Origin of the sequence: Acinetobacter sp. COS3 (assembly GCF_000475335.1) — a bacterium.
Lineage (GTDB): Bacteria > Pseudomonadota > Gammaproteobacteria > Pseudomonadales > Moraxellaceae > Acinetobacter > Acinetobacter venetianus.
Genome location: NZ_AXCD01000034.1, coordinates 55,181 through 112,851, shown reverse-complemented (window position 1 = coordinate 112,851; position 57,671 = coordinate 55,181). Strand labels below are relative to the sequence as shown.

The window sequence follows — 57,671 nt, the reverse complement described above, 5'->3', positions numbered from 1 at the left end:
CACCACAGTATGAGCTTTATGGCGTCTTGTATTGTGGTTGTTAGCCAACCTTAGAGGTAAACATGAATATCTTTGAAGCGCTTAGGGAAAGTCATGAACAGCAACGCAGTTTAGCAGATCAATTAATTAAAACTAGCGGATCAAGTGATGAGCGCAAAGAGCTTTTTGCTTTGCTCAAAAATGAACTATATGCACATTCAGTTGCTGAAGACCGTTATTTATATATTCCGTTAATGTTTGATGATGTGGGATTAGATATTACCCGACATGCATTAGCTGAACACCATGAAATGGATGAATTGGTTGAACAACTAGGAGATACTGAGATGAGTAATCCGAGTTGGTTGGCAATAGCAAAACAATTAAGTGAAAAAGTCCATCATCATTTAAAAGAAGAGGAGCATAAATTTTTTCAACAAGCAGGAAAAATTTTGGCAGATAGTGAAAAGGATAAATTAGGCAAAAAGTATCTTGCTGAATATCAGAAATACAAAAGTACTGATACCTAATTTTTCTATAAGGTGATCAATGCGGTTTACTGTGTTTGTGACTTTTCACCGCGTAAGGTTACACCAATGGACGCAAGCATAATACAAAGTAATGCGACCCACTGCAGTAAGCTAATTTGTTCATGCAAGATGACTAATCCCGCTAAAGCTGCTAGAGCGGGTGCAAGACTGGTGAGTGTTCCATAACTCAATTTACTTAACCGCTTGAGTGCCATTAAATCTAGCGCATAAGGGATTGCAGTGGCTAAGATCGCAATGACTAAAGCTTTGCCCCAGTATTGAGTATCTAGTAAAGCAGGTGCATTACTCCATAGACCAATTGGTAGCATCACAATGGTCGACATACCAATTGCAAGAGTTAATGCATGTAAACCAATATTTTGTTGGGCAACACGATGTCCAAAGAAGATATAGAGTGCCCAGAAGAAACCAGCACCTAGTGCGCAGGCTGCGCCGATATATGAAAAGTTTTGTTGCTGTGCATCATGCCAAGGTACCATGAGTGCAATGCCTAAAATCGCAAATGCCACCCAAATAAAATCGCTGCGCTGCTTGATTGAAAGCAAGGCCAAACCAAGCGGGCCAATGAACTCTAAACCTACAGCAATACCTTGAGGCAGCTTACCAAGCGATGTATAGAATAAAATATTCATACAACCTAAAGATGCACTATAGAGCAGTAAATCACGCCATTTTAAGTATTTCAGCTTAGAGATGATGGTCCATGAGCGGAACATGATCGCAACGATAATGGTTGCGAAACTCAGCCTTAAAATCGTCACGGTGAGTGGATCAAGCGTGGTAATCAACTGTTTGGCAAATGATGCGCTAATTTGATAAGCCACCATGGATAAAACCATGTACAACACTGCAATCAACTGGAGATTTTTCATGGGAGACCGATCAGACGAATAAGTTAAGCTAAGGTGTAGGCGAGATGATCATACTGTGAGATCTGTATTATTTTAAGATGTTGAGGCATTTTATTTAGCCTCTTTTTGTTGGCGCGCATGTTGTGTCGTAAAGGTACACCCAATCGATGCAATGATGATAGTGCCCAACGCCAGCCATTGATTCCACAAAAGCATTTCACCTAAAAATACAAAGCCAGAAAGTGCGGCTACCGCTGGTTCTAAACTCATTAATGTACCAAAGCTAAGCGGTGTTAAGTTGCGTAGTGCAATCATTTCTAAGGTGAAGGGTAATGCACTGGCTAAGATTGCAAGTCCTATAAAATAATAGAGGCTTGGTAATTCAAAGACGCGATCTATTGCACCTGAATATACCGCAAAAGGGAGTAGGCACAGCATGCCAATTGTCATACCAAGACATACAGTGTGATTGCCTGAAATACCAGATGGTTTTTGTCCAGCGATAATATAAAGTGCCCAACAAGCACCGGCACTGACAGCAAAAAATACACCGACCAGATCTATACCCTGTTGTGCTTGTTGCATTGGGAAAAGCAAAATTAGGCCTAAAATCGCAAAGCCAACCCAAATGAAATCAAAACGTTGCTTGGCATGATAGAGCGCAACACTTAATGGCCCAATAAATTCAAAAGCAACAGCAATTCCGAGAGGCAAACGTTCTAAAGATAAATAAAACAGACCATTCATCCCTGCAAGTGCAACACCATAACTGAGGATTGCTTTCCAGCGAACGTGTTTAAAGTTAATTTTCCAGATTCGGAAAATGATGGCCAGAATCATTGCACCAAAAAATAGGCGCATCGCTGAAACAGTAAGAACGGGAAAGCTTTGGAATAAAATCTTTGCAAGTGAACCACTGCCTTGTACACATAACATGGCGATCATAAGTAGTAACACAGCATGTAGAGGTGTCTTGAGCATGGGAGAAAGTCTTATTTTTTGAACAATTGGTATATTATTCACATAATAATTCAAACGCCCATAAAAAAGCCACAGCATAAACTGTGGCTTTTTCTATATTGTTCTAAATTTGCTATTAGAACAATACACGCACGCGAATCGTGCCTTCAACTTGGCTTAGGGTATCAAGCGCTTCTTGAGATGCAGATGCATCTACATCCATAACAAGATAGCCAATATCACCTTTAGTCATTAAAGACTGACCAGAGATGTTGATGCCTTGTTCAGCGAACAATGTGTTGATCTTCGATAACACACCTGGCACGTTTTTGTGGATGTGAAGTAAGCGATGTTGACCATCAGAAAGTGGTAATGCGATTTCTGGGAAGTTCACAGCAGAAAGCGTCATACCTTTGTCTGAGTAAGCAACAAACTTCTCAGCAACTTCTAAACCGATGTTTGCTTGCGCTTCCATCGTCGAACCACCAACGTGCGGTGTTAAGATTACGTTGTCTAAGCCACGAAGTGGTGATTGGAATTCTTCACCATTCGCTTTAGGCTCTTTAGGGAATACGTCAACCGCAGCACCAGCAATGTGACCTGCTTTGATTGCATCCGCTAAATCTTCAATCACAACACATGTACCACGTGCTGCATTTAAGAAGATTGAGCCTTTTTTCATTTTCGCGAATTGTTCTTTCTTGAAGAAGTTACGCGTAGAAGGAACATCAGGAACGTGTAATGTTACAACATCAGCAGTTTCTAAAAGTTCATCTAAAGAGCCAACTTGACGTGCATTACCTAATGGTAATTTAGTCACAGCATCAAAATAGATCACTTTCATACCTAAGCTTTCTGCTAAAACAGAAAGTTGCGAACCGATCGAACCGTAACCAACGATACCTAAAGTTTTACCGCGAGTTTCAAATGAACCCACAGCAGATTTATCCCAACCGCCAGCATGAGTTACTTTCGATTTTTCAGGTACGCGACGAAGCAACAGGATTGTTTCAGCAAGAACCAATTCTGCTACCGAACGCGTATTTGAATACGGTGCGTTGAAAACTGGGATACCGCGAGACATCGCTGCTTTTAAATCGACTTGGTTTGTACCAATACAGAAACAACCAACGGCAATCAATTTATTCGCTGCTTCAAAAACTTCTTCAGTCAATTGAGTACGCGAACGAATACCAACAAAGTGAGCATCTTTGATCGCTTCTTTCAAAGCTTCGCCTTCAAGTGCTGTTTTGTGGTAATCGATGTTGGTATAACCCGCTGCATTTAATGTATCGATGGCATTTTGATGTACGCCTTCTAACAATAGGAAACGGATTTTGTCTTTCGGTAGTGATAGATGTTGGCTCATTACGGCTCCGCTACAAAGGCCAAAATTTAGTTGCAGTACTATAGCATAGAGCTTGGTGTTATAGATATTTCGTTTAAAATTACCTCACTAGAATTGTTGATAATTTTTCAGCAATACATGAATTTTATTGGTTATACACATTTTGTTATTACAGTATCCTTATCCTGCGCTTTATCCCTTGCGCGCTTCTATGTAAAATATAAATATCTAATGTTCAAATCTAAATATATCTAGCTTTGAGCTGTTCTGTAGAGCTTCTATATTTTGGATGATGTTATTTTTCTTTATTTAAGATATTGAAAAATATTAACTTGCAATCCAAAAGCCCGATATTTACTTCTTACTAGGCCTGTAAACGATGAATGCTTCAGTCGCTTTAACACCTGAGTTATTGACCCAATTAACGGCAATTGTGGGTGAAAACCGTATTAAAACCGATGCCGATAGTTTGGAAAATTGGGGGCGAGATCATACCAAACATTTTGATCCGAACCCATCAGTCATCGTTTTTCCTTCAAGCACTGAACAAGTTCAATCCATTGTTAAACTTGCCAATCAATTTAATGTTGCGATTACACCATCTGGTGGTCGTACAGGTCTTTCAGCGGGTGCTGTGGCAAATAATGGTGAGATCGTCATTAGCTTTGACAAAATGAACCAAATCCTTGAATTCTTCCCAGCGGATCGTATGGTGCGTGTTCAAGCGGGTGTCGTAACTGAGCAATTACAGGATTATGCTGAACAACAAGGCATGTATTATCCAGTTGATTTTGCATCGGCAGGTTCTAGTCAAATCGGTGGAAATATTGGTACTAATGCAGGTGGTATCAAAGTAATTAAATACGGCATGACACGTAACTGGGTCTTAGGTCTAACGGTTGTCACAGGTAAAGGTGATATCCTTCGTTTAAATAAAGGCATGATTAAAAATGCCACAGGTTATGCCTTACAGCATTTATTCATCGGTGGTGAAGGAACTTTAGGTTTAATCACTGAAGCTGAAATCAAGCTTGAGCGTCAACCACAAAACTTGCAAGTGATGGTTTTAGGCACGCCAGATTTTGATGCAGTGATGCCTGTATTGCATGCTTTTCAAAAAGAAATCGACTTAACGGCATTTGAATTCTTTGGTGAAGTGGCAATGCAAAAAGTTTTGGATCGTGGTCATGTACAGCGTCCATTTGAAACAGCTTGCCCATTTTATGTATTACTTGAATTTGAAGCGCCATATGAGCCAATCATGGACAAAGCCATGCAGATTTTTGAGCATTGCATGGAACAGGGCTGGGTTGTTGATGGAGTAATGAGTCAAAGCTTGGATCAAGCACAAAGTTTATGGCGTTTACGTGAAGATATTTCTGAGTCAATTGCGCCGTTTATTCCTTATAAAAATGATATTTCAGTATTGATTACGCATGTACCTGCGTTTATTGCGGAAATTGATGCTATCGTTTCTCAAAACTATCCAGACTTTGAAATCTGCTGGTTTGGTCATATTGGTGACGGTAACTTGCATTTAAATATTTTAAAACCTGAAAACTTAACTAAAGATGAGTTCTTTGCGAAGTGTCAGGTGGTGAATAAATACGTGTTTGAGACTGTGAAAAAATATGATGGTTCAATCTCTGCTGAGCACGGTGTGGGGATGACCAAAAAGCCATATTTGGAATATTCACGTTCACCTGAAGAAATTGAATATATGAAAGCATTGAAGTTGGCTTTTGACCCGAATGGGATTATGAACCCAGGAAAATTATTTGATCTTTAATGCTTGATTAAATAAAAGAATCTCTGCTAAAAGCGTATCGTAAGATGCGCTTTTTTATTGTTTAAATATATATTTTAGAAAATTTCTATATAGCCTAATACTTATTAGCTAGAGAGTTTCTGTGGGTTAAGATGGGTATTTTCTACTTTTGAAGGATCAAAAGTAGGCAAAAATCCTTTGTGGAACTGACAGTACATCCTTGTACAGCAGTTCCACATAGCGGCATCCGTGCCGCTGGCACGATAGTAAATTTGAGCTTTGACTTATCTGTCCCTATACGCTTTCCAACCCGTCAAAATATGATAAATCAATGGTAAAAGACACACGGAAAAGAAGCCACAAATTGCAACGACCCATACAGGTAAATCACGCGGATTACCTAAAAAGAAATAAGCAAAAACTGCGTAAGACAACATAGCAAACATTGCCATTGTGCCAAGTGTGAGCGTTACTCTAAAAATCAAAAAGCTCGCAAACGCCTTATACGGCTTCATCTCTCGATTCATCCCATAGGCAATGATCATCAACAAGACAAAACCCAATATAAACAACATAAATACAGCAGCAGCAAAAAGCAGCATGCTCCGCCAACTCTTTTCCTGAGCATTATGATCGCCATCTTTATAAACGACAGTCAGATGATCGCCGATAATAGGAACATCACCAGAGCGGATTGAATTATCTATAGTGATAGTTTTGTTGTATTGATCTTTAAATTGCACTTGAGCGGTGTGCATTAAAGTTTGTGTTCTGTATTTTCTGCCATTTGAATCGGTACGTTCAGTATCAACCCATTCGGAGTTATAGCTCACGATTTTGGCATCATAGGTTGGCTTAGTTGCCAAATCATAAACAGCCTGTGAAACCCAATAGCAGAATGGAAAAAATAAAGCGCTGATGCTAAAAACAACAGCAAATAAATAAGCAAATTCGAGTTTACTACTTTCACGATTGTCGGCTAAACGTTTTAGCCAAAGTCTTGTTAAAGCAAAAGACCAAACACATAAGATCACAAGGACAATCAAAAAAATTTGCCCCGCATGAGTCAGTTGCATGATTGATCCTATTTGTTATATTGAATGAGTTGATTTTATCGAATGGTTATCTTTTTAAAATCAAATGAATTAGAACAGTAAAAAATATTATTGTCTCTCGCAAGTCTTAATTTTTGAACAATGAAGTTATCCAAATGAATATTCATCATGAAATAGAAAAACTTTTCCAGCAACGCCAAGACATCCCATTATTTTATATTGAAAGTGGGAGTCGTCTATGGGGTATGGCTAGCCCTGACAGTGACTATGATGTGCGTGGCTTCCATTTGCCGAGTAAAGATCAATATTTTGGCTATAAAAAATATCGTGATTTGATTGAGATCATGGATGGGGATTTTGACTTCGTTTCATATGATCTCGATAAAATGTTTGGACTTTTGGCAAAAAGTAATCCTACCGTTTTGGAGTGGGTGAGGGCGCATATTGTTTATTTTAATGCCTTTCCAGAGTGGCAAACCTTTCGCGATGGATTGCTAGAACGAATCGATTACAGTGCTTTGTATCATCACTATTTATCACTGGCAAAAGGTGGCATGAAAGTGATGCAAACTGCGGATAATTTCACCTATAAAAAAGTGTTTTATTCGATCCGTGGATTGATGTCGGCAGAGTTAGCAACGCAAGAAGTCATGCCTGAATTATTGATTACCGATTTATTCGCCCAAGTCTCTGAGCATGATCCATTACGTCATTGGGCAGAAGATTATTTGGAAATTAAAAAACAGCAAAAAGAAAAAGCTCAACTTCCTGAAATGGAACAAACTGCGATTCTGAATTTACTGGAAACCAAAATAGAGCAATTGGCTGCTAAAGAAATGCAAAAAGTTGATCGTCGAGAGAGTTTAGAACGTTATTTAACGGAATATAGTCGCCATTTAAAGCAGCATTATTATCAGTAAAAAATGTCTTTTGCTATTTAACAGGGGGAGATAAAAGGCATTTCCTCTGAATTTATACATTAATCTGCTTGTGCTAAATGTCATCCACAACCTGCGTGCTATTGGTAATATATTGTTTTTGCAAAATAAGTAAATATATCCCAGTAGTGAACAGGTTTTGTGGGTGACGAAGTTTTTGGTTACTTTTTTAAAAAAGTAACGTAAGTCTATAGGTTATATAGGATGCATCACAGTAAGACACTGAAAAGGAAACTATGATTTCCTTTCTCCTGTAAGACCATCAAGTGATTAGAGGTTTTTAAAAACAAGCTTCTAAAATACGCACTTTGACATTAGCCACATGCGCTTTGGTCGCTTCAAAATGTTGCTTCATGTGTGCAGTTTGCATATGCGCTACTAAATGTTCAGTGCTTTGCCATTTCTCCAGCATTACGATGCTATTCTGATTGAGTGCTTGCATTTCTATTGCAGGTGAATGGTCAATCAAAGGTTCATAGCCATGACAACCATCTTCAGCCAATACGGTTGGGATGATTTTTTGGAAAGCATCTAATACAGCTTGGCGATGCCCAGCGCCTTCGTGAATATAAATTTCAGCAATAATTGTCAACATGATATTTTCTCACTTAATGGATTGATGTGAAAATCTGATCTAAATGGTTTTTATATGCCTCAAGGTAACTCGGTACGTTCGGCATTTTGATCACATCATTCACGATAAATGTAGGTAATGATTCCATCCCTAAAAATTGATTAGCTTTATGGAAAGGTAAATAAACACCATCTACACCAACCCCATGAAAAAATTGCTCAGGATCAGTGAACGCTTCCATTGGTGCATTCCATGTCAGCGATAACATGTATTTTTTACCTTGTATCAAGCCGCCAGAACCATATTTTTTCGATGCATCAGAACGACTACGACCATCACTGGCATACAGTGAACCATGACCAATGGTAAAGATATCATCAATATATTTTTTCATAGTCCACGGTGCACCCATCCACCAACCTGGCATTTGGTAAATCACGACATCCGCCCATAAATATTTTTCAATTTCGGCTTGAATATCATAGTCACTGTCGGTACGAGTGACTTGTACCTGATGCCCTAATGTTTTTAAATGGGATGCTGAAAATTCAGTAAGCGTGTCATTTAGCTCACCCTTAGAGTGAGCGAACTGTTTTGCACCATTAATAATTAAAATATTGCTCATGTGATGACTCAAAATAGATTTCTAAAACTGGAGCGCATTTTAGAAAATCTATTCATGAGTAAAAATGCATAAATAAGCAAAATACTATTGATTAAAAATCAACAATTGTGCGTTGAATACATTTATCCTTGAGATTGCTTTCTTGTTTTGTACCAACGGCGAATCCACCAAAATAGTGCGATTACGATATATAGCGGCCAGAACATCACTAACCAAATAATGGTTTCTTTAAAGCCATACAGTCCCATTTTAATTGCTTCCCAAACACGACTAAGGAGTGGGTCACTATCCAAGGTCGCAATACGATTGATATTGAGATCATGGCTTTTTCGGACTTGTGCTTGTTGGAAATACTCAAGACGAATGGTGCTATAAGCTAAACGGTCTTTGACTTCAAGATCAGTGAGTTGTTGTAGCTGATTGTTGACTGCATTTGATTCAGTGTTGCTTTGATTCGCTGTATTAAGTTTTTCTTCGAGTAACTTTAATTCGTAGCGCTTTGCTTCATAGGTCTGGGTATTAAAGTTCAGCATCAATGGCAATAAGTTATTGAGAAAGCTGGTGACTTGTTCATTCGGAATGCGCACAGTCAGTTGTGCGATAGGTGTGATTTTTTCATAAATATCTACACTGCCGTCAATACGATCTCGTTCAGAACGATCGCTGATCTGATAATCGATTTGTTTGCTTTCGATATAACCATTGTATTGTAATAACTGTTGTTCGAGGGTTGAGGTCGTCTTTAATACATCTTTGACTTCAAATTGCAGTTGTGAAGTTTTAACCAATTTGCGGCTTTTTTCTAAAGGATTCTGTTGTGGGCTAAGTAATTGTTTGGGATTTTCTGCAATATTTTCTTGTATTGCTTTACTAAACTCTGCGCTTTCTGTTTCAAGGGCGGCATCATTGGCAAAGCTTTCTTCCTTTTTTGAACAGCCAACCAAGATTGTGGTGACGAGTAAAATGACGGTTAAATTTTTAGATAAATCAGGCATAAGTTATGTCCTAAAACGCGATATTGATTATAAAAATATAGGTTTTTTAATCGTTTGTGATCACTATAGATAAAGTGCTAAATATCACAAATCTGTTGCAAGTCATATACATATTGTTGCTTTGCAGTTCAGCTTTGCATAGTAGCATAAACATATTGGGTCTGTGGGAGCGGCGAGAATGAATAAAATTTGGATGGCTTTGGGGTGTAGTTTATTTCTAGCGGCTTGCAGTCCACCAATTGCTCAGTCGCAGCAGCAAGCAGCCGTACAAAAAAGTACAGCAATGCATGCCGTTTTATCAGATCAGCCCAATTTGTTTCATGACGAGACCAATTTAAAAATAAATCAACAATTCAACAGTGCAGAAAATCCAACGGATGCTGAAATTACAGTGGAACAAGCACAGCTAGATGATTCTGTTATGGCAATCCGAACCGAGTACGAGTTAAAAAGAGATCAAGACGTTTGGAAAATCGTCAATAAAAAACAAAGCTATCAATGTGCACGAGGGGAGAATACCGAAAAATTCCAGTTTGAACTTTGTCCTTAATAGGGGGACTTAATTTGAACATGCCTAAAAGATCAACAAAACTGTGGATAACTTCTTTGTTATTCACACATCAATACAATTCATTCGGCTTGATTAAATTGCAGTCATTTTAAAAAAGTGCTAGATTTGCGCTTGGCGATTTTGCCAAAAGGTAAAACATTTACCAGTCTCACGTAAATAGATTGTTTTTCTTATATACACCTTGTGAATACGGTGTTTTCACATTTACAACATGCTTTCTCTCAGCATGAAAATCAAAATTTAATTTAAATCTAAACCATGATTGTGGTGATGATCCTGTTTTCGTTTGTTGAAAATGGGACGAACGCCAGTTGGTTATTTTTGTGAATACAACATGATGACGAATAATCAGAATATGACGTTAAACCGTATAACGCTCATGTTTCCTTTAGCCTTGGTGCTATTTGAGTTTTCAGTTTATATCGGTAATGACTTGATCCAGCCAGCGATGCTGGCGATTACAGAACAATTCGGTGTGAGTGCAACGTGGGCACCCTCGTCGATGTCATTTTATTTGTTAGGTGGCGCGAGTGTCGCATGGTTGTTAGGGCCTTTATCAGATCGCCTCGGCCGAAAGAAAGTGTTATTGGCGGGTGTGGCATTTTTCACGATCTGTTGCTTGCTCATTTTACTGACCCACAATATTGAGCAGTTTCTTGCCTTGCGTTTCTTACAAGGGATTGGATTAACTGTCATTTCAGCAGTCGGTTATGCTGCGATTCAGGAAACCTTTGCTGAGCGTGATGCGATTAAAGTGATGGCTTTAATGGCGAATATTTCTTTATTAGCACCCTTGCTCGGTCCTGTCTTAGGTGCATTCTTAATTGATTATGTCTCTTGGCATTGGGGCTTTGTAGCGATTGCCTTGGTGTCTTTCTTGAGTTGGTTTGGCTTAAATAAATTTATGCCAGCACATCAGGAAAGTCGTGCCAAACAACCGTTCAGCTATATGTTTGATGACTTTAAAAAAGTCTTTACTGACCGTCAATTTTTAGGGTTTACCTTAGCACTGCCTTTGGTGAGTATGCCGTTGATGCTATGGATTGCATTATCGCCGATTATCTTAGTTGATGAATTAAAACTGAGTAGTGTGCAGTATGGTCTAGCGCAATTCCCTGTGTTCTTTGGTTTAATTGCAGGAAATATCGTTTTAATCAAAATTATTGATCGTTTTGAATTAGGCAAGACCATTTTGATGGGCTTACCGATCATGTTTCTCGGCACGTTATTCTTGATCGCTGGTGTGATCTGGAACGCTTATCTTGTTCCTTGTTTATTGATTGGAATGACGTTGATCAGCTTCGGTGAAGGGATTAGTTTCTCAGTGATGTATCGTTTTGCCTTGATGTCTTCTGAAGTTTCGAAAGGAACGGTTGCCGCATCAGTGTCAATGTTATTAATGATGAGCTTCTTTGTGATTATTGAACTGGTTCGTGTGTTATATACACATTTCCATATCTGGGCATTTGCTTTAGTCAGCTTTGTATTGATCGCGATTTGGTTTAGCACCCCACGTCAAGTCTTGTTGCAGCATATGCAAGTTCGTCAGCAACAAGGATTGAATTAATTCTAAGTTATTGATCGCCGCATTATTTAATTTCCAGCTCGAGTAGTTTGTTTTTTAAAACTACGAGTTCTGGCAGGGTCTCTAGCAATAGGGTCATTTGTTTTAGTAATAGTTGATGCTTGCTAGAGACCTGTTTTTGTTGATGTAAATGTTCAATATCTTGTAATAAATGGTCCAGATAATGTTCTGGAATAGGTACTTGTTGCAGCAATGTTTGATTCAATAAGTTCTCTATACGATCTAATAGTTCGAGTGCTTTAGGATCTTCGATTTTTTCTCTTTGATGTCCTAATGCAGACACATAACTGAGCTGACTGTGACTATAAACTAAGTAACGAAAGGCGTGTTGAATGAGTTCTTGGTTTGGTTGAGGTTCAGTACTCAAACTGGAAATCATATTCGATAATTCAATTTGAGCATTATGTGCGGCACGCCGTGTGGTGCGATACGCTAAGTTCTGTTCTCGTCCGTGATGATATTGCTGGATCACTAAGTGCAAATATTGCAGTGTGGCTTGGCTACTCTTTTTAATATTGTTGGAAATATTACGGAAATTCCAGTCAGGCCAAATGAAGTTAACGGCTAACCAAGCGATGGCACAGCCGATGAGTGTGTCCATAATACGCGGTACGATAATACTAAAACCCGCGCCTTTTAAATTAAAAATCAATAACACCATCAAAGTGGCCATGACCGTTGCCAGTGCATATTTCTTTTGTCTTAAATAGAAAAAATACACCCCACAAATCACGGTAATAATGAGTTGTCCTTCAACACTCGGTACAAAATATAGAATCGGTACACCCAGCAGAACACCAAGCAATGTTCCAATCGTTCGGAGTTTTAAACGACTTTTGGTTGCAAAATAAGTAATTTGGCACACGAATAAACTGGTGAGCAAAATCCAATAACCATTTTGCGCAAATGGTAACAAGGAAATCACGTAACCAATTGCAAACACAACCGCAAGACGCACGGCATGACGAAATAACGCTGATTGTGGACTAAGCTGTTGTTTGATTTTTAAAATAAAGTCTTGTGCACCTTGAATGTCATCATCCAGTAAATTGAGATGATCTTGGTGTTGTTCTGCGGCATGATGTTCGATGTTTTGACTAAATTGTAATTGTGCAAATTGTTCATGCACACTTTTTAAATTATTTAAAATTAGTTCCAGATTTTTCACCTCGATATTATCAGGGTGCTGTTGTACCCAATCTTGCATGGAATCTTCGAGATTTTTTAAAGCCGCCGTCGCCTCCGAACTCGGTTGATACACTTGATGATGTAAAATAGCTTGGCTTAAATCACGACAAGCCACCGCTTGCAGATGCATATTTTTTTGAATACGGAAAATCAAATCACTGCGGCTAAAGTTTTGATGAATCTTTTCATAATGCAGATAATTTGAAGTGACCTGCTCATGCATATCTTGGGCAAAATAATATAAGTTGAGCCAATAAATACTGGTGTTATTGACGCGAGATGCTTTTAAACGTGTAAGAAGCGAGTTTTTGGCTTGATTTAAGCTATTCACGACTTGGGTATTTTTCTGTGATAACTCAAATAGTAAGCTTTCAACATTATCAATATTATCTGGATCAAATAAGCGTGCCTTAGTATGTAAAAGCACTGAAATATCTTTGAAAATTGCAGAGATCTTTTCTTGTAATGGGAGGGTGGGGCGAATAATAAAAAACACAATCGAAGTCAGACCATACCAAAGTGCACCAAGCACAAAATAACTCGGTTGCTGATACCAATGCGGGTATTCACCCAGTCCAAACATGGTGTAAATCGACAGTAAAATTGTGCCAAAAGAAATGGTGGCGTAACGTTGACCTAAAGCGCCCATTAGAATGAGTGCTGCGCTTGATACGCTTAAATAAACAATGAACCAAAATTTGTAAGGTGCGAGAAACTCTAAAATTGTGCTGACACTAAAAAATAAAATGCAGACATAGAGCAGATTCCGCAAACGAATACTCAAGCGATCATCAAAGTCAGTCAGTGCCGTAGCAATCGCACCCAAAGTCACTGGAACAATGAACTGTCCAAGTCCTAGGTGATGGAGAACCAATGTAGTGCCGCACAGTACGATCAAAATTTGTAGGCAATACAACAAAATAGAATTAGAGCGAAAACGATTAAATATCTGGGCGAAGTTTTTCACGATTATTGTTCTTTAATTTATTTAAGTTGATCATACGAATAAACTTCCCAAAAGGAAGTCGCACAGGGTAAGCAATTTGCACTCAGTTTTAGCATGATTAATTAATTGAACTTTCAAATAATAATCTTATGCAAAATTCATGCGCAGTTTTATTTTCTTTAAAAATCGTGAGCCTTTGGGGTAAATGTGACTACAAAACAGCTAAGCTGTGGATAACTTCACAGATACCCACAGCAAAGATTTACTTAATCACACCACATGCGATGCGAGCACCACCACCGCCAAGTGGAAGTGGACTATCCGAATAATTATCGCCACCCGCATGGATCATAATCGCACGTCCTTGGACATCTGCCATTTTTAAACGTGGCGCAATCACAGGTGTTGTAGCAAAACCTTTTTCATTCACAACTAATACGGGTAAATCACCTAAATGACCGTTTTGGGGAGTACCATGATGTGCGATATTTTCAGGATTTAAATGACCGCCTGCAGCCAGTGCAGCTCCCATTTTTCCATCTTTGATTGCAGCATCACAGGATGCATTTTCATGGATATGAAAGCCATGCTCACCAGGTGAAAGTTTCCATAAAGCAGGCGTGATGAGCAGGCCTTTAGGGGTTTCTTGAAAAGAGATTGTACCAATTGATGCACCTACACCATCCGCACTGACAAGATGCACAGGGATCAAATGCTTTTGATCATTGGTTGTGCTTTGTTTCTGAATTTTTGCCGTGGCGTTGTTATCGATAAGTGCTGATGAGCAGGCAGTTAAGCTTAAGATCAATGCGGTCAAAAAAGAAAGTTTAGGTAATGTTGAAAACATCGCGAGTTGTCCTTGTCTATTGTCTTTATCATCTTGATTCAAACAAAGTATTGAACAACTCGCAAGTGAGATTCGTTATCAAATGATTAATGGTCTAAAGAAAACCCTATTTCGATTCTGGGGGTGCTTCAATGGCAGCGATAGGTTCTTGTACATTTTCATGTAACCATTCACGCCAGATCGCCAGTAAGATTGCCAAAATAACAGGGCCGATAAATAAACCAACCAAGCCAAAACTAGCAATACCGCCTAATACACCAAACATGATGAGTAGGAATGGAATTTTAGTTGCCCCTGAGATCACCAGTGGACGGATGACATTATCCGCACTACTGACGATTAAGATACCCCAAGTCACGACACCAATTGCCTCAACGGTTTGACCTTGTGAGAATAACCAAAGTCCAACGCCGAGATAAGAGATCGGTGTACCAAAAGGAATCAAAGCTAAGATAAAGGTGACGAAGGTCAGTAGCATTGGGTTGGGTACACCAGCTACAAAATAACTTAGACCTGCAAGGAGTGCTTGTGCAACAGCGGTTAGACCCACACCATAGACTACAGCACGAGTGGTTTCAGAAATGGTATCTAAATAATGATGGACACGCGGCCCAATTACCATTTCTAAGGCACGGCTGACCTGAGACAAAATCATTTGCCCATCACGATAGAAGAAAAATAGCGTCATGATGGCAAAGGTCAATTTAACCAAATTGCGGCTGATTTCACTGAGGACAAATCGACCATAGCTGAGATGGCTTTGAATCCATTCAGCAACATTCTTGGTAATACTATTCGGATCGCTGCTTAATTCACTAATGGTACGACTAATGTCCTTGCCAATAATAGGAAGGTTCTTAATAAAATCGGGGACTTGAACATGTCCTGAAAAAAGCTGTTTTTGTAAATTAAAATATAAATTACGACCTTCTAATTGCAGCATGAAAATTGCAAAAATAAAAGGAATTCCAATCACGAGTATGACCAAGGTGATCATAATCGTAGCATTGAGAGTAGGTCGGTTTTCACCAAAAAAACGACGTTGTACCCATAGATATACAGGCCAAGTCATATAGGCAATAATTGCTGCCCAAAGCACAGGGACAATAAAGTATTTAAGAATACTAAATCCCAAAAACATTAAGACAAAGAACAGCCCAAACAGCAAAACGCGTTGTAATGTGGAAGCGTATTGTTGCACCATGATTTTCTCAGTGCTAGAAATTGAATCAATCCATATTAACTGAAAAAGCCGTATAGTGAAATTTTCATTTCTTGATTTTAAGATTTAATATCAAAAGATTACCTTTCGTTGCAAAGCTTAAAACCACTCGCTTGGGTCATCAACCAATTGGTTTAAAACAGGTTGCCATTGGCTCTGAATCGTCACAAAGTTTTTCTGTGTTTTATCAAAGATACTCAAGCCTTGCATCGCTAAAGTTCCGTATGCGCTACGTTCTGAAATCCATGCAACAGGTTCTTGCTCGATTTTGGTAAAAAAGTCCTGAATGTCTTTAGAACTTGCACTATTCGGTTTCACACGATTTGCAATCAATAAAATTTGAACTTTACCTTTACGGATACGTTTGATGTCTTGTAAGTGTTTTAAGAAACGACGGGTACTATCAATGTCAAAGAAAGACGGTTGCAACGGTGTCACGATGGCATGCGATTCACTGATCAACTGTTCAGCATGTTCACCAGACAATGCACCTGGCGCATCAATAATTAAATAATCTAAGTGTTTTGGGGCTTCACCGATAGATTTTTCATGACGCCAATCAAGGCTTTGAATTTGAGCGACTGTATTTGGTCGTTGTTTTAACCATTGTAATGATGATTTTTGATTGTCGGCGTCGGCTAACGCAACTTTATAACCCTTTTGTGATAATGCTGTAGCGAGGGTAATCGCTGTCATGGTTTTGCCACAACCACCTTTTTGATTCGCAATTAATATTGTCTTCATGAACTTAGATTTTTTAACAAATGTTTCGTATTCCACTATACCTTAGCATCTTTTTTACGCGAGTGTGTTACACATGACAAAAGTTTAATGTTGCAGTTAAATAGCGAGGTTGCAGTAAAGGAAGTTTTTTATGTCGGTTTGGCTGGCTATGCTGATTGGGGCGTGTATTGGAGTGGTAATCACGACCATTATTTTATCCAATACCCGAAATGGACGTATCCAAGCAGAATACGAAAAATATATTGCTGAGTTAGAGTTAGAACATAAGCAAGCATTATTAGATGCGCAAAAACGTAGTGTGAATACCAGTCGAGCAGTACTCAAAGGAAAAATGGCTGAGCAATTTGCACCGATCTTGCCTGAGTTTCAGTATTTACCCAGTGACGCCAAATTCTTAGGTGATCCAGTTGATTATGTGATCTTTGATGGCTATACCGATTTCCGTGATGGAGATGGCGAAGCGGAAGATATTGAAGTCATTTTGTTAGATATTAAAAGTGGTGGGGCGCGCTTGAGCAAAGGACAGCAAGCGATTGCTCAAGCGGTGCGTGAAGGGCGAATTCGATTCGAAACCTTGCGTATTGATTTTCAAGATTAAGAAAGCTGATCCAAATCAATTTTTTGTACGCGCGCCAATAACATTTTTTGTGCAATCACAGGAATGCCTTCAGCATCAAAGTATTGTTTTTCGATAAATTTAAATTTGGCTTGAGCCAAACTTCGCTCAATATCTCGATTCAGATGGCAACCGTCACCAATCCGTTTTTGAATCGGCGTAAGTAGTGTCTGCAAGGACTGAATCTTGACTGAGTCGGGGTGTTTGACGTGCTCAACCAGATGAAATGTGCCTGTGGGTTTAAGCACACGGTAGATTTCAGCTAAGGCTTGATCAAGTTGAGGAATACTACACAAGGTCCATGTTGATACGATGTGATCTAAAGATGCATCGGCAAATGGAAGCTTCTCAGCACTAGATTGCACATGTTTTACATTGAACGGTGCATGTTGCACACGTTCAACTGCAAGGTGATAAATATCAGGGTTTGGCTCAAGTGCATAGAGTGTATCGACGTTGCCATAAAAAGGAATATTCAGACCTGTTCCAAATCCTATTTCTAGTACTTCGCCTTCAATCGGGAGTAATAATTCACGACGCTTGTCCATCAAACTCGCAGTTTGCATGACTTGGTTCAGAAGATGAGGGAAGACTCGACGCTGATAAAATTGATAAATCATGGAAATCCATTTTTTAGATTTTTAAAAAATAAGTTAGCAAAATAGAAGCACAAAAATATGACTAAAGTGATTTTGATTGTTACTAAAAAAAGCACTTTTTTTCACCATCTAAGCATACTATGAAATTGATGATTAATTTATTTGCACTCAGCAACATTTTTGAGGAAGTATAAGCCATGAAAAAACGTCTATGGATGAGTTTATGCATGGTTGCTGTAATTGGACAGGCACATGCATCTAAAAGCGATATTGAATACAACATTGCAAATGGATTGCTACCTGTTGCCAAAGATCAGTCTATCTCTGTATTACAACCGTTTTATGGCAATTTTCGGATTTTAGGTTCAAAAGTGTATCAGGATGACGAACAAGCGAAATTTTCTCCGATAGATTATGCGGTGAGTTGGGGATTATTTGCCAATCCTGAAATTGCTCGTACCATTTCAGTGAATCAATATGATCGTTATCTAAATTGGAAAATGGATAAGGTGCCAGTTCCAACAGATATCGCGATGCAAATGGTTTCGAATATGCACATCATTCCTGCCAATCCCGAGATCGCACAGCAGATTAAGCAAGTTAAACGTGGTGATTTGGTACAATTAAAAGGTGAATTGGTTGAGGTTCGAGATAAAGATTTAGTTTGGAAATCCTCTTTATCGCCGACCGACACAGGTGATGGTGCTTGTGAGTTATTCCGTGTGAATTCGATTCAATGGATTGAAAAGCAGAAAATTTAAAATATATAAAATAAAAAAGAGGGCAGATGCCCTCTTTTTTATTGGGTTTTATTCAGCTTGCATTTTGGCTTCAGGTGCGAGTGAACTTCTCCAATGATGTAATTGGCTTTGAGCATGCAGGTATTCATTTAAATGATCGACTTGCTTGGCTGTATCTACATTTTGTGTGGACGATGATAGCGTTGCTTGCTGTAAAACTTTGGCCTGGTTTTCCCAATAATCATAGAGCAGACCTTGGATATAACGACCTTGTTCTGTCTTTAATTCTAAATCTTTGAGCATCACCAGTGCTGAGTTGATATTGTCTTTTTGACGTTGCTGTTCGAACTCAGGTGTTAAGGTATTGGCCTCTTTCATTTTAGCCAATTCGATTTCCATACTATCGCTCATGTCTGTAAAGCGACGATCATAATCATCAAGGATCGCAATATCATGTGCATCATCAGCTGTAGCAGGGAATTGTTTGATCGGGGTTTGATTTAATTGCCCAATTGCATCATTCACTGAGTTTGTTTGATTATCTTTATTTACGGTAGGTTCAGGGTCTTTATTACACGCACTGAGTAGTAGTACTGAGCTGAGCATACAAGTTAGTGCAAATGTCGTTTTTAAATGAGGCATAGAACAACTCGATTGGTAATTTAGTTTATTTAAGCTTTCTGAAATTGATAAGCATAAGTGGTATATGGGAAATCAATCTGATCTTGCGCAGTTAAGCCTGTAAAATCAAATACAATTTGTTCAAACTTTGATTTTAAGCGTTGCTGTTCTATTTCAGGCATTGCTGCAATGAAGCTAGTTGAAAGCAACCGATTGCTGACTACTTGCTCTACTGTACCATGATGCAAAAGTTGGAAAGTATTTAACTCAATCAGTTTGAACAGCGTTTGCTGCTCGAATACTTTTTTCCATTGCTCACTGTGATACCGAGGGGTATCGCCTTCCAAGGGTGCAATTTCATCAGCTAAGGCTTTTACCCAATTAACATTGGTATCGCGCTGATTCCAAACTAGACCCAGTTGCCCCGCAGGCTTTAAGACGCGATGTATCTCGGTTAAGGTTTCTATATTAGCAAACCAATGAAATGACTGAGCACAAATCACGGCATCGATTGAAGCGGATGAAAATGGAAGTTGGTGGCTAAATGCTTGTACAGATTCCACCAGCGGATGTGCTTGTTGAAGTTGTTGCAACATTGCAGCAACAGGTTCAACTGCGATGACATTTGCTTGCGTTTGATTGAGGTAAGGTAAGAATTTGCCAGTCCCAGAACCGAGATCAACAACAGTGGAAGTTTCATCTATTTTGAGTCGATCTTGCAGCCAAAAGGCGATTTCTTGTGGGTAACTGGGGCGAACTTGTTGGTACAGTTCAGCACCTAAACTAAAGCCTTTTTGAGCTGCTGGATGCAGGGATTGTGTCATTTTTTGCGCTTTTTAATCTGTCTTATCTCTATAAAATAAGATACTCCGCAATTAGGGTTTGGCAAAGTCATCATTTGATGCCTTTTTGCTACAGATCTAAAATCAATTTTTAGTGTGAGCATGGATAAGCAAATATTATTTGAAGATGAACACATTCGCGTTATTTTTTTAAAAGGTTCAAGTGACACTTTGGTGATTTCGTTCGGCGATTTGATTAGTCGAGCGAAAGGCATGTCGATTAATGCTGAAAAATCATTAATAAAATATCAGTACAATGTTATCGGTATCATGCCGAAACTCAAATCATGGTTTCCTAAAAGTAGCATGTTGCAAATGCAGCAATATGTGCAGCCGATCTTGCAACAATTTAAAGGAATTGTGGGTTATGGCGGCTCAATGGGCGGCTATGCGGCGATTAAGTATTCAAAACTTTTGAATATGCAGAAAATCGTGGCTTTTGTTCCACAATACTCAATTGATCCAGATGTTGTGCAAGATCGCCGTTATGCAGAATTTTTTGATCCATCTATCCATCAGGACATGCAAATTCAGGCGGACGAAGTGGATTCGAATCGTGAATATTTGATTGTTTACGATCCTTATTTTGCTGAAGATAAAGAGCATTTCTTAAAAATAAAACCTTTACTACCAAAGATGCATGTGATTCATTTGCCTTTTACGGGACATGAAGCATTAGCTGTATTGGCAAGTTCACAGTTGCTCAATGATTTTGTTGAGAAGCCTTTTGACATTACTTATTTCTATAAGCGTGTCCGAGAAGTGAAAAAACAAAGCAAATTCTATTATCGTCATGTACTTGATGCTTTATTGCCGCGACATCCGCAGGCATTATTGAAGATATTGGAAAATCAAGATTTAGCGCTAGATGAGCGTTATTTTGATGCTGTTTTAAAACAAAAACTGGTGCAACAACTGTTTAACTTAAAGCAGGGCACAGTTCAGAATTTGCATAAACTGGGCATTCAACTTCATCAGACGCAACAAGCAACGGTACAATCTCCGAATGTCAAAACGGCGGAGCAGACATTCCTTGTGTTTAACTTGGTGAGTTTAAAGCTTGAATGCTATGCGGCGGACATCATTGCAGTGAATTCACAGTATTTAGTTCCTTTAACCGTTCACGCCAATAGTTTGGTGAAACTTGAGTTGAATGGAGAAAACTATTTATTGACTATGAATGATCGCGGGATTCATAAATTGATCCCTGAGCATGAGGCACTTCCTTTGGATCAGTCACCATTGGTATTTAAGCAATATGAAGGTTTTTGTAGCATGAGCTATAAGCAACTGACCTTAAGCTGTGATGAACAGGGTTTTAGTCACTTTGTAGAGAGTGGCGCAGAAGAGCAAAGTAAATTACAGCTTTGCTAAAAATAGAAAATCCCCTTGATCAAACAAGGGGATTTTTTTTACAACATAATAAGGGGTTATTTCACACCAACTTTAGCATTGGTATTCACATTTGTATTTACGCCGAGCACTTTAACACCGACATTTGCACCTGTTTGCAGATTTTTCTTGTCTGCTTGTAGGCCTGTTTTGGCATTGATTGCGGCAGTTTTATTGTTGAGTTGCGCTTTGGCATTGCTTTGGGCTTCTAAGTTCACAGCCTTCGCGTTAGTTTGTTTATCTTCAATACTTTTTTTGACATTTGCTGTTTTTTCAGCAGCAAACGCTTTGCCATCAACGGCTTTTTCAACAGTATAGTCTTTGGTATTTTTGACCGCAGTGCCTGTAGTATGGATCACTTTAGACCCTATATTGGTTGCTGTTCCAATCGTTGTCTTAGAGGCTTGCACTCCAGTATTTACAGCAGCATGACCAACATGTTGAGCGGCATGACCTACGCCTTGAGCGGTATTTTTCACTGCACCAGTTACGCCTTGGATTAAGCCTCCAGATTGAACATTAACTTGAGCTGAGCCATTGGCATTCATTCCAACGTTTTGTGCAAAAATAGAAGCAGAAGCGAGAATACTTGTTGTCACGATAGCTGTTTTGATCATTTTCTTCATGCGATTTCCTTTAGAGATGTACCATGTTGTGGCACTTCATGAACGCAACTGCATCATAACGAGCAAAATTTGGAAAAGTAGGGATTTCAGCAAAACTTTACAACCAGATTACAGCTTAAAAACACTCTAGGGAAAATTGTGGAGATCGCTTGCATCATTAAGTACGTGAAAAATATATTTTTATTTTGAATAAATTGGATTGTTTTTGAATCTGCTCCACACCATTTTTTTTCTTTTCATATAAAATTAGGTGATTGATCATAAAAGTACAACTATTGAATAAATAAGTAGATTTTAGTTGCCACAAAAACAAAAAATAAACTGGCATTTTTATTGCTTGGTATAAATATATTGAATATTTATTGCACTTTTTATATGCGTTATACTTTTTTGCAAAGAAATTTTTACTTTTGGCTGCATCTCCCTAAGAAAAGCCTAATGCAGTATAAAAATTCAAATGAATATTTGATTCGAATAACTAAATAAGGAGTGATGATTTAACTATAAATGTGAAATTTAATGTGAATTTTAAAATTAAATACAGATTGGTTTTTAAGAAAAATAATTAAAAACCGAAGCAAAGTCAGTAAATAAAGCGCAGGAGAAATTAAATGAAAATGATTGCGGCATTTCTACTTTTACTGATTGGGTTGGGTGTGATGGTCTTGTATTTCAAACCAAAAGACCCGTTAACGTCAGTTGATGATGTGGCTGTCTATCAGATGAAGGGTGAAAACTCTGCACCTATTGCAACCCGTCTAACTAAACAGGAGGAAACCAATAAAAACACGGTATCTAGTTTGTCTCGTAAACATGCAGCCGCTCAAGAGGAGGTGATATTTTACGACACAAAAAGTGATCCCTCGATTCAACCAATCGATCCAGAAAAAGATCCAGCAAATGAAATTAAAAAACTTTAAATAATCTAGTGTTCTTTACCCAAGAAAGCTAGCGATTCAAAAGTTCTTTATAAAAGAACGATGGAGACCAAAAGTGAACAATAAAACATTATTATTGGTGGGTTTATGCGCTTGTTACAGTGCAACAACTTCAGCAGCTTCATTAACCTCAACGCAATTAAAACAGCAACTTAGCTCCGCTGCAGTGAGCAAGGTTGCACAAGGCAAAATTAATCTCGATGCTTTGGTCAGTAATGATTCAAATGATTTACTGATTGAGTACGATATGAATGTTGCCAACATGCCATTAGGCTTAGAAAAGCGAAATTATATTGCTGATGGCAAAGCGCGATTTAAAAATAAATTTACAAAAGAGGCGGGCTTTCAAACCTTACGAGAATTTAATGGATTGCCATTAGGCTTATACCGAATTCAAAACCGTGAAACCTTAGCGAAAGTGTTGAATGATCCTTCGGTGAAAGGTGTCTATCCTAACCGTAAGAACTATACGACGACGATGGAAAGTTTACCTTTAATCAATCAACCTCAAACAGCAAGCAACGGCTTTACTGGAGAAGGCACAAGTGTTGCTGTGATTGATACAGGTGTGAACTACACACATTCTGACTTTGGCTGTACTGCGCTGAATACACCATCATCGACTTGCCGTGTTGTCTATTCGTTTGATGCTGCGGCTGATGACAATAATCTAGATGATGATGGGCACGGCAGTAATGTCTCAGGCATTATTTCCAAAGTAGCGCCTAAAACTAAAATTATTGGAATTGATGTTTTTAGTAAAGTTAGATATCGCGGACAATGGGTAAGCTCAGCAAATGATAGTGATATTTTAGCAGGTATCAATTGGACGGTGAATAATGCGCAAGCTTATAACATCAAAGCTGTCAATATGAGTTTAGGCGTCCCTGGAGTGAAGTATACATCTGAGTGTAGTAATAGCAGTTATAAAACTGCTTTTGCAAATGCTCGTGCGGCAGGCGTTGTTCCAGTTGTTGCTACTGGTAATGATGCCTTTTCTGATGGTATCTCATCCCCTGCATGTGTTGCTGGTGCTGTGAGAGTAGGTGCTGTGTATGATACGAATATTGGAGGCGTTTCTTGGGGTAATCCCGTGAAATGTTCAGATCCTACGACCGCAGCAGATAAAGTTGCCTGCTTCAGTAATGGTGGCTCACTGGTAACGTTACTTGCGCCGGGTGCAATGATTACAGCGGGTGGTTATACCATGGGGGGAACATCGCAAGCGACCCCGCATGTGGCAGGTGCAATTGCATTGTTACGTGCCAATAATGTCAGTCCAGCTGAGACAATTGATCAAACTGTAAATCGTTTGAAAGCAACAGGGAAACCAATCACGGATACGCGTACTGGTTTGATTTTCCCTCGTATTGATGTGTTAGCCGCGACCAATGGGCTAACATTAAACTAAGGTTAATTTTTTATAGTTTAAATTGATCTAAAGTAAGTTTGAAAAGCCATAGCTCGCTGCATACCACCAAATATGCAGCGAGTTTTTTTATCAGTAATTAGTGGCACTTCGCTAAATTGTCAGCACTAAAATTGCTTTGTAGTTTTTTGAAGTTTGCTTGAGTTGCTGGATCTTGTGTATCAAATGCAGTGGCAGTCTGAGCTGCTGGTTGGGCCTGTTCAGCATATTGAATCGTTGTTGAGTTCGCAGAAATTAAACCCTGCTGATTGAATGTCCAATGTTCAACGGCTTCTCCACCATCAAAATAACCTTTAAATTCGATCAGACAGTTTTGAGGTTGCATGATGAGTTTTGCGACATTGTTTTCAGTTGATGGTGTGGCTTCAATATTTTTAACTTGTTCTAAGGCTTGTGAAGATGTCGTTGTTTGAGTTGGAGAGATAGAACAGGCAGTAAAACCAAGGCTTGCTGTGATTGAAAATAAAAGTGTTTTTAAGGGTGTTAGCTTCATGTGTGAAATTCCAGTTCTATACATATCAATTTTTTAAAGTGTGTCGATAAAGAAAGTTAAGTTCAATGAAGTTTTTGAAATTACAGTGTAAATTTATACCAGATTCTTTTAACAGACAAAGTTCATTTGCAATTTGTATCAGAAATGACCGCCGAAAAGGTCAGTCCTGATAATGACCCATTCATGGGTTTATGCGATGTTGTTTTCGGCTTTGTGTAAGGAAAATAATAGATCATGAATACAAAATCGAAGACGATTCCATTTCATCGTGTCATTGTGATTGGCGGTGGTTTTGCAGGATTAGGGGCTGCAATCAAGCTAAAAGAATCAGATATTCATGATTTTATCTTATTAGAAAAAGCCGATGAACTCGGCGGTGTTTGGCGTGAAAATACCTATCCGGGCTGCGCTTGTGATGTGCCATCGGCATTGTATTCATATTCTTTTGAACCGAATCCAACATGGAGTCGTGTCTTTGCAGGGCAAGTAGAAATCAAACAATATCTGCAAAATACGGCGCAGAAATACCAAGTTTTACCGCATGTACATTTCCAACATGAAGCGCTATCAGCAAGTTGGTCTGATGCAAAACAATGCTGGGTGATTAAAACCAATCAAGGTGAATTTCATTCACAATTTGCAATTATGGCATGTGGGCCAATGCATGAACCTGTCATTCCCAATGTTAAAGGACTGAAAAATTTTAAAGGTGAGGTTTTCCATTCATCACGTTGGCGACATGATATTGATTTGACTGGAAAGCGAGTTGCGGTGATTGGGACTGGTGCTTCGGCAATTCAGTTTGTACCGCAGATTCAGCCTTTGGTAAAAGAGTTGACGGTATTCCAACGTACACCGCATTGGGTATTGCCGAAGTCTGATATGCCACTGCCAAGTGCTGTTCAAACCTTATTTAAATATATCCCTGTAACTCAGTCGGTGATGCGCGGTTCAGTTTATGGCATCTTTGAAACCTTAAATGGTGGTTTACAAAGTAATGCTGCGATGCGACAAGTACAGCGTATTGCGGAATTTCATATTAAACAGGGCATCAAAGATTCTGAGTTACGCACTAAAGTGACGCCAAATTATGTGATCGGCTGTAAACGCATTCTGCAATCTAATGAATGGTATCCAGCCCTAGCTCAAGAAAATGTCAATGTTGTTGCAGGGGCGTTGAGCGAAGTCAAAGGCAAGCAGCTGATTGCAAGTGATGGTTCAAGCTTTGAGGCTGATGTCATTATTCTTGGGACGGGTTTTGAAGTGGCTGAACCGCCAATTGCGCAGCGTGTCTATAATCGTTATGGACAAAGTATGTCAGATGTGTGGCAGGGTAGTCCAGAAGGCTATATGGGAACGATGGTGGTAGACTGCCCGAATGGCTTTTTGATGTTTGGACCGAATATTGCGGTGAGCTCTTCTGCTTTTATCATCATTGAAGCGCAGCTCACTTATATTATGGATGCGTTAAAACAAGCGATTCAGAAAAATATCAAAACCATAGAACCCGATCCTGTGCGTATGGCTGAGTTTAATCAACGTGTACAAGAGGCTTTACAAACAACGGTTTGGAACAAAGGGGGTTGTCATAGTTATTTTATTGATCGGAACGGACGTAATAGTACGGTATGGCCGTGGACAACATTTAAGATGCGTCAGCAACTCAGCCGTTTTAATTTAAATGAATATCTGATTGATCGTCAGGTTAAGCTCGAAACTGAAACAGCTTAAATCTCTATCATTAATAAAAAAACCTCTAACTTTTGATTAGAGGTTTTTTTATTTAGTTCGATGATGGCTGGCTCAGTTCAGCTCGTTCAATGGGCACATTTCCATCATTTGTACCCACAACTGCATCTTTGGTGTCTTGCCATTTTTTAGCAGTAAATTGTTTGGCTTTCTCTGCTTGAGTTTGAACAACTTCAGATTGTTCTTCGGTATATTTTTTGGTATCTGTCCACTTTTCACTGATCTTTTGTGATGTGTTTTCAGATGCACCTTGAATTGAGCCACCTAAGTTTTGTAGTCCTTTGCCTGTTTTATACAGCAATACTCGACCGAGACTAGGGTTGTCACCATAAGGAAGTGTTTTTTCAGCCGTTGTAGTATTTGCATTTGCCGTAGTTGTATTTGTTTCAACTGCCCAGAGAGAAGACGATGCGATCAGTGCAGTCGTTAAACACAGTGCAGGTACTTTTTTCATCATCTTTTATCCTTTTGGCGATGCTGTTTGCAATTCAAGTTTTATAGCTTATCGCCAAGTTCAAGAAAAGAATGTAGGTGATGTGAAATTGATAATGCTCGTAACGTTAATTAAAAAGAGACTATCTATATGATAAGAGCACAATTACTAGTTTGGAGTTAATCATAAAAATTGTATCAATACGGGAGTAGTTTTTCGATTTAGATGTCCAATATTTAATAAAGCGAAGGCCTCTTTCATCTAATTTTTAATTTATATACAGTTTACTAATTGATTTGGAAAGAATCCTCGGACTTTTTTAAATTCAGATTGGACTTCTTGTGCATGAGGATTTAATTTTTGATTTGAACGGACATATTCTAAAAACTGGCCTTGATTCTCGGGGAGCATGGTTAAGCCACCATCAGTGTAATTATATTCTGTCCGCTGAGCTTGTTTTAGTCCTGATGCATTAAAATGCCAAAGGTAAATAATTTTTCCAGTCTCACCATAAAGTGTGATCGATATTGTACAGATATTCTTTTTCCGTTTGAGTATAGCAATGCTTCCTTCGGGAGCATCGTAACCATTGGGGTGATTTACTGCAGCAAGAGTATGTAATTGCTTTGATAGAGCTAAACAGGTGGTAGGATAGATTATGAGTGAGAACATCATAGCGCAAATTTTTGTTTGCATCTTTAATAACCACCTAACTAAATAAACCCCACTAATTTTATAGCGGGGTTTATTTAAAAGATCAAGAATTATAAATACTTAACCTTGTAATACACTTACATCTGCAATCGCTGTAAACAAATCACGCAACTGAGCCAATAAACGTAAACGGTTGGCTTTTAATTCAGCGTCGTCCGCCATAACCATTACGCCTTCGAAGAAAGCATCAATTGGCACACGAAGTGCAGCAAGTTTAGACAACGCTTCTGTATAGTTACGTGCAGCAAGTAAAGGCTGAACCACTGGTGTTAAAGCTGATAACTCTGCATAAAGTGCTTTTTCAGCAGCTTCAACTAGATTCGCTTCAACCACAGCACCTTCAGGTGTCGCTTCTTTAGCAAGAATATTGGCAACACGCTTATTAGCCGCAGCCAATGCAGCCGCTTCTGGCAATGTACTGAAATGATTCACTGCATTCACACGCTTATCAAAATCAAGTGGAGATTTTGGTGCAAGTGCTTGTACCGCTTGAATCACATCAACCGCAACGCCTTGATCTTCATATTTAGCACGGTAACGACCTTCAAGGAACGCAACGGCATCCGCACGCGTCTTGTCATGATCTTTAACCACGTCACCATAACCTTGAAGCGCAAAGTTAACCAGTTCTTCAATCGTCACATCGAGTTCATTTTCGATGATTAAACGTAAGATACCAATCGCAGAACGACGTAATGCAAACGGGTCTTTAGAACCTGTTGGCGCTTGACCAATACCAAAAATACCAACAAGCGTATCTAAACGATCTGCAAGTGCAATGGTTGTACCTGTCTTGGTTTGTGGTAATACATCACCCGCAAACTTAGGTAAGTATTGCTCACCTAAAGCTTCAGCAACTTCATGATTCTCACCTTCAAGGCGTGCATAGTAAGTACCTGCAATCCCTTGAAGTTCAGGGAATTCACCCACAAGTTCAGAGGTCAAATCGCATTTAGCAAGTAACGCTGCTTTTTCCGCATCTGCTGCATTTGCACCTGTAATTGGAGATAGTGCAATTGCTAATTTAGCAATACGTTCTGATTTATTCCAAAGCGTACCCAATTGTGCTTGGAATACCATATTCGCGAGTTTTTCTTTACGAGACGCAAGCGGTTGCTTTTGGTCTTGTAAGAAGAAGAATTCTGCATCAGACAAACGAGGGCGAACAACTTTCTCATTTCCTTCAATAATTTGAGTCGGATCTTTAGACTCAATATTTGAAACGGTAATGAAGTAAGGCTGTAATTTACCTTCAGCATTGATTAAGCAGAAATACTTCTGGTTATCCTGCATGGTGGTAATCAAGGCTTCCTGAGGAACTGCTAAATAGCGCTCTTCAAAAGTCGCACGTAAGGCAACAGGCCATTCAACCAAGCTAGTCACTTCATCAAGTAAGTCTGCTGGTACAATCGCAGTGGCATTGACTTCATCTGCCAAAGTTTTGACTTGTGCTTGAATCGTCGCTTGGCGCTTTTCAAAATCAGCAACAACATGCGCATTTTCTAATGTTGTTAAGTAGTCGTTTGCATGTGCCAAAACAACAGCTTCAGGCGCATGGAAACGATGACCATAAGTCACATTACCTGTTTTGTGATCTTGAATGCTTGCTTCAATCACTTGATCATCTTTAAGCAATACCACCCATTTTACTGGACGAACGAATTCAGTACGGCTTGCCGCTGAACGCATACGCTTAGCAATTGGTAAATTATCCAATGCTGCTTGTAAAATTTGCGGCAGTAAAGCATCAAGGCTTTGACCTTTGACATCTTTCAAGAAGCAAACTTTTTCAACTTTACCTGCTTGGAAAGTAGAAAGCTGATCAACTGTAATACCTTGACCACGCATAAAGCCTTCAAGTGCTTTAGTTGGTTTGCCTTCAGCATCATAAGCGGCTTGAACAGCAGGGCCATCAAAACGTTTTTGTGTGTCTGCTTGAGCCGCATCGATATCAACAATTTTTAATGCTAAACGACGTGGTGCAGCATAGGCTTCGATTACAGTGAAGTTTAAGCCTGCATCTTTTAAGCCTTTTTCTGTTTCAGCTTTTAAAGCATCACGCAAAGTTTTTAAGCTTTTTGGTGGAAGTTCTTCACAGCCAAGTTCGAATAAAACAGTATGCTTTGTCATTATTTATTCTCCTTCGCTTTTTCAGCTTGGGCTGCTTCTGCTTCAACTTGTGCTTTTAACTGTGCTAATACTTCATCACGTAGATGTGGTTCTGCCATTGGGAAACCGAGTTTCGCACGCGCAGCCACATAACTTTGTGCAATTGAACGCGCTAAGGTACGAACACGTAAAATGTAACGTTGACGTTCAGTCACTGAAATCGCACCACGCGCATCCAACAAGTTAAAACAATGTGATGCTTTGATCACTTGTTCGTAAGCAGGAAGTGGTAGTTCAGCTTCGATTAAACGAGATGCTTCAGCTTCATAGAAATCGAATAATTCAAACATTTTATCAACTGGTGCATATTCGAAATTATAAGTCGATTGCTCAACTTCGTTTTGATGGAATACATCACCGTAAGTGACTGTACCGAATTGACCTTTGGTCCAAACAAGATCGTAAACTGAGTCTACACCTTGCAGGTACATCGCAAGACGTTCTAAACCGTAAGTGATTTCACCAGTCACAGGATAGCACTCAACACCACCGACTTGCTGGAAGTAAGTGAACTGAGTCACTTCCATACCATTTAACCAAACTTCCCAACCTAAGCCCCAAGCGCCCAGTGTTGGAGATTCCCAGTTGTCTTCTACGAAACGAATATCGTGCGTTAGGGTATCGATGCCGATCGCTTTTAACGAATCAAGATAAAGCTGTTGGATATTGTCTGGGTTTGGCTTGAGTACCACTTGGAACTGATAATAGTGTTGTAAACGGTTTGGGTTCTCACCATAACGACCATCTTTTGGACGGCGTGAAGGTTGAACATAAGCCGCGTTCCAAGTTTCTGGCCCTAATGCACGTAAGAAGGTTGCAGTGTGGAATGTCCCTGCGCCCATTTCCATATCATATGGTTGTAATACGACGCAGCCTTGCTCCGCCCAATAGTTTTGTAGGGCAAGAATTAAGCCCTGAAATGTATCAATATGCGATATAGCACGACTCATGGTGCATCCACTGGAATCAAACAAAAATTGTGGTTAAGTATAAGGATTTTGGGGGTGAGTGGCAAAGGCTTGTTTCTATACCTGTAAAAAATTATTGGAGCTCATTTGTTTGAGATTCTCTGGCACGTTTGGCTTTTAATTTAGGTAGAAATGAGGCAAAAGACCAAAAGATTAGACTAAGAATAAAACTGATTGTTAGCGTAGAGGTAGAGGCAAATGTACGTCCAACAGTTGGGAAAGCATATTCAAATAAGGGCTGATTATGAGCAATATTTTCAAAGATTGCGAGAAAGAAATAAATTAAGCTAAATGATATGTGCGCACCAAACCACATGGCAGGAAAGATAAAACGATTCTTGGTAATCAGTATCTGGCAAATCCGAAGTAATAATGGGAATAACAGGATATAGTAAATACCAGAAAATAAGCCCACAATATAAAGAAGATCAAGTCCGAATTTTCCTGTAAATAAAGAAAATAGGATCAGGAGACTAATGGGAATAAGAGGTGTAATAATAAGAGAGATTTTGGGTTGATAGTCGATATTTGTCGTTGTTGTGCTCATCATAAATAAAGTATTTTCAGGGTTTTAAAAATTTTAAAATGATCTGCTGTTCATGTCTATTGGTATTTAAAAAATAATGATTATATTTTTTATTTAGGCTTTTATAAAATTTTGTTAGGATAGCGTGTAATTGTATAAATTAGATTGTTCTGAAATGAATTTAAAAAAGTATTATCTTGGTGTTTTTATATTATTTTTAGGCTTTCTTAGTTTTAACTATTTAAAACATAATTGGACTTATCTTTCTGCTTCTTATAATTATCATTTTAAAGATTTAAGTGCAGATGAACTAAATGATTACGCAGCCTTAGTCTATTATAAGAATATGAATGATCGTATCCGAGATAGAAATTACGACGAAGCGACGAAAGAAAAAAAAGCTTTAGAAATTGAAAAGCTCTTTCAACAAGCTGCTGAACAAGGGAGTGCTTTAGCTAAATTGAATTTGACTACGCTTTATTATCGGAAAGAAGACTTAAGTCGTTTTGTACCTAAGATGTTCAAACTATCTGAAGAGGCTGCGCAAGCAGGTAATGCTGATGCTCAGTTCAGGGTAGGTACATTTTTTCATACAGGTTATGGCGTTGATACCGATTATAAAAAAGCAATGTATTGGTATACAAAAGCTGCCGAGCAGGGTAATCCAGCTGGAATGAATAATATTGGAGTGCTTTATCAGCAAGGATTAGGGGTAGAGAAAAATGGTAAGGTTTCAACAGAATGGTACATAAAAGCCGCCAATATGGGTTATGCCAATGGTCAAGAGAATATGTTTCAAAATTATTATTCTGGGCTCAATGGTTTGCCAGAAAATAAAGAAGAAGCAATGAGATGGCGAGAAATGTGTTATTACCGTACTGAGGAAATACCGATTCAGCCTGTATTTGATTTTGATCTTAAGAGAACAGAGACTTATCCAAATACTTGTAAGGATAAAAACAGGTTCTAATAAATATAAAATAAGGTATAAATATAATTTTAACTCATGCATATTTATACCTGTATTCTTTTGTAAGTCTAATTATTTGATATTAAATGTATTTTTAAGAATCCTGTTTTTGAACGTCACTTCATGACGTATTGCATCTTTTGGGTACTTAATTTCACAACTTTGAAATGCTAATTTTTAAACGATCTTCTCTGTTTTCTTCAGGTCGTTTGAAATGTCTGATCGCATTCGTGAAAAACTCCAGATTCTTGCGGACGCTGCCAAATATGACGTGTCCTGTTCCTCCAGCGGCAGTGACCGTAAAAATAAAGACAAAGGTTTAGGCGATGCTAGTCAGGCAGGGATTTGCCATAGCTATACTGAAGATGGGCGTTGTGTTTCTTTGCTAAAAATCCTGTTCAGTAATGTCTGCATTCTTGATTGTGCCTATTGTGTGTCACGCCGTTCCAATGATGTCAAACGGGCTGCATTTACCGTACAAGAAGTGGTTGACCTGACCATTAATTTTTATCGTCGTAACTATATAGAGGGATTATTCCTCAGCTCTGGTATTTTTAAATCCGCAGACTATACGATGGAGCGGATGCTTCAAGTGGTGAAAAAGCTACGTCTAGAGGAAAATTTTAATGGCTATATTCATCTCAAAACTATTCCAGGCGCATCGCCTGAGTTGATTCATGAAGCAGGACTTTATGCTGACCGAATGAGCATCAATTTAGAAATGCCAACTGAGGTTGGATTAAAAGCATTTGCGCCTGAAAAATCCCATCAAGAAGTACAAAAAGATTTAGGATTGGTTCGAGATCGACTGATTCAACTTAAAGACGAACGCCAAATTATTAAGCATGTGCCGAAATATGTACCCGCAGGACAGACCACTCAAATGGTGGTTGGCGCACATCAAGAGACTGATCAAGATGTGCTATTTATGGCAGATCGACATTATAAAGAGTTCAAGTTAAAGCGTGTCTATTTCTCAGGCTACATTCCAATCAATACCGAGAATAACTATTTACCCGCTGTCGGTTCAGCACCACCTTTGCTACGAGAGAATCGACTTTATCAAAGTGATTGGTTGATGCGATTTTATGGTTTTCAGGTCAATGAAATCGTCAATGAAAAATACCCACATTTAGATTTGGATGTAGATCCGAAACTGAGTTGGGCATTGCGTCATCCTGAACAGTTTCCTGTCGATTTGAATCGTGCTGATTATCAAATGATCTTGCGTGTGCCGGGCATTGGGGTGAAGTCTGCCAAGAAAATCGTGCAAGCGCGTCGTTTTGGTAAGGTGCATATTGATTTACTAAAACAACTCGGTGTGGCGTATTCCAGAGCAAAATTTTTTATTCGTTGTGAAGATAGCCCGCGCTTTCAAAAAGAGTTGTCATCTCATTATATTCGTCAACAAATCTTGACGCAGGGTTCATCCAAATACGTTAAACAACTGTCACCTCAGCTAAGCTTAGGATTTTGATCATGTCTGCTGATGGTATGGTTTATTATTATTTTGATGGTTCGATGGTTGGTTTGCTCAATTGTGTATTTCGTGCCTTTCAATTTAAAGAGTTTCAAGTTCAGCTTTGTTTTAATGAAGGTGCGCAACATGGTTTATTTTCCACTGTTGTTGAGATTCCCAATAATGAACATCATGCGCAGCGTGTTTGGTCGGCGATACAGCAGCGTTTAAGTCAATCTTCATTAAGACAATTTTACTTTGCTTATTTATCTGAGTCCTTAGATGCGTTTCAGCATTTATTTAATTACTGTATATACGTTTTTCATCATCAACATTCTGTTGAAAAAAATTATGCGCACCCGAGTGTATTGGCGATAGCACAATGGGCAAAAAAAGTCGGTCGTGAAAAGCATCGTATGGAAGCCTTTGTCCGTTTTAAGAAAACCACAGATGGATTATTTTTAAGTTTGGTGCGACCTGATTTTAATGTATTGCCTTTGATCCAACCGCATTTTAAACGACGTTATCAAGATCAATGCTGGCTGATTTATGATGAGCAACGAAAATATGGTTTGTACTATGACTTACATGAAATTCATGAGGTGTCATTAGAGGCAAATGAAATTGATCGGAATCTTGCAAGTGGCGCAAGTCAAAGTTTTCAATTGCAGCTGGATGAGCAAGAACAATTATATGATCAACTCTGGAAAGATTATTTCAATAGTATCAACATTAAAGAACGTCAAAACGTTAAATTGCATGTGCAATATTTACCGAAACGCTATTGGCGTTATCTCAATGAAAAGTTGATTTAACGGAATAAAAAAGCGCCGAAGCGCTTTTAATTTGCTTTACACAAAGAACCAATAAATAAAGATAGACACCAGTGCAACACAAAGAATATTTAGCACGAAACCAACGCGCATCATCTCGCTTTGTTGAATATGTCCTGTACCAAATACGATAGCATTTGGTGGGGTTGCAACAGGTAGCATGAATGCACATGAAGCACCGATACCAATGACAATCACCAGAATCTCTTTAGGTAAGCCCATTTGATCTGCAATCGCAGCAAAAACAGGCACGAGCAACGCAGCAGATGCCGTGTTACTAGTAAATTCAGTTAAGAAAATAATAAAGGCTGCAACGATCACAATGACCAAGAACGGAGAGGCGTCACCGAAAGCATTTGCAAGAGTTTGACCTAATACCAGTGATGAACCTGAATCTTTCAGAACAGCACTTAAAGTTAAACCACCACCAAAGAGCATTAACACGCCCCAATCAGTGTTGTCTGCAATATCTTTCCATGTCCCGATACCAAGAATCACCACTAAACAGGCAGCAAAAACTGCAATCCAAGTGTCAGGTTGGCTAATCCCAAAATGCTCACTGACGCTCTTACCGAAGATCCACGCCAATGCCGTTACCATGAACAATAACATGGTCAAAATACGGTCGCGATTCCAAGGGATATTTTCTGTTTTAAATTCCACACGATGGTTCAATTTCGGACGCAAGATCAGATATAAGCTGGCTAACATCGCAGGGAAAATAAGAAGCATCATGGGTAAGCCAACTTTCATCCAGTCGGCAAAATCATAGCCCAAAGCTTTGGCTGCAATGGCATTCGGCGGAGAACCAACCATTGTACCTAAACCACCAATACTGGCTGAGTAGGCGATCCCCAATAAGATGAAAACGAAAGTTTTACGCTCTTTTTGCACATCAAAATGAGAAAGCAAACCTAGTGCAAGCGGTAACATCATTGCCGCTGTTGCAGTATTGGAAATCCACATTGAAAGCACAGCAGTCACTAAACAGATCGCCAAGACGGCAACCCCTAAATGACCGCGAGACATGGCAATAATCCACATTGCAATTTTGCGGTCAAGCTTTTGGACATGCAAGGCTGTTGCAAGTGCGAAACCACCAAAAAATAAGAAGATGGTCGGATCTGCAAAGGTACTCAGCGCTTTGCTGGTGGTAATTGCTTTGATTTCACCATCACTGCCAACACTTGGCATGCCGACAAGGACGGCAAGCACAGGAACTAACAGCGCAGTAATAGTGATATGAATGGTCTCAGTTAGCCAAAGAATACCAATGAATAAAAGTAAGCTTAGCCCCTTATTGGCATTTTGCTCATAAGGGAGAATTTCATATAAACCGAAAGACAGCAATGCCGCAATTGCAATGATTACCCAACCGCGCAATAGGCCTTTAGGCATTGCATTGGTGGGTGTTTCAAGGTGAGGAACATTCATAAAATATCCTTATTTGAGTTGTTATTGCCACTTAAATCTAGTGACCAGATAACCTAAAATATCTGTCAATCTTGCGTAAATCCAAGTTTAACGATCACAATAAACACTGTTCTAAATAAGCTCCATGCCTTGCCATAATGCATTACAGCCAAGTAGCATTAAAATGGTAAAAATGATCAAATTGAACTTTTGCTGGGAAATATTAGAACGGATTTTTGCGCCGAGATAAACAAATAATAAAGATAAAATGGTTACACCAATCAACAGATAAATTTGTGAGGGCTGAAAGGTGTAAAGCGTTGGATACAGCAGCGAGAGCTGAATTAATTTACTGGCAAGGAAACACATATTGCTGATCATGACCACATCGGTTTTGTCATGCCGAGTACTGAGTAGATACATCATCAGAAAGGGTGCCATGGCATTGGTTGCGCCGCCAATCACGCCTGCGAGAAAACCAAAAATCAGCATATTTTTGAATGAGCGGCTGACTTGAAACGGCTGTGATCTAAACTGATCGAGCACATACAGTAAAATGACTGATCCCATGATAAGTTTCAGATAGCCTTCATTGACATATAAAAGTAATCCCACGCCAATAAAGCTGCCGATGAGACTGCTTCCAATTAACCCCCAATATTGCTTTAAATAATGGAGAATATTTTGGAAAAAACTTTGGTTTTTGCTCGCCTGTAATAGACTGAGATTTAAAATAATACAAGGAATAATGACCATTGCCACCGCTGTTTGCAGTGGATAGAACATGGATAATGCAGCCGTACTGACCATGGGAAAGCCAAAGCCGCTTAAGCCATGTAGTAGTGCCGCAAATGCACATAAAAGTAAGGTCAATACTTCTGTTTTATGCAAAACCGTTCCTTGACAGGAGTGAAAATAAAACCAAGCGTGAATTGTATTGTTCTCTGACAATATTGGAATTCAACTATCGGATAAAATCACAAGAAATTACTTGAACAGTAGATTATCAGAATATCTGTTAACTTTAAGATGTAACTAAGATACACCTTATGGTTGTTTCGGCGTATACTTGCGCCACCAATCAAAACAATACTCTCTAGCAAGGTGAATTGTGAGCTATACCCAATCAGACTGGCTTAATTTTCTAAAACCAAATTATAAAGTTCTCCCTGTCAAAGAAAGGATCTTATCTGGTGTAGGTGCGTTATGTGGTCTCGCAATTTCCTCATTGATCAGTTGGTATGTTTTGGGTGGGATCAATGCTTGGTATATCGCACCAATGGGAGCTTCATCGGTCTTATTATTTGCTGTCCCAAATAGTCCTTTAGCACAACCGTGGAATGTGATTATTGGCAATATCTTGGCTAGTGTGATTGGTGTTACTTGCACGCAATTACTTGCAGATTCAACCACTGCGTTTAGTCTCGCGGTTGGCTTTGCTATTTTTATGATGATGACCACGGATTCTTTGCATCCACCCAGTGGGGCTGTGGCGATTACTGCGGTACTCGGCGGTGATGCTGTACATCGTTTAGGGTTTCACTTTATTCTGTATCCTGTGTTGTTAAATTCGATTTTATTGCTGTTATTTGCAGTATTTTTTAATCGATTGATTGGCAGACATTACCCGCTGACAGCTCATTTAAATGAACGTTCGAAAGATCCAACGCCGACACAGAAGGTTTCGATTCAACCTAAAGATATTGAATATGCGTTAGATCATCACACTGAATTATTGGATATTAGTCAGTACGATTTAGAAAAAATCATTTTGCAAGCGCAAGTCCATGCCAATGAACGCTCCATGAGTACTTTTGTTTGTCAGGATATTATGAGTCGAGATGTGATTCGATTACATGAAGAGGATGATATTTATCAAGCATTAGATAAATTTAAGTCGGTTAACTTAATGAGTTTACCAGTGGTCAATGCGCAAGAGAAATTGGTGGGGACGTTGGCTTTGTATGAGGTTGTGGAATGGTTCAAAGGTGCGACTGATCCACGAAATTCATGGCAACACTATGTAAAACAAATTATGAGTCGTCGTGTTGTAACGGTTGAACCATCGCAACCCATCCAAGATCTAGTGCCTTATTTCGTAGAGAAATCTTTTAATTATATTCCTGTAGTCGAGCAGGAGCGTCTTATTGGAATCGTGAGTCGTGCTGATATGATCGCTGCTTTGCAACAACAAATAAATCGTCAAAATAGCTAATTCAAAATAAAAAAAGCTACGGTTGTATTAGGGGTAAATCCAACCGTAGCGACCAAAGAGGAAAAGGTGATTAACGTCTTAAGTTTTGATCCTCATAAACTGTTTTAACAGGCTGGTTGTAGCCATGTACGTGTTCTACTCGATTTGTCTGTTGTTTAGGAATGACGAGCCATAAAACGAGGTATACCAAAATACCGGGAAAGGCTGCACTCATGAGTGAAACAATGACAAAGATCAAACGTAATAAATTTGCATTCCAACCAAAACGTTCCGCAATACCGCCCATAACACCAGCGACTATGCTTTGTTGGCTTGAGCGATATAAACCAGAATTGGCCATCGAGTAGGTCTCCTTAAATTCATGAAACAGCAGTAAAAAAATTAAAATCAGGATCAACACTGCTGTTAATTAAGAAATATGGTCAAAAATAAATTTTTAAAGTTCTCACAAGCAAGAGAATAGTTACGGTGTGTAAACTGCTGATGGAAAAACCGACAGTTTCGCCTAAAATGCACTGACTTAAGGCATACTGCTTTGTCAATTTGCTATTTCAATCCTATCGTTAGCACAACTTACCTTGTTTTCACGCAATATTTACGTGAATAAAACCTGTTTAATATTTATACGGGGTGGTGAAGTCATGAAAAAAGATAACGATATTGATGTTAGAGAATTATGAATATGCAGTTCAGGTTATTCTTACAATATATTAGTGTAGGAGCTGTATTGAGTTTAGGGTTGAGTGCTTGTGATAGCCATCACCCAGAGTCAATGAAACAGCAACCCCAGACGCAACAAGAGCATGAAGAACTTTCCGATGATATGGTTTTAGAGGATGAACAAACTGTATCGAGTGAAGGCGTTTCACTTACTGAGATTGCGGGACAAGCAACTATTCCACATGTTGCATCTAAACGTATGGAAAAACCTTCTCAGCAGGATTTGATTTATGCTGGGCGTTATCATGCGCGTATTCCATGCTCAGATCCTTTTGCTGGATGTGTGAGTAATGAGAAAGAAGCAGAATATATTATTAATCTTTTAGATGATGGTTCGGTGTATTGGATCAATACCAGTTTTGGTCGATTAGGTTCAGATCCTTCTCGTAATATGACCAAGATTGAACAGATGTGTAAACAGGTTCAGTGGCATGCACACAAAGAATTGAATGAAATCATGATTCGTTGTGAAAATGCGAACGTCAATCTTTACTATAAGATCAATAAAGAGCAAAACCTTGTTTTAGATTTAGACAAAATCTGGAATGGTGATCACGGACAGAATCGTCATTTCTTTAAAGAATATCCATTTCCAAAGAAAGCTTATGTCTTTGAAAAAATTGAATAGTTAAAAGTTAAGCATAAAAAAGAGCGCCTAGAGCGCTCTTTTTTACAGTTCCGATTAGTAATCGAAGCTGAAGTGTTCTGGTGCAAGAGAGGTCAATGTACGAGAAGTCGATACCATTGATTCTGCATGACCTTGAGCGCGTGGCAATAAACGATCAAAGTAGAAATCAGCAACTTTGATTTTTGCTTTATAGAATTCTGGTGTTTCAATGCCATTACCTGCTTCTAGTTTTTCAGAAGCAATCACTGCTTGCTGAGCCCAGAAATAAGCCATCATGACATAACCAGAGAACATCAAGAAATCAGCAGAAGCAGACGATACGATGTCACGGTCTTTACGAGCTGCAAGCATGATACGAACAGTCAATGTGTTCCATTGAGCGCAAAGCTTAGTTAAGTCCCAAGCGAAACGACGTAAATACTTGTTACGCGCATGGGCAGCACAGAACTTTAAGATTTCAGCGGTATAGTCACGAACAACTTTACCTTTTGAGCTTAAAAGAACTTTACGACCTAATAAGTCAAGTGCTTGGATACCCGTTGTCCCTTCATACAATGTAGAGATACGCGCATCGCGTGCGATTTGTTCCATACCCCATTCTTTGATGAAACCATGACCGCCGTATACTTGCATACCATGATTCGCAGCTTCCAAACCTAATTCAGTCAAGAAACCTTTTAAAATCGGCGTATAGAAACCTAGTTTGTCATCAGCAGCTTCATAAGCAGCTTGATCGCCATTTACTAAAGCATCTGTCATTTTGTCTGCAAGTTTTGCCGCATGATAGATCATTGAGCGACCGCCTTCTGCAACCGCTTTTTGAGTTAACAACATACGACGAACATCAGCATGGTGAATAATCGCATCAGCTACACGCTCAGGCTCTTTCTTACCAGAAAGGGCACGCATAGACATACGATCTTTCGCATAAGGTAACGCACCTTGGAAAGAAAGTTCAGCGTGAGCAATACCTTGAACAGCAGTACCGATACGAGCAGTGTTCATGAACGTGAACATTGCATGTAAGCCTTTGTTTACTTCACCGATGAGGTAACCAGTTGCATTGTCAAAGTTCAATACAGCAGTTGCAGAAGCACGGATACCCATTTTGTGTTCGATTGAACCACAAGAAACAGTATTACGCTCACCTACACCGCCATCAGCAGTTGGGATGAATTTCGGTACGATGAATAACGAAATACCACGAGTACCAGCAGGTGCATCTGGAAGACGAGCAAGTACGATATGGATAATGTTCTCTGTTAAATCGTGTTCACCCGCAGAGATGAAGATTTTAGTACCAGAGATTTTATAAGTACCATCAGCAGCAGGTTCTGCTTTAGTTTTTACTTGACCTAAGTCAGTACCACATTGAGGTTCAGTTAAGCACATTGTGCCTGACCAAGTTCCTTCAACGAGTTTAGGCATATAAGTATTTTTTTGCTCATCCGTACCGAACTGCATGATAGTGTTCATACAACCTGTACTTAAACCTGGGTACATAGTGAATGACCAGTTTGCAGTACCCATCATTTCTGATTTGATCAGGTTTAAAGACATTGGTAAGCCTTGACCACCAAACTCTTCTGGGTAAGAAAGACCTTGCCAACCACCCATTACGAATTGATCGTAAGCTTCTTTGAAGCCTTTAGGTGTTGTTACTTCGCCGTTGTTAAACGTACAGCCTTCTTCATCACCTGATTGATTGAGTGGAGAAAGTACGTTTTCGCAGTAATCTGCCGCACCTTCAAGAATCATATCAACAGTATCTTTATCGGCATTTTGTCCACTTGCCAAAGTTTGGTAGTGTGCAGGATAATCAAACACTTCATTCATTAAGAAGCGAACATCACGGAGAGGGGCTTTATAAGCTGGCATAATCTTAATCCTGTATTTGAATCATTTTGGATTATCTGTTTCGATACTTTGATTATTCACAATAGTGATAAAAATGCATTGATAAACACGGTTAAAAACAGTGTCAGAAAAGCTAATTTTGTAAGAATTTGATTCGTAGAAAAGTCATTCTTTACTAAGTGTTCTTCATTCGCTTTGAAGATGGTCATGATAACTCTAGTTGTTGAAAGTATAATGATATAAAGGTGTTCGATAAAGCTATGCGTTTAAAATATTTAACTTTATGTTTGTTGGGTCTTAGTCTTTCTGCGTGCTCTCAGCATGTCATTAAAACCAATTCTAGCTCTGTAAATTTAGAGCAAAAGGCCATCAATAGTATCAATGCGATGTATGAATATCCGAGTTATGATTATCGCGGAAAATTTAATATTCATGTCAACCTTGATCAAAACAACACAAATTCAAAAGACGGTAAAGCGCAGTTAGATGTAGCTTTAAAGCAAAAAGTTGATCAATATTTACGAGATCAAAAAGTCAATTTAAATGCCAAACAAAAACAAGCGCTGTATGTTGCATTGGCACAACAGCCAAAAACTTATAGCACCAAGGCAGAAAAGTTTACCAGTGCAATGACCAATATTTTGAATGATATGCAATTTGAGTATGATGGCTCAGTGCACTATCGTCAAAAAATGGGATCATTTAATTTAACGGCTCGTTATGAAAAGCCAACGTTATTGGTGCAAGCAAAAGTACCGATGGTGTTGGATTTAAAAGATTATAAGTTTTACATCAATTATTTTGCTTTGATGCCGTATTTGGTCAATAAAGAAAATCAAAATAATCTAGCGTATCTCGATTTTTCTAAATATCAGGGATTATTCAATCAAGTTGATTTCAAAAAATTTGCTGAATATGTCAAAGCTTCAAGTGCGGTTTACTATCGCTTAGCAGATCAAAATAATATTCAGGCCTTATCCCTTTCTTCTGCTGATAAAGCGGCTGGAGTGGTTGAAAAAATTCGCTTAAAAACCTCGATTGAAGAGCTAGTTTTACAAGCAAATTTATATAGCAAAGTGAATGAAAAATACTTAATGCAAAGTGTTTTGAATTTTAATGAAAAGAGTCTAGAAAAACTGGTCGCTGATGAAGTGAAAGCTTCAGAGCAGTCAAAATCTAATCATAAGCTTGAGCATAAAGATGCTACAGACGACGCAAGTGTCGTGAGCCAACAACTCTATCATTTAGTGAATAAGCATTTTGGCGTAGATGATGAAGAGGATTATGCTGCGGAAAGTGATGAAGATATTGCTGATGCTACGCAAGAAGCTACAGATGCAGATGAGTATGCAACTGAAGATGAAGCAGTTGTCGCGAGTGCGGCAGATGATGCAGAGCAAGAAGGGCTGAGTGCAGCGCAATGTAGAGAATTGTATAACGCTACGCAAATGACATATGGCGATGTTCAATATTGTGAAAGTATCTATGGCATTGATGTATTTAACAGTGCGGATAAGACACCAAGCTTTATTACCACAATCTCTAAATTACAAAGCGTAGAAAAAATATTTGCTGTTTACGATCAAAATCAATTTATTGATGACCATGCGTTTAAAGCACTCTGGATTAAACATCAAGCTGAGATTCAAAAAGCATTACCACCAGTTGATAAACGTAATCCATTTGTGATGGATGTTGGTTTGGATGCCCAAGGTCGCGCTGTAAAATTAGACTATGATTTGAATTATGCACTGCCTGAGTTGAAATCAAGTTTTAATATCAAAGCGGATATGTATGTCAGCAATTATGGTAAAGCAACACCAATCGATCAGGCACAGTTAAAGCGTGCCAAAACTTGGGCTGAGACAAGCAAAGGTTCTATGCTTGAAAAAGCAGTGAATAGTTTCTCTGAAAAGCTAGGTCAAACGGGAGTTCAAGAGCATTCTGCTGAGCCTTATACTTTGTCTTTAGATGATCAGCTTGAGACGATTGCAGCTCAAAAATATGATGCGACCCATTCTTATGAGCAAACTTTTAAAGCAGTATTTATTGCAAAACTGACAGAAAGCACACCACAAATTGTTGAACGTTACTCAAGCAAAGAATTGCAAGAAATTGCGAGTGTATATGCATACTGGTATTCAGACGAAGATGTGTATAACCCTGAAGGTAAAGCTTTGAAAGCTATCGAAGCATTACAAAGCAAACATCATTTACAAAATGAAGATCAGTTTGATGATCGTCTTGGACGTGCTGTTGATCGTATTGTGAGTGATGCAATGCGGGGCGATAAAGATCGCCAAGAATGGAAAAAGTTAAAAGCTCAATACAAACAACCTCAGCAACTATTTGCTCAGCAATATCAGATTCAATTTGAACGTGAAAATGGTATTTCAAATGATGAGAAAGCATTACTTGCACAAACAGCAAATGTTTTAGGACAAGTGTATGTGGATGCGCGTAAGAATCAATTGTCTGAAAAATCTATCAAATCATTGAAGATCGAACATAATGAATTTATTGATTATGAAATTTTTAAAGATGTTTATATGAAGTTAGTGAATGCTAAGTAACTAGTAAAAGAAGAGCCTGCAATTAGCAGGTTCTTCTTTTTATTATTTATAGAAAATCTTTGAGTTCAGGCTTAACACCATTCCAAATTGAAAAGGCTTCTATTGCCTGACCAACAAGCATACCAAAACCATCTGTAGAGGGAATTTGACGGGCCTGTGCTTGATCCAAGAAACTTGATGGTTTGCCATATGCCATTTCGTAAGCATGATGGAAAACTAAGGTTTCTGGTAGCTGTAATGCATCACCTGTTAAGCTTGCTGAAGTTGCATTAATCACAAAATCGTACTCACCACTTAGTTGATCTAAGCTTGTTGCAGTGAGTTCAATGTGTGCTACAGACTCTTTTAAGTCTTCAACGAGTTGTTCAGCACGAGCAAGTGTACGGTTTGCAATAACAATCTTTTTGGCGCCTGCTTGAACTAGAGGGTAGATGACACCTCGTGTTGCACCACCAGCGCCTAAAATGAGAATACGGCTATCTTTAAGTTCCCAGCCTAGTGCTTGAATCGCTGCAACCAGACCCTGACCATCAGTATTGTCGCCATAGAGCTTGCCATCTTCCATCCACAGCGTATTCACAGCTTTGGCAATCTTGGCACGTTCAGTCAGTTGATCACACAACGCAAAGGCCTGTTCTTTAAAGGGTACGGTGACATTCATCCCCATACCATTCTGGGCAAAAAATGCTTTGGCTGTATTTTCAAAACCATCCAATGGCGCAAGAATTTTTTTATAGTTTAAGTCGACTCCCGTTTTTACTGCAAAGGCGTGGTGAAGTTCTGGTGAGCGAGATTGTTCAATCGGATTTCCAATTACAGCAAATTGTTTGGTCATGAGTCATCAGGATGGTGAGATTGGTTAAAGTTTATAAAGTTGAGGGGGATGCTGCAATATTGATTTACATCTGAACATTCAAACAGGGCATGATTTCAGGACAAGAACATGCTTTGATATTTTTAGATCATTGCAAATGTTGGATCTGGTTTTAAAGATGAGTATTTATTTAATTCGACATGCGCAGAGTGAAGCCAATATCAATGGGCGAACTAGATCGCATGCTGCAATTGCACTGAGCGAGCAGGGGAAGCAACAGGCAGAACAACTTTGTGAAGCATTGCCACCTATTGCTCACGTCATTATTTCTAAATACCAAAGAACCTATCAAACCGCAGAACCAATTTTACTCAAGTATCAGATCACAGCAGAAGTCGACGACAACTTGCATGAGTTTAGTTATCTTTCGGAAAGGAGGTGTGCCAATACCAATCTGGATGATCGTAAGCAATGGGTCAATGCGTATTGGGAAAGAATGGATGATGAATATCGTGATGCCGATGACGCTGAATCTTTTGCTGACTTATATGGGCGAGTGCAATGTGTTCATGAAAAATTAAGTCAATTAGCGCAGCAATATGAGCATAAGAATTTGGCCGTATTTACACATGGTCAGTTTTTACAATTATTGCTCACCCTAAAACATGCACCGCAGCCATTGAGTCGAGAATTGATGCAAAATTTTAGATCAGACCTAATTCAGCGCCCCATCCCCAATACCGCAATATTTTTATTTTAATGTTTCAAGATAAGATTTCATCCCTGAGCTTTATATCAGGGATGAATCATTTCATTTACTTCTCTAAATCTAACCAATCTCTTGGTTTTAAATAATGGTCAGTAAGTCTTTTTTCAGGTGAGTTTGCTTCCCATTCAGGACGATAAGACCAACCCGCTAAATTGGGCAAACTGACGAGAATTGATTCAATGCGGCCACCCGTTTGTAAACCAAACAACGTACCACGGTCATAAACCAAGTTATATTCAACATAACGGCCACGACGATACAGCTGGAACTCACGTTGTGCTTCGGTGTAGGGTTGTTCACGATGCTTTTCAAAAATCGGTAAAATTGCTTCTAAATAGCCATTACCAACTGCTTGGATATATTTAAAGCAAGTTTCAAAATCCCATTGATTTAAATCATCAAAAAATAAACCACCAACGCCACGTTGTTCATCACGATGTTTTAAATAGAAATAATCATCACACCATTGCTTATGTTCAGCATAAACATTTTCACCAAAAGGTTGGCACAGGTCATAAGCTGTTTGATGCCAGTTTAGGACATCTTGATCATCTGGATAGAAAGGGGTTAGATCAAAACCCCCACCAAACCACCACACTGGATCTTGTCCTTCGGGTTCAGCGACAAATAAGCGTACATTTGCGTGTGAAGTTGGAATATTAGGATTTTTAGGGTGAATAACTAAAGAGACACCTAATGCTTGTGCCTTAGCACCTGCAATCTGTGGATGGCGCTCAGTGGCAGAAGCAGGCAATTTACTAATATTAATGTGGGAGAACATCACCCCACCTTTTTCAATTACATCACCATTTTGCAGAACACGAGATCGACCACCGCCGCCTTCAGTTCGCTGCCAATCATCAATGATAAATTCTGCGGTACTACCGCCTGCACGTTCCTGTTGCTCTAGTCCTGCACAAATGCGAGCTTGTAGATCGAGTAAAAACTCACGAACACGTTGAATATCAGCTGAAGTTGGGTGCTGCATGATGATCCTCTTAAAGTGATCTAGGGGTTAGTTACATCAAAGCATAAATCCATAAAAAAAATAAGGGATTTTTAATTATAATAATCAAAAATCCCTTAACTGCTTTATTTTTGAACGGCTTGTAAAAAGTGAATTAGAAGTCATCTTTTTTATAAAGATGATCCATACGCTCACGTTTGGTTTTTAAATAATGCTCATTAAATGGGTTACGACCTACAGTTAAAGGAACACGTTCAACGACATTGATGCCCAAATCAGTCAAAGCTTTTAATTTTAATGGATTATTCGTTAATAATTTCACTTCTTTGATTTGAAGGTGATCCAACATAATACTACACATGTCATAACAACGTGCATCAGCTGGAAGGTTCAATAATAGGTTTGCATCAACGGTGTCATGACCTTGATCTTGCAGTGCATAGGCACGGATTTTGTTGGTTAAACCAATTCCACGACCTTCTTGGCGGAGATATAAAATGACACCTTGACCTGCTTCGTTAATCAAACGTTGAGTCGCTTGTAACTGTGGGCCACAATCACATTTAAGTGAGCTGAAAGCATCGCCAGTCAAACATTCTGAGTGAATACGTACGAGTACTGGTTGGTTGGGAGCAGCTTCTAAACCTTTAGAAAGCGCCACATGTTCTTCGCCCGTTTCTGGGTCTTGAAACACGGAAATATTGAAGTCACCAAAAGCGGTTGGTAGCTTTGATGTTGCAATAAATTCAATTGGCACAGAGAGCTCGCTATGATAATAAAAACAGTGAAAGTATAGCCTAATGTGTGAAGATTGCGTGAATTGGAATTTCTGATTTTTCACATAAGTTTTTCTTTTTCATACAAAGCACACAATAATGGTTGATAAACAGTGACATAATTCAGGATAATCTGCGAGCCAATCTTAGATATTGGCATGAGAATGTTCAGCACTACATCATTCGCTCATGTGGCTGATTGAAGGTAGATCGTATTTAATTGTATGATTGCCCCCATTTAACCCAGCTTCGGATTTGCCAGGCTTAAAAAGGCTTTGCCACATTATGTTGTATACCGAAATTCCAACTCAACGCCCTGTTACGCCATTGTTAGATGGAATTGATCATCCACAACAATTACGTCAGCTCGAGCAAAGCCAACTCGCACAAGTGGCGGATGAGTTGCGTCAATATATTTTGTATGCAGCAGGACAAAGTGGTGGTCACTTTGGCGCAAATTTAGGTGTAATCGAATTAACGGTTGCACTGCATTATTGTTTTAATACGCCGCAAGATCGTTTGGTTTGGGATGTGGGCCATCAGGCTTATCCACATAAAGTCCTGACTGGACGTCGTGAACGTATCACTACTATTCGCAGTAAGGATGGTCTTGCAGCATTTCCTGCACGTGATGAGTCTGAGTTTGACACATTTGGTGTGGGGCATTCCTCGACTGCAATTTCTGCTGGTTTAGGTATGTCACTTGCACGCCGCTATCAAAAAGATCCATGTGATGTAGTTGCGATCGTCGGTGATGGGGCAATGACTGCTGGTATGGCTTTTGAAGCCATGAACGATGCAGTTGCTCATGATGCTGATCTTATTGTTGTACTCAATGACAATGATATGTCGATCTCTTGCAGTACGGGTGGTTTTGCTAAACACTTGGCTGCGATTTGGGAAACAGGTCAATTGGTAAATGTAGATGAACAAGGTGAAGCCTATGTTCAACCACATCCAAAGTGGACTTATAACTCTCGTTTACATCAGTCCGCGACTGATGCCGCAGATAACTTATTTAAAGCAATTGGTTTTGATTATTTTGGGCCATTTGATGGTCACAACGTTGAGCAATTGGCACAAGTTTTTAGTGCGCTCAAAAAACGTAAAGGTCCACGTTTAGTTCATATTTATACAAAAAAAGGTAAAGGCTTCGCCCCAGCGGAAGCAGATCCAATTACCTATCATGCAATTACCAAGATCGCACCAGTAGCAAATGCACCTGTAAAAAAAGCACCACCAAAGTATTCAGATGTGTTTGGGCAATGGTTGTGTGATGAAGCTGCTCAAGATCAGCGATTACTCGCGATTACACCTGCGATGTGTGAAGGCTCTGGCATGGTGAAGTTTGCACAGCAATATCCAGAGCGTTTCTTTGATGTAGCAATTGCTGAACAACATGCAGTGACCTTAGCAGCAGGTATGGCATGTGAAGGTTTAAAACCTGTGGTTGCAATTTATTCAACTTTCTTGCAACGTGGTTATGATCAGTTAATTCATGATGTTGCATTACAGAATTTAGATGTGACTTTCGGGATTGATCGTGCTGGTTTAGTTGGTGAAGATGGTCCGACGCATGCAGGTGCATATGACTATGCTTATATGCGCACTGTACCAAACATGGTGATCATGGCGCCGAAAGATGAAAATGAATGTCGCCAAATGCTACATACTGCTTACCTTTATGAAGGGCCAACTGCCGTACGATATCCGCGAGGTGCAGGCACAGGTGTTGAAATCCAGCAGCAGATGACTGCTTTGGAAATTGGTAAAGCCGAGATTGTTGCTGAATTTAATAAAGAAGTAGATCAACAGATTTCTATTCTAGCTTTTGGTAGCCGAGTAGCCCCATCAGTTGAAGCCGCACAGCAGTTTGCAAATAAACATGCTGTAGGTGTGCGTGTGGTGAATATGCGTTTTGTGAAGCCATTGGATGAGCAAATCATCCGTGACCTTGCGGATAGCACACAACTTTTCGTTACAGTAGAAGAACATGCTGTGATGGCTGGTGCTGGAAGCGCTGTTAACGAATTCTTGGCGCAAGCACAAATTGTAAAAGCTATTTTGAACTTAGGTTTGCCTGATACTTTCCTTCATCAAGCAACGCATCAGCAAATGTTGCAAGCCTGTGGTTTGGATGGTTCAGGGATACTTGCTTCAATTGAGAAAGCTTGGTTTTAGCTCTTAAGTTCATGTAAATGTGAGCAATAATTTTTCGCAACATTTTTCCCCTAAAAGCGCTTATATTTGATAGAATATAAGGGCTTTTATGCATTATTCTTTGTCAAAATCTTCAAATTTGTAGTGGGTGTTCAATGGAACCTATGGTGGTTATGGCTGCGCGTGCGGCTCAAACAGTTGGTCAAGAGCTTTTAAAGGCACATCAGAATCGTCATAAGCTCGATTTACAAGTTGAAGAAAAAGGCATCGATGGTCCAGTAACGCGTGTAGACCGTTACATCGAACAACTTACAATTGATACGCTTCGTAAAAGTTATAAAAACCATAGCTTCCTTGGTGAAGAGTTTGGTATGCAAGAAGGTAAAGGTCACGACGCAGATTGGTGTTGGGTGATCGATCCTTTAGATGGTACTCAAAACTTTATCAACGGATTCCCTCATTTCTGTATTTCTATCGCTGTACAACACAAAGGTGTAACGCAACACGGTGTGATCTATGATCCAGTCCGTGATGAATTGTTCTCTGCAAGCCGTGGTCGTGGCGCAGTCATGAATCAACGCCGTATTCGTGTCAATGTAAAAGATAATTTAGAAAATACGTTCCTTTCTGTTGGTCATCCCTACCGTGCAAAACGTAATGGCGAAATCGTTTCTTATGCAGAACAGCACTTTGCTTCATTATTGGCGGTAACTAAAGCAGGTTCTCAAATTCGTCGTGGTGGTTCAGCTGCATTAGATTTAGCTTATGTTGCTGCTGGTCGCTTTGATGGTTTCTTTGAACTTGGTTTAAAACCGTGGGATATTGCTGCGGGTGAGTTGATCGTGAAAGAAGCGGGCGGTGTTGTTGTTGATGCTCGTGGTGGAAATGAATCATTTGATAATGGTCAAGTGCTTGCTTGTTCATTGAAAATGTTAAAACCATTAATGCAAGCCGTTGTCCCAGCTTGGGGTGAAGCTGCAAAATAATTTGTAGATTTAAACAAAAAAGCCCTCATTGTTTGAGGGCTTTTTTGTTTTCGGGTTAATGGGGAGTTATGAAGATTATTTATGAGAGTGAGCTATTTTATATAGAAACACACCATGAAATACAGACGGTTAAAGTTGAAGAGCGAAATATTGATTTTTGATTAACTGTTAATGGTAAGACATTTTTTGGAAGTGCTTTTACACTCGCCAATATTCAATATTTAATGACTAAAGATAATCGAATGGGTGAGTCTGCTTTAGGTTCTTACTTTTGGTGTGTGGATATGCTTATCCTTGATCAGATGACTCATTAGTGCTTGGTAAAAGCAATTACAAATATATTAAATGATGAGTCTTTAGATATAGGGATGATATTAACTCAAGTTGTTAATTACTATTAATATTTTGCTTTCTTTGTAGCTTGGATACAAATATAAAATGTATTGAAATAGAAAAAACCAATTAAAAAAGGTGACTTTTAAAATTATTCTGCTATAATCCGCCCACGCACTTAAATTCCAGTTCATTACCTGAACATTCAGTTCTATTCATATTAGCGCACGCTGTCCATAGAGAGGACCACATCTTGCGCCCAAATCGCTTAGCGATTCTTCAGGTTGAGGCAGTAATCAAGCGTGCGTTTAGTCCACATCGTCGTTATTCGGATCGCCGCTGAATTTCATCTATTTTCAGCTTGAGTCGCTTTGCCGCTTGTTGCCGATGTCTATTTTTGTATTTATTAAAATGGAGCACCCACAAGGGTGAAACTCTCTATGAGCAAAACTTTTGCCGAATTTTCTTTGCACGAAACCTTACAACAAGCACTTGAGGGTTTAGGTTTTACAAGCCCAACGCCTGTGCAAGAACAAGCGATTCCAGCTGCATTAGAAGGTAAAGATTTATTAGTTTCAAGCCAGACTGGTTCTGGTAAAACAGCAGCATTTTTACTCCCAACATTAAATGCTTTAGCAGGTCAGGAAACTTTTGTGCCATTTAAAGAGCGCATGAAAGCAGTGACTCAACCAAGCATTTTAGTTTTATGTCCTACTCGTGAATTGGCTCAACAAGTAAGCCAAGACGCTATTGCATTTGTACGTCACATGAAAGGTGTTCGTATTGCTGCAATCATGGGTGGTATGCCTTTTGGTAAACAAATCCAACAGCTTAAAGGCGCGCAAGTCGTTGTAGCGACTCCTGGTCGTTTACTTGACTTGGTGAACCGTCGTCAATTGAAGCTTGATAAAGTTGAATCTTTAATTGTTGACGAAGCTGACCGTATGTTAGATCTAGGCTTCTCTGAAGACTTAGAAGCAATTAGTGATTTGGCTGCAAACCGTAACCAAACATTGATGTTCTCTGCAACATTTGCTGATCGTATTATTCGTCTTGCTGAACGTATGATGAATGATCCAGAGCGTATTGCGATTGAAACTGGTCACACAACAAATACTGACATCACCCAAACTCTTCATTGGACTGATGGCTTTGAGCATAAGAAAAAGCTTTTAACTCACTGGTTATCTGACGAAAACTTAGACCAAGCAGTTGTATTTGCAAGCACTCAAGAAGATACAGACATGCTTGCAGAAGAGTTAGCTGAAGCTGGTCATTCTGTAGTTGCACTACATGGTGCTATGCCACAAACCGTTCGTAACCGTCGTTTACGTAGCATCCGTGAAGGTCGTGCAAAAATCTTAGTTGCAACTGACGTTGCTGCTCGTGGTTTAGACGTACCAACGATTTCGCACGTAATCAACTTCGGTTTGCCGATGAAAAATGAAGACTATGTACACCGTATTGGTCGTACAGGTCGTGCTGGTCGTACAGGCCAAGCGATTACATTAGCAACTTACCGTGAGCGTGGCAAAATCCGTGCTTTAGAAGATTATTTAGATGCTCGTTTAAATGTATCTGAAATTGAAGGCTTAGAGCCATCTCCACCTCCTGCACGTTCAGGTCGTGATGGCGGTGGTCGTGGTCGTGATGGTCGTGGTCGTGGTCGTGGTGGCTTTGGCGGCGGTCGTCGTTTTGAAGGTGAAGGCAACTTCAAGCGTCGTGAAGGCGGTGATGATCGTCCACGTCGTAGCTTCGATGACAAACCTCGTGGTGAGCGCCCTGCATTTGGTGGCGAAGATCGTCCACGTCGCGAATTTAATTCTGACCGTCCACGCCGTGAAGGTGGTTTCGAAGATCGTCCACGTCGCGAGTTTAATTCTGATCGTCCTCGCCGTGAAGGTGGTTTCGAAGATCGTCCGCGTCGCGAATTTAATTCTGACCGTCCACGCCGTGAAGGTGGTTTCGAAGATCGTCCACGCCGCGAGTTCAACTCTGATCGCCCGCGTCGTGAATTTAATTCAGACCGTCCGCGTCGTGAAGGTGGTTTCAATGATAAACCACGTTTTGATGCGAATGACGACAACCGTGGCAATCGCGTAGACTATAAACCACGCCGTGAGGGTGGTTTCGGTGATCGCCCTAAGCGTGACTTTGGTGATCGTCCACAACGTGAAGGTGGTTTCGGCGACCGTAAGCGTAGCTTCGGTGGTGATGATCGTCCTAAACGTAGTTTTGGCGATGATCGCCCAAAGCGTAAGTTTGGTGAAGATCGTCCAGCTCGTGGTTCACGTGAAGAGCATTTCGGTGGCGACCGTCGTCGCAAAAACGATTTTTAATCGATAAAAACCGATGAAATGAAGAAGCCAGTTGAAAAACTGGCTTTTTTATTTTGAATGAGTCATGTAGAATGCCAAAATGTCTACTAGTTCAAACTTTACATGAAAAATGAATAGGGTTAAGCAAAATAAAAGTTTCTTGAATCAAGCGTGGTCGTTCATGTGCAGTGAAGGTTTACCATGCTTATTTGTTGTACTTATGCTATGTAATGGGCTATTTTTTGCATATGCCATTTTTGATGAAAATCACACTGATTCATTCAATGCAAATTCACATCAATCTGCTTCAGAATTTCGTTCAAAGAATAACTACATAAATTAAATAATCTTCATACATCGTTTATCAAAATAAAAACAAGCGCTTAATCTTTCAGTGTATAGTATGCGTGCATAAAAAGTGCAGGAATGAATGCCATTATGAATAACAAATCTCCTCTCGATTCAGAAGCCCTCATTGAAGTTAAAAACTTGAGCTTTAATCGTGGGGAACGCGTCATTTATGACGATATCAGTCTAAAAATTCGACGTGGTCAAATTACTGCAATCATGGGTCCATCTGGTACAGGTAAAACGACATTGCTTCGTTTGATCGGCGGACAACTAACACCTGATCATGGTGAAGTTTTACTTGATGGTAAAAACATTGCAGCTATGTCTCGTCATGAGTTATTTGCTGCGCGTGCCCGTATGGGAATGTTATTCCAAAGTGGTGCACTTTTTACAGATATGTCTGTGTATGAAAATGTCGCTTTCCCAATTCGTGCGCATACTAAATTACCAGAGCATATCATTGCTGAACTAGTTGCCTTAAAGCTTGAGTCAGTTGGTTTGCGTGGTGCTGAACAGCTAATGCCAACTGAATTGTCAGGTGGTATGAATCGTCGTGTTGCCTTAGCGCGAGCGATTGCATTAGATCCTGAGTTGATCATGTATGACGAACCATTTGCTGGTCAAGATCCGATCGTAATGGGTGTTTTGACGCGCTTGATTCGTTCTCTACGTGAAGCTTTAGATCTCACTACAATTATTGTCTCGCATGACGTTGCGGAGACTTTATCAATTGCTGATTATATTTATGTGGTTGCAGAAGGCAAAATTCAGGGTGAAGGTTCTCCAGAAGAATTAAAAAATCATGCTTCACCATTTGTACGTCAGTTTTTAACAGGTTCGGCAGAAGGGCCTGTGGAATATCAATTTACGCATCAAGCATATTTAGATAGCGAGGTTCGTCCATGAATACGATTGCCTGGCTAGGTAGACTCGTTATTGAGCGAATAAAGGGGATTGGTGCTGCGTCACTGATGCTCCTACAAGTTTTATTTGCAATGCCATCACAAGGTGGTTTTCAGCGCTTTGTTTACCAGATGTATCGCGTCGGGGTGATGTCGCTACTGATCATTGCCGTTTCTGGTTTATTTATTGGTGCAGTGCTTGGCTTGCAGATGTATAGCATTCTCGTCACTTTTGGTAGTGAAGCGATGTTAGGCACAGCCATTTCATTAACCTTGCTCCGTGAGCTTGCTTCGGTGGTTGCTGCATTATTGTTTGCGGGGCGTGCAGGTTCAGCTTTGACTGCTGAAATTGGTTCGATGAAGCAAAGTGAACAACTTGCTAGCATGGAAATGATCGGTGTTGATCCACTTCGACAGATTGTTGCTCCACGTTTATGGGCTGGTATTGTCAGTTTGCCAATGTTGACGGTGATTTTTGCAACCATTGGTATTATCGGTGGCAAGTTAGTTGGCGTTGACTTTTTAGGTGCAGATGAAGGTTCTTTCTGGGGCGGTATGCAGAGTACAGTTCAGTTTGGGCATGACATTTTGAATGGCACAATTATTAAAAGCATTGTGTTTGCACTGATTTGTACATGGGTGGCGGTGTATCAGGGCTATGCTTGTGATCCAACACCAGAGGGTATCGCGACTTCGATGACGAGAACGGTCGTATATTCTTCACTTTGTGTATTAGGTTTTGATTTCGTGTTGACTGCGGTCATGTTCGGAGGGATTTAATGAAATCACGTACTAGTGAGCTGGCCGTAGGTATTTTTGTCATTATCTTCGGTATCGCTCTATTTTTTCTTGCAATGAAAGTTAGCGGTTTGGTTGGGACAAATTTACGTGATAGCTATAGCATGACAGCGCAGTTTGATAACGTAAATGGTTTAAAACCTCGCGCCAAAGTCACCATGAGTGGCGTAACGATTGGTCGTGTAGAATCTATTTCTCTTGATCCCGTCACGCGTTTAGCAACAGTAAAATTTGATTTGGATGGTAAGCTGACGAGCTTTGATCCAAAACAGCTTAAAGAAGTGCAGAACAATGCACTTGAAGAATTACGCTACAGTTCTGATTATGAGCAAGCTGATGCTGCGAAACAAAAAGAAATGGAACAGCAACTTATCAGTAACATGACCTCCATCACGAGTCTGGATGAAGATGCTTATATAATGGTAGCAACCAATGGCTTATTGGGCGAAAAATATTTGAAAGTTGTGCCAGGTGGTGGAGTGAACTATTTGAAACGTGGTGATGTTGTTTCAAATACCCAAGGTACAATGGATTTAGAAGATTTGATCAGTAAATTTATTACTGGTGGTGCTGGTAAAGCCACATCAAGCTCGACAACTGAGAGTTCAACATCACCAGCTGCAAACGCTGATGCAGAACCATCTTTTGTTGAGTAATTCAGGTTAGGAGATTGAAGTGAATACATTATTGAAACAGACTCTAACGGCAAGTGTATTATCAACCATGCTTGCAAGTGCTGCATTTGCTGCACCAACAGAGACCCCACCTGATTTTGTAAAACGTGTGGCTGATGGCTTGATTACGCGTCTAAAAGCAGATCATGCTAAATTGCAGAATAATCCTGCTTTAGTAAAAACGATTATTCGTCAAAACCTTGATCCGTATGTTGATTCACAAGCATTTACTCGTATCGTATTGGGTACTTATGCAAATAATCAGTACACAAATGCTGCTCAACGTGCTCAGTTTGAGAAAAACTTCCGTGAAGTGATTATCGAGAACTATGGTAGTGCTTTCGCTAAATATACCAATGAAAGCTATACCATGCGTCCGTTTAGATCATCAAATAGCAAGAATCCAGTGGTTACTTTAGACTTCTTGCATAACGGTGAAAAGATTCCTGTATCTTTCCAGTTGACGGATAAAGGTGATCAGTGGAAAGTGCGCAATATCAATGTGTCAGGTATTGATTTAGGTTTACAGTTCCGTAATCAGTTTGCGGCGACAGTGCAACGTAATGGTGGTGACATCAACAAAGCGATTGCAACGTTTAAACCAGATGCAGACTCTGCTGTTAGCAAAAAATAAGGTAACGATGGATGATTCAGTATATTGATCAGCAACTCGTCGTTTCTAAAACGATTAACTTTCTAAATGCAGAAGATATTTATCAAGCAGGCTTAAAGCAAATCCAACAACATAAGAGTTTTCCTTTGGTTGTTGATTTAGGTCAGCTTGAGCAAGGAAATACGCTATCTTTGGCCGTTTTGGTGCAATGGTTGCGTCAAACACCTGAGAGTAAAGGTCTGCATTTCAAAAATGTTTCTGAGAAAATGTTAAAGATTATCCAAGCTTGCCATCTACAAGATGATTTGAAATTGATTTAAATGATTCTTGTAGATAAAAAAGAGAGCTATTTATAGCTCTTTTTTTATTCCTATAGTTTGGGGAACGCAGAAAAAAGCGCGCCACAGGTTGGATATTTTTGATGTAGCTTTTTTAGATAATAGGTTTGGTCATGTTCTAAAAAACCATCTAATAGTTTCATCGGTATGCTTTGATTATTGCATCGTTGGGTTCTTCTATTCCATGCGCTAAAAGGTGAAATTGGATGATCAATTGTTATGATGTTTTTATCGCAGTGTAATAATGCCAATGAACTGATTTGATAATTTTGAGGTGTCGTCTTATCTGGTGGATACGCTAGACCAATGACTAAATTATTACTTTTTATTGTTTTGATTGAAAAATCACTATGCCATTGTTTAGGCTTGGACGAGAAAATCTTTGTTAGCAAACTTTGAAAGATAAAGTGAGGGTGCTGAAAGGTGAGCTGCTTATGGTTGCTTGAAGATAGTTGCTGAACAGATTGAAGCCGTGCAATAAACACATCATTTGGGGAGTGCGGTGCGCAGGCAAAAGCTAGGTTTATCGAAAGGGTTATATTCAAAACTAGAAAGAACCCTTTCATTTTAGATCCATTTCTTCCATCTAAAGTAGATCATTG

56 protein-coding genes (1 of these 56 cut by a window edge) are annotated in these 57,671 nt (G+C 39.4%); 26 read left to right on the top strand and 30 right to left on the bottom strand.

The genetic code is table 11. The features are described from left to right. Positions 1–62 precede the first annotated feature (62 nt). Positions 63–509, top strand: a complete 447-nt coding sequence (locus IO68_RS28845; protein ID WP_023013812.1) for a hemerythrin domain-containing protein — start codon at positions 63–65, stop codon at positions 507–509. A gap of 26 nt (positions 510–535) precedes the next feature. On the opposite strand, the gene IO68_RS28840 is transcribed toward IO68_RS28845, so the two are convergent. The 3 genes from IO68_RS28840 to serA form a co-directional block, all read right to left on the bottom strand. Further along, positions 536–1,402, bottom strand: a complete 867-nt coding sequence (locus IO68_RS28840; protein ID WP_004877770.1) for an EamA family transporter — start codon at positions 1,400–1,402, stop codon at positions 536–538. A gap of 90 nt (positions 1,403–1,492) precedes the next feature. After that, positions 1,493–2,362 (bottom strand): EamA family transporter, encoded by an 870-nt coding sequence (locus tag IO68_RS28835; protein WP_007480666.1) that lies wholly within the window; start codon positions 2,360–2,362, stop codon positions 1,493–1,495. A gap of 115 nt (positions 2,363–2,477) precedes the next feature. Continuing rightward, positions 2,478–3,710: a phosphoglycerate dehydrogenase gene (gene serA / locus IO68_RS28830; protein WP_004877767.1), complete on the bottom strand. Its 1,233-nt coding sequence runs from the start codon at positions 3,708–3,710 to the stop codon at positions 2,478–2,480. A 358-nt stretch (positions 3,711–4,068) separates the two neighbouring features. Between serA and IO68_RS28825 the strand changes: the two genes are divergently transcribed. Then, positions 4,069–5,478 carry an FAD-binding oxidoreductase gene (locus tag IO68_RS28825; protein ID WP_004877763.1) on the top strand — a complete coding sequence of 470 codons (1,410 nt, stop codon included), beginning with the start codon at positions 4,069–4,071 and terminating at the stop codon, positions 5,476–5,478. 263 nt (positions 5,479–5,741) lie between these two features. On the opposite strand, the gene IO68_RS28820 is transcribed toward IO68_RS28825, so the two are convergent. Beyond that, a complete protein-coding gene (locus IO68_RS28820; RefSeq protein ID WP_023013810.1) occupies positions 5,742–6,533 on the bottom strand; it encodes a hypothetical protein in 792 nt (263 codons plus the stop codon). A gap of 134 nt (positions 6,534–6,667) precedes the next feature. Here IO68_RS28820 and IO68_RS28815 point away from each other — a divergent pair, with 134 nt between their 5' ends. Then, complete coding sequence (locus IO68_RS28815) at positions 6,668–7,432, top strand: DNA polymerase beta superfamily protein (protein ID WP_023013809.1); 765 nt, start codon at positions 6,668–6,670, stop codon at positions 7,430–7,432. 298 nt (positions 7,433–7,730) lie between these two features. Here the strand turns inward: IO68_RS28815 and IO68_RS28810 are convergent, their stop codons facing one another. The 3 genes from IO68_RS28810 to IO68_RS28800 all read right to left on the bottom strand — a co-directional run bounded on the left by IO68_RS28810 (position 7,731) and on the right by IO68_RS28800 (position 9,644). Further along, positions 7,731–8,045: a putative quinol monooxygenase gene (locus tag IO68_RS28810; protein WP_023013808.1), complete on the bottom strand. Its 315-nt coding sequence runs from the start codon at positions 8,043–8,045 to the stop codon at positions 7,731–7,733. 13 nt (positions 8,046–8,058) lie between these two features. Next, a complete protein-coding gene (locus tag IO68_RS28805; protein WP_023013807.1) occupies positions 8,059–8,649 on the bottom strand; it encodes an NAD(P)H-dependent oxidoreductase in 591 nt (196 codons plus the stop codon). 122 nt (positions 8,650–8,771) lie between these two features. Continuing rightward, positions 8,772–9,644, bottom strand: coding sequence for a DUF4349 domain-containing protein (locus IO68_RS28800; RefSeq protein WP_023013806.1), 873 nt, complete (start codon positions 9,642–9,644; stop codon positions 8,772–8,774). 178 nt (positions 9,645–9,822) lie between these two features. On the opposite strand from IO68_RS28800, the gene IO68_RS28795 reads away from it, so the two are divergent. Together IO68_RS28795 and IO68_RS28790 are read left to right on the top strand one after the other, a co-directional pair. Beyond that, on the top strand, positions 9,823–10,194 hold the full coding sequence (locus IO68_RS28795) for a hypothetical protein (RefSeq protein ID WP_004877746.1): 372 nt from the start codon (positions 9,823–9,825) through the stop codon (positions 10,192–10,194). Positions 10,195–10,552: 358 nt separating this feature from the next. Then, a complete protein-coding gene (locus IO68_RS28790) occupies positions 10,553–11,782 on the top strand; it encodes an MFS transporter (protein WP_413540716.1) in 1,230 nt (409 codons plus the stop codon). Positions 11,783–11,804: 22 nt separating this feature from the next. Here IO68_RS28790 and yccS read toward each other — a convergent pair whose 3' ends face one another. From yccS to IO68_RS28770, 4 genes are all read right to left on the bottom strand, one after another. Next, the gene (gene yccS, locus IO68_RS28785; RefSeq protein ID WP_031234853.1) at positions 11,805–13,955 is read right to left on the bottom strand and encodes a YccS family putative transporter; all 2,151 of its coding nucleotides are present in this window, start codon (positions 13,953–13,955) and stop codon (positions 11,805–11,807) included. A gap of 241 nt (positions 13,956–14,196) precedes the next feature. Continuing rightward, positions 14,197–14,781 carry a superoxide dismutase family protein gene (gene sodC, locus IO68_RS28780; RefSeq protein WP_023013803.1) on the bottom strand — a complete coding sequence of 195 codons (585 nt, stop codon included), beginning with the start codon at positions 14,779–14,781 and terminating at the stop codon, positions 14,197–14,199. Between the two features lie 106 nt (positions 14,782–14,887). After that, positions 14,888–15,985 (bottom strand): AI-2E family transporter, encoded by a 1,098-nt coding sequence (locus IO68_RS28775; RefSeq protein WP_004877739.1) that lies wholly within the window; start codon positions 15,983–15,985, stop codon positions 14,888–14,890. Between the two features lie 117 nt (positions 15,986–16,102). Further along, positions 16,103–16,747 (bottom strand): ParA family protein, encoded by a 645-nt coding sequence (locus tag IO68_RS28770; RefSeq protein ID WP_004877738.1) that lies wholly within the window; start codon positions 16,745–16,747, stop codon positions 16,103–16,105. 130 nt (positions 16,748–16,877) lie between these two features. Here IO68_RS28770 and IO68_RS28765 point away from each other — a divergent pair, with 130 nt between their 5' ends. After that, positions 16,878–17,345: a Holliday junction resolvase-like protein gene (locus IO68_RS28765; protein ID WP_004877736.1), complete on the top strand. Its 468-nt coding sequence runs from the start codon at positions 16,878–16,880 to the stop codon at positions 17,343–17,345. Here IO68_RS28765 and IO68_RS28760 read toward each other — a convergent pair. Beyond that, on the bottom strand, positions 17,342–17,983 hold the full coding sequence (locus IO68_RS28760) for a class I SAM-dependent methyltransferase (protein ID WP_019385474.1): 642 nt from the start codon (positions 17,981–17,983) through the stop codon (positions 17,342–17,344). The two genes, IO68_RS28765 and IO68_RS28760, sit on opposite strands and share 4 nt — an antisense overlap. Before the next feature lie 194 nt (positions 17,984–18,177). On the opposite strand from IO68_RS28760, the gene IO68_RS28755 reads away from it, so the two are divergent. Continuing rightward, positions 18,178–18,723 carry a hypothetical protein gene (locus IO68_RS28755; protein WP_227500164.1) on the top strand — a complete coding sequence of 182 codons (546 nt, stop codon included), beginning with the start codon at positions 18,178–18,180 and terminating at the stop codon, positions 18,721–18,723. 48 nt (positions 18,724–18,771) lie between these two features. On the opposite strand, the gene IO68_RS28750 is transcribed toward IO68_RS28755, so the two are convergent. Both IO68_RS28750 and IO68_RS28745 read right to left on the bottom strand, forming a co-directional pair. Continuing rightward, positions 18,772–19,344, bottom strand: a complete 573-nt coding sequence (locus IO68_RS28750) for a hypothetical protein (protein ID WP_023013802.1) — start codon at positions 19,342–19,344, stop codon at positions 18,772–18,774. A gap of 29 nt (positions 19,345–19,373) precedes the next feature. Beyond that, positions 19,374–20,147 (bottom strand): class I SAM-dependent methyltransferase, encoded by a 774-nt coding sequence (locus IO68_RS28745; RefSeq protein WP_023013801.1) that lies wholly within the window; start codon positions 20,145–20,147, stop codon positions 19,374–19,376. 120 nt (positions 20,148–20,267) lie between these two features. Between IO68_RS28745 and IO68_RS28740 the strand changes: the two genes are divergently transcribed. Then, on the top strand, positions 20,268–21,539 hold the full coding sequence (locus IO68_RS28740; protein ID WP_023013800.1) for a hypothetical protein: 1,272 nt from the start codon (positions 20,268–20,270) through the stop codon (positions 21,537–21,539). A gap of 56 nt (positions 21,540–21,595) precedes the next feature. Here IO68_RS28740 and IO68_RS28735 read toward each other — a convergent pair whose 3' ends face one another. After that, positions 21,596–22,183: a hypothetical protein gene (locus IO68_RS28735; RefSeq protein WP_023013799.1), complete on the bottom strand. Its 588-nt coding sequence runs from the start codon at positions 22,181–22,183 to the stop codon at positions 21,596–21,598. Positions 22,184–22,794: 611 nt separating this feature from the next. Here IO68_RS28735 and IO68_RS28730 point away from each other — a divergent pair. Then, positions 22,795–23,103 (top strand): hypothetical protein, encoded by a 309-nt coding sequence (locus IO68_RS28730; protein WP_019385467.1) that lies wholly within the window; start codon positions 22,795–22,797, stop codon positions 23,101–23,103. Positions 23,104–23,176: 73 nt separating this feature from the next. Next, positions 23,177–24,532, top strand: a complete 1,356-nt coding sequence (locus IO68_RS28725; protein ID WP_023013798.1) for a S8 family peptidase — start codon at positions 23,177–23,179, stop codon at positions 24,530–24,532. A gap of 97 nt (positions 24,533–24,629) precedes the next feature. On the opposite strand, the gene IO68_RS28720 is transcribed toward IO68_RS28725, so the two are convergent. Then, positions 24,630–25,043, bottom strand: coding sequence for a hypothetical protein (locus IO68_RS28720; protein ID WP_023013797.1), 414 nt, complete (start codon positions 25,041–25,043; stop codon positions 24,630–24,632). A 234-nt stretch (positions 25,044–25,277) separates the two neighbouring features. On the opposite strand from IO68_RS28720, the gene IO68_RS28715 reads away from it, so the two are divergent. Beyond that, complete coding sequence (locus IO68_RS28715; protein ID WP_023013796.1) at positions 25,278–26,774, top strand: flavin-containing monooxygenase; 1,497 nt, start codon at positions 25,278–25,280, stop codon at positions 26,772–26,774. A gap of 52 nt (positions 26,775–26,826) precedes the next feature. On the opposite strand, the gene IO68_RS28710 is transcribed toward IO68_RS28715, so the two are convergent. From IO68_RS28710 to IO68_RS0117025, 5 genes are all read right to left on the bottom strand, one after another. Beyond that, on the bottom strand, positions 26,827–27,246 hold the full coding sequence (locus IO68_RS28710; RefSeq protein ID WP_031234852.1) for a hypothetical protein: 420 nt from the start codon (positions 27,244–27,246) through the stop codon (positions 26,827–26,829). A gap of 252 nt (positions 27,247–27,498) precedes the next feature. Continuing rightward, positions 27,499–27,921, bottom strand: coding sequence for a hypothetical protein (locus tag IO68_RS28705; RefSeq protein WP_023013794.1), 423 nt, complete (start codon positions 27,919–27,921; stop codon positions 27,499–27,501). 78 nt (positions 27,922–27,999) lie between these two features. After that, positions 28,000–30,069: a glycine--tRNA ligase subunit beta gene (gene glyS / locus IO68_RS28700; protein WP_023013793.1), complete on the bottom strand. Its 2,070-nt coding sequence runs from the start codon at positions 30,067–30,069 to the stop codon at positions 28,000–28,002. Next, positions 30,069–31,058 carry a glycine--tRNA ligase subunit alpha gene (gene glyQ, locus IO68_RS28695; RefSeq protein ID WP_004660270.1) on the bottom strand — a complete coding sequence of 330 codons (990 nt, stop codon included), beginning with the start codon at positions 31,056–31,058 and terminating at the stop codon, positions 30,069–30,071. Before glyQ ends, glyS begins: the two co-directional genes overlap by 1 nt. A 91-nt stretch (positions 31,059–31,149) precedes the next feature. Further along, entirely contained in the window at positions 31,150–31,626 is a 477-nt protein-coding gene (locus IO68_RS0117025; RefSeq protein WP_227502893.1) for a hypothetical protein, read from the bottom strand. A gap of 151 nt (positions 31,627–31,777) precedes the next feature. On the opposite strand from IO68_RS0117025, the gene IO68_RS28690 reads away from it, so the two are divergent. The 3 genes from IO68_RS28690 to IO68_RS28680 all read left to right on the top strand — a co-directional run bounded on the left by IO68_RS28690 (position 31,778) and on the right by IO68_RS28680 (position 34,846). Beyond that, positions 31,778–32,572: a tetratricopeptide repeat protein gene (locus IO68_RS28690; RefSeq protein ID WP_023013791.1), complete on the top strand. Its 795-nt coding sequence runs from the start codon at positions 31,778–31,780 to the stop codon at positions 32,570–32,572. Positions 32,573–32,786: 214 nt separating this feature from the next. Beyond that, positions 32,787–34,049 (top strand): putative DNA modification/repair radical SAM protein, encoded by a 1,263-nt coding sequence (locus IO68_RS28685; protein WP_023013790.1) that lies wholly within the window; start codon positions 32,787–32,789, stop codon positions 34,047–34,049. Between the two features lie 2 nt (positions 34,050–34,051). Beyond that, positions 34,052–34,846, top strand: a complete 795-nt coding sequence (locus IO68_RS28680) for a TIGR03915 family putative DNA repair protein (protein ID WP_023013789.1) — start codon at positions 34,052–34,054, stop codon at positions 34,844–34,846. A 36-nt stretch (positions 34,847–34,882) separates the two neighbouring features. Here IO68_RS28680 and IO68_RS28675 read toward each other — a convergent pair whose 3' ends face one another. Together IO68_RS28675 and IO68_RS28670 are read right to left on the bottom strand one after the other, a co-directional pair. Further along, the gene (locus IO68_RS28675) at positions 34,883–36,298 is read right to left on the bottom strand and encodes an SLC13 family permease (protein ID WP_023013788.1); all 1,416 of its coding nucleotides are present in this window, start codon (positions 36,296–36,298) and stop codon (positions 34,883–34,885) included. Between the two features lie 111 nt (positions 36,299–36,409). Beyond that, positions 36,410–37,168 (bottom strand): sulfite exporter TauE/SafE family protein, encoded by a 759-nt coding sequence (locus tag IO68_RS28670; protein ID WP_023013787.1) that lies wholly within the window; start codon positions 37,166–37,168, stop codon positions 36,410–36,412. Between the two features lie 220 nt (positions 37,169–37,388). Here IO68_RS28670 and IO68_RS28665 point away from each other — a divergent pair, with 220 nt between their 5' ends. Then, positions 37,389–38,492 (top strand): HPP family protein, encoded by a 1,104-nt coding sequence (locus tag IO68_RS28665; protein ID WP_023013786.1) that lies wholly within the window; start codon positions 37,389–37,391, stop codon positions 38,490–38,492. Between the two features lie 70 nt (positions 38,493–38,562). On the opposite strand, the gene IO68_RS28660 is transcribed toward IO68_RS28665, so the two are convergent. Beyond that, on the bottom strand, positions 38,563–38,832 hold the full coding sequence (locus IO68_RS28660) for a PspC domain-containing protein (RefSeq protein WP_007480607.1): 270 nt from the start codon (positions 38,830–38,832) through the stop codon (positions 38,563–38,565). 342 nt (positions 38,833–39,174) lie between these two features. Here IO68_RS28660 and IO68_RS28655 point away from each other — a divergent pair, with 342 nt between their 5' ends. After that, the gene (locus IO68_RS28655) at positions 39,175–39,840 is read left to right on the top strand and encodes a hypothetical protein (protein ID WP_023013785.1); all 666 of its coding nucleotides are present in this window, start codon (positions 39,175–39,177) and stop codon (positions 39,838–39,840) included. Between the two features lie 54 nt (positions 39,841–39,894). On the opposite strand, the gene IO68_RS28650 is transcribed toward IO68_RS28655, so the two are convergent. Further along, a complete protein-coding gene (locus IO68_RS28650) occupies positions 39,895–41,718 on the bottom strand; it encodes an acyl-CoA dehydrogenase C-terminal domain-containing protein (RefSeq protein WP_004877701.1) in 1,824 nt (607 codons plus the stop codon). A 239-nt stretch (positions 41,719–41,957) separates the two neighbouring features. On the opposite strand from IO68_RS28650, the gene IO68_RS28645 reads away from it, so the two are divergent. Continuing rightward, positions 41,958–44,270 (top strand): hypothetical protein, encoded by a 2,313-nt coding sequence (locus IO68_RS28645; RefSeq protein WP_023013784.1) that lies wholly within the window; start codon positions 41,958–41,960, stop codon positions 44,268–44,270. Between the two features lie 46 nt (positions 44,271–44,316). Here IO68_RS28645 and aroE read toward each other — a convergent pair whose 3' ends face one another. Beyond that, positions 44,317–45,105, bottom strand: coding sequence for a shikimate dehydrogenase (gene aroE / locus IO68_RS28640; RefSeq protein WP_023013783.1), 789 nt, complete (start codon positions 45,103–45,105; stop codon positions 44,317–44,319). Positions 45,106–45,262: 157 nt separating this feature from the next. Between aroE and IO68_RS28635 the strand changes: the two genes are divergently transcribed. Then, positions 45,263–45,844, top strand: coding sequence for a histidine phosphatase family protein (locus tag IO68_RS28635; protein WP_031234850.1), 582 nt, complete (start codon positions 45,263–45,265; stop codon positions 45,842–45,844). Between the two features lie 55 nt (positions 45,845–45,899). Here IO68_RS28635 and hemF read toward each other — a convergent pair whose 3' ends face one another. Further along, positions 45,900–46,841, bottom strand: coding sequence for an oxygen-dependent coproporphyrinogen oxidase (gene hemF / locus IO68_RS28630; RefSeq protein ID WP_023013781.1), 942 nt, complete (start codon positions 46,839–46,841; stop codon positions 45,900–45,902). A gap of 133 nt (positions 46,842–46,974) precedes the next feature. After that, complete coding sequence (gene ribA, locus IO68_RS28625; RefSeq protein WP_023013780.1) at positions 46,975–47,577, bottom strand: GTP cyclohydrolase II; 603 nt, start codon at positions 47,575–47,577, stop codon at positions 46,975–46,977. Positions 47,578–47,881: 304 nt separating this feature from the next. On the opposite strand from ribA, the gene dxs reads away from it, so the two are divergent. The 8 genes from dxs (at position 47,882) to IO68_RS28585 (ending at position 57,051) form a co-directional block, all read left to right on the top strand. Continuing rightward, positions 47,882–49,777 (top strand): 1-deoxy-D-xylulose-5-phosphate synthase, encoded by a 1,896-nt coding sequence (gene dxs, locus IO68_RS28620; protein ID WP_023013779.1) that lies wholly within the window; start codon positions 47,882–47,884, stop codon positions 49,775–49,777. A 134-nt stretch (positions 49,778–49,911) separates the two neighbouring features. Then, complete coding sequence (locus IO68_RS28615) at positions 49,912–50,742, top strand: inositol monophosphatase family protein (protein ID WP_007480590.1); 831 nt, start codon at positions 49,912–49,914, stop codon at positions 50,740–50,742. A gap of 773 nt (positions 50,743–51,515) precedes the next feature. Next, positions 51,516–53,414 (top strand): DEAD/DEAH box helicase, encoded by a 1,899-nt coding sequence (locus tag IO68_RS28610; RefSeq protein ID WP_023013778.1) that lies wholly within the window; start codon positions 51,516–51,518, stop codon positions 53,412–53,414. Positions 53,415–53,831: 417 nt separating this feature from the next. Continuing rightward, positions 53,832–54,650, top strand: coding sequence for an ABC transporter ATP-binding protein (locus IO68_RS28605; RefSeq protein WP_019385442.1), 819 nt, complete (start codon positions 53,832–53,834; stop codon positions 54,648–54,650). After that, on the top strand, positions 54,647–55,426 hold the full coding sequence (mlaE, locus tag IO68_RS28600) for a lipid asymmetry maintenance ABC transporter permease subunit MlaE (protein ID WP_004877682.1): 780 nt from the start codon (positions 54,647–54,649) through the stop codon (positions 55,424–55,426). The genes IO68_RS28605 and mlaE overlap by 4 nt, the downstream gene beginning before the upstream one ends. Further along, on the top strand, positions 55,426–56,100 hold the full coding sequence (locus IO68_RS28595) for an outer membrane lipid asymmetry maintenance protein MlaD (RefSeq protein WP_004877679.1): 675 nt from the start codon (positions 55,426–55,428) through the stop codon (positions 56,098–56,100). Before mlaE ends, IO68_RS28595 begins: the two co-directional genes overlap by 1 nt. Before the next feature lie 19 nt (positions 56,101–56,119). Then, on the top strand, positions 56,120–56,752 hold the full coding sequence (locus IO68_RS28590; RefSeq protein WP_007480583.1) for a phospholipid-binding protein MlaC: 633 nt from the start codon (positions 56,120–56,122) through the stop codon (positions 56,750–56,752). A gap of 11 nt (positions 56,753–56,763) precedes the next feature. Beyond that, complete coding sequence (locus tag IO68_RS28585) at positions 56,764–57,051, top strand: lipid asymmetry maintenance protein MlaB (protein ID WP_023013777.1); 288 nt, start codon at positions 56,764–56,766, stop codon at positions 57,049–57,051. Between the two features lie 50 nt (positions 57,052–57,101). Here the strand turns inward: IO68_RS28585 and IO68_RS28580 are convergent, their stop codons facing one another. Further along, positions 57,102–57,635, bottom strand: coding sequence for a hypothetical protein (locus IO68_RS28580; protein ID WP_023013776.1), 534 nt, complete (start codon positions 57,633–57,635; stop codon positions 57,102–57,104). 1 nt (position 57,636) lies between these two features. After that, positions 57,637–57,671 carry the final stretch of a CorA family divalent cation transporter gene (locus IO68_RS28575; protein ID WP_004877674.1) on the bottom strand. Its footprint extends 979 nt past the window's final position, so 35 of the gene's 1,014 nt are visible here — the last part of the coding sequence; its start codon lies off the right edge, out of view; it ends in the stop codon at positions 57,637–57,639.

Bases quoted from the DNA above. Each gene is read 5' to 3' on its own strand.
- IO68_RS28845 (WP_023013812.1), top strand. From the start codon at position 63: ATGAATATCTTTGAAGCGCTTAGGGAAAGTCATGAACAGCAACGCAGT.
- IO68_RS28840 (WP_004877770.1), bottom strand. From the start codon at position 1,402: ATGAAAAATCTCCAGTTGATTGCAGTGTTGTACATGGTTTTATCCATG.
- IO68_RS28835 (WP_007480666.1), bottom strand. From the start codon at position 2,362: ATGCTCAAGACACCTCTACATGCTGTGTTACTACTTATGATCGCCATG.
- serA (WP_004877767.1), bottom strand. From the start codon at position 3,710: ATGAGCCAACATCTATCACTACCGAAAGACAAAATCCGTTTCCTATTG.
- IO68_RS28825 (WP_004877763.1), top strand. From the start codon at position 4,069: ATGAATGCTTCAGTCGCTTTAACACCTGAGTTATTGACCCAATTAACG.
- IO68_RS28820 (WP_023013810.1), bottom strand. From the start codon at position 6,533: ATGCAACTGACTCATGCGGGGCAAATTTTTTTGATTGTCCTTGTGATC.
- IO68_RS28815 (WP_023013809.1), top strand. From the start codon at position 6,668: ATGAATATTCATCATGAAATAGAAAAACTTTTCCAGCAACGCCAAGAC.
- IO68_RS28810 (WP_023013808.1), bottom strand. From the start codon at position 8,045: ATGTTGACAATTATTGCTGAAATTTATATTCACGAAGGCGCTGGGCAT.
- IO68_RS28805 (WP_023013807.1), bottom strand. From the start codon at position 8,649: ATGAGCAATATTTTAATTATTAATGGTGCAAAACAGTTCGCTCACTCT.
- IO68_RS28800 (WP_023013806.1), bottom strand. From the start codon at position 9,644: ATGCCTGATTTATCTAAAAATTTAACCGTCATTTTACTCGTCACCACA.
- IO68_RS28795 (WP_004877746.1), top strand. From the start codon at position 9,823: ATGAATAAAATTTGGATGGCTTTGGGGTGTAGTTTATTTCTAGCGGCT.
- IO68_RS28790 (WP_413540716.1), top strand. From the start codon at position 10,553: ATGACGAATAATCAGAATATGACGTTAAACCGTATAACGCTCATGTTT.
- sodC (WP_023013803.1), bottom strand. From the start codon at position 14,781: ATGTTTTCAACATTACCTAAACTTTCTTTTTTGACCGCATTGATCTTA.
- IO68_RS28775 (WP_004877739.1), bottom strand. From the start codon at position 15,985: ATGGTGCAACAATACGCTTCCACATTACAACGCGTTTTGCTGTTTGGG.
- IO68_RS28770 (WP_004877738.1), bottom strand. From the start codon at position 16,747: ATGAAGACAATATTAATTGCGAATCAAAAAGGTGGTTGTGGCAAAACC.
- IO68_RS28765 (WP_004877736.1), top strand. From the start codon at position 16,878: ATGTCGGTTTGGCTGGCTATGCTGATTGGGGCGTGTATTGGAGTGGTA.
- IO68_RS28760 (WP_019385474.1), bottom strand. From the start codon at position 17,983: ATGATTTATCAATTTTATCAGCGTCGAGTCTTCCCTCATCTTCTGAAC.
- IO68_RS28755 (WP_227500164.1), top strand. From the start codon at position 18,178: ATGAGTTTATGCATGGTTGCTGTAATTGGACAGGCACATGCATCTAAA.
- IO68_RS28750 (WP_023013802.1), bottom strand. From the start codon at position 19,344: ATGCCTCATTTAAAAACGACATTTGCACTAACTTGTATGCTCAGCTCA.
- IO68_RS28745 (WP_023013801.1), bottom strand. From the start codon at position 20,147: ATGACACAATCCCTGCATCCAGCAGCTCAAAAAGGCTTTAGTTTAGGT.
- IO68_RS28740 (WP_023013800.1), top strand. From the start codon at position 20,268: ATGGATAAGCAAATATTATTTGAAGATGAACACATTCGCGTTATTTTT.
- IO68_RS28735 (WP_023013799.1), bottom strand. From the start codon at position 22,183: ATGAAGAAAATGATCAAAACAGCTATCGTGACAACAAGTATTCTCGCT.
- IO68_RS28730 (WP_019385467.1), top strand. From the start codon at position 22,795: ATGAAAATGATTGCGGCATTTCTACTTTTACTGATTGGGTTGGGTGTG.
- IO68_RS28720 (WP_023013797.1), bottom strand. From the start codon at position 25,043: ATGAAGCTAACACCCTTAAAAACACTTTTATTTTCAATCACAGCAAGC.
- IO68_RS28715 (WP_023013796.1), top strand. From the start codon at position 25,278: ATGAATACAAAATCGAAGACGATTCCATTTCATCGTGTCATTGTGATT.
- IO68_RS28710 (WP_031234852.1), bottom strand. From the start codon at position 27,246: ATGAAAAAAGTACCTGCACTGTGTTTAACGACTGCACTGATCGCATCG.
- IO68_RS28705 (WP_023013794.1), bottom strand. From the start codon at position 27,921: ATGCAAACAAAAATTTGCGCTATGATGTTCTCACTCATAATCTATCCT.
- glyS (WP_023013793.1), bottom strand. From the start codon at position 30,069: ATGACAAAGCATACTGTTTTATTCGAACTTGGCTGTGAAGAACTTCCA.
- glyQ (WP_004660270.1), bottom strand. From the start codon at position 31,058: ATGAGTCGTGCTATATCGCATATTGATACATTTCAGGGCTTAATTCTT.
- IO68_RS0117025 (WP_227502893.1), bottom strand. From the start codon at position 31,626: ATGATGAGCACAACAACGACAAATATCGACTATCAACCCAAAATCTCT.
- IO68_RS28690 (WP_023013791.1), top strand. From the start codon at position 31,778: ATGAATTTAAAAAAGTATTATCTTGGTGTTTTTATATTATTTTTAGGC.
- IO68_RS28685 (WP_023013790.1), top strand. From the start codon at position 32,787: ATGTCTGATCGCATTCGTGAAAAACTCCAGATTCTTGCGGACGCTGCC.
- IO68_RS28680 (WP_023013789.1), top strand. From the start codon at position 34,052: ATGTCTGCTGATGGTATGGTTTATTATTATTTTGATGGTTCGATGGTT.
- IO68_RS28675 (WP_023013788.1), bottom strand. From the start codon at position 36,298: ATGAATGTTCCTCACCTTGAAACACCCACCAATGCAATGCCTAAAGGC.
- IO68_RS28660 (WP_007480607.1), bottom strand. From the start codon at position 38,832: ATGGCCAATTCTGGTTTATATCGCTCAAGCCAACAAAGCATAGTCGCT.
- IO68_RS28655 (WP_023013785.1), top strand. From the start codon at position 39,175: ATGCAGTTCAGGTTATTCTTACAATATATTAGTGTAGGAGCTGTATTG.
- IO68_RS28650 (WP_004877701.1), bottom strand. From the start codon at position 41,718: ATGCCAGCTTATAAAGCCCCTCTCCGTGATGTTCGCTTCTTAATGAAT.
- IO68_RS28645 (WP_023013784.1), top strand. From the start codon at position 41,958: ATGCGTTTAAAATATTTAACTTTATGTTTGTTGGGTCTTAGTCTTTCT.
- aroE (WP_023013783.1), bottom strand. From the start codon at position 45,105: ATGACCAAACAATTTGCTGTAATTGGAAATCCGATTGAACAATCTCGC.
- IO68_RS28635 (WP_031234850.1), top strand. From the start codon at position 45,263: ATGAGTATTTATTTAATTCGACATGCGCAGAGTGAAGCCAATATCAAT.
- hemF (WP_023013781.1), bottom strand. From the start codon at position 46,841: ATGCAGCACCCAACTTCAGCTGATATTCAACGTGTTCGTGAGTTTTTA.
- dxs (WP_023013779.1), top strand. From the start codon at position 47,882: ATGTTGTATACCGAAATTCCAACTCAACGCCCTGTTACGCCATTGTTA.
- IO68_RS28615 (WP_007480590.1), top strand. From the start codon at position 49,912: ATGGAACCTATGGTGGTTATGGCTGCGCGTGCGGCTCAAACAGTTGGT.
- IO68_RS28610 (WP_023013778.1), top strand. From the start codon at position 51,516: ATGAGCAAAACTTTTGCCGAATTTTCTTTGCACGAAACCTTACAACAA.
- IO68_RS28605 (WP_019385442.1), top strand. From the start codon at position 53,832: ATGAATAACAAATCTCCTCTCGATTCAGAAGCCCTCATTGAAGTTAAA.
- mlaE (WP_004877682.1), top strand. From the start codon at position 54,647: ATGAATACGATTGCCTGGCTAGGTAGACTCGTTATTGAGCGAATAAAG.
- IO68_RS28595 (WP_004877679.1), top strand. From the start codon at position 55,426: ATGAAATCACGTACTAGTGAGCTGGCCGTAGGTATTTTTGTCATTATC.
- IO68_RS28585 (WP_023013777.1), top strand. From the start codon at position 56,764: ATGATTCAGTATATTGATCAGCAACTCGTCGTTTCTAAAACGATTAAC.
- IO68_RS28580 (WP_023013776.1), bottom strand. From the start codon at position 57,635: ATGAAAGGGTTCTTTCTAGTTTTGAATATAACCCTTTCGATAAACCTA.